Origin of the sequence: Bacillus sp. BD59S (assembly GCF_007363175.1) — a bacterium.
Lineage (GTDB): Bacteria > Bacillota > Bacilli > Bacillales > Bacillaceae_G > Bacillus_A > Bacillus_A pacificus.
In genome coordinates, this window is record NZ_CP034686.1 from 57,672 (window position 1) to 113,984 (window position 56,313).

The window sequence follows — 56,313 nt, forward strand, 5'->3', positions numbered from 1 at the left end:
ATCTATTATGACTTCTCACGGGAAAGAGTTGTTGCAGAATTTCATTCATAAATATAGTCCAAGTGTGACATCATGTTAATTTACGTAAATGGTCAGTATGTAGAATCAAGTGAAGCGAGAATTTCTCCTTATGATCATGGTTATTTATATGGTCTTGGAGTTTTTGAGACTTTTCGTATTTATAATGGTCATCCTTTTTTATTGGATGATCATTATGACCGTTTAATAGATGCGCTGGATACATTGCAAATAAAATGGACAATGACGAAAGATGAAGTAATGCTTATTTTGAAGAATTTACTCGTTAAGAATAAATTAGAGCATGCGTATGTCCGTTTTAATGTATCGGCGGGTATAGATGAAATTGGATTGCAAACAGAAATTTATGAAGAGCCGTCTATTATTGTTTTTATAAAACCTTTAGCGGCCCCGGGAGATGTAGTGGAAAAAGAAGGGGTTGTCTTAAATCAAGTGAGAAATACACCAGAGGGTGCATCTCGCTTGAAGTCTCACCATTATTTAAATAACATTTTGGGGAAACGTGAAATTGGAAATGGTGTGAATAAGGAAGGGATTTTCCTGACTGAAGTAGGTTATGTTGCAGAGGGTATTGTTTCGAATCTCTTTTTTGTGAAAGGTGATATTTTATATACACCTTCGCTTGAAACAGGGATTTTAAATGGTATCACTCGTGCGTTTATTATAAAGGTTGCTGAAGAGATTGGTATAGAAGTAAAAGAAGGTTTCTTTACAAAAGATGAATTACTTTCAGCTGATGAAGTCTTCGTAACAAACTCGATTCAAGAAATTGTTCCGCTTAATCGTATAGAGGGGCGAGATTTCCCGGGTAAAGTAGGTATGGTTACAAAAAGATTTATGGACCTTTATGAAATGCAGAGAGAGAAATTGTGGAGCAGAAATGAATTACGAAGAGGAGATGTGTAGTTTGAAGTGGGATTATGATTTGCGCTGCGGCGAATATACATTGAACTTAAATGAAAAAACGTTAATTATGGGGATTTTAAACGTAACACCAGATTCGTTTTCTGATGGTGGGAGTTACAACGAGGTAGATGCTGCAGTGCGCCATGCGAAAGAAATGCGAGATGAAGGTGCTCATATTATTGATATTGGTGGCGAATCTACTCGTCCGGGCTTTGCTAAAGTATCGGTGGAAGAAGAAATAAAACGAGTTGTTCCAATGATTCAGGCTGTTTCAAAAGAGGTGAAATTGCCTATTTCTATCGACACGTATAAAGCGGAAGTTGCAAAACAGGCAATTGAAGCTGGTGCTCATATTATTAATGATATTTGGGGAGCGAAGGCGGAACCAAAAATCGCTGAAGTTGCAGCTCATTACGATGTACCTATTATCTTAATGCATAATCGCGATAATATGAATTATCGTAATTTAATGGCTGATATGATTGCTGACTTATATGACAGTATTAAAATTGCTAAAGATGCTGGCGTGCGAGATGAGAATATCATTTTAGACCCAGGTATCGGTTTTGCTAAAACGCCTGAACAAAATTTAGAAGCGATGCGTAATTTAGAACAGTTAAACGTACTAGGTTATCCAGTTCTCTTAGGTACTTCAAGAAAGTCCTTTATTGGGCATGTGCTAGATTTACCGGTAGAAGAACGTCTTGAGGGGACGGGAGCTACCGTTTGTCTTGGTATTGAAAAGGGTTGTGAGTTTGTTCGTGTTCATGATGTGAAGGAAATGGCACGTATGGCTAAGATGATGGATGCGATGATTGGTAAGGGGGTAAAGTAATTGGATAAAATTTATATTCATGATATGGAGTTTTATGGTTATCATGGTGTATTCCCAGAGGAAAATAAATTGGGCCAGAGATTTAAAGTGGACTTAACTGTGGAATTGGATTTGAAGCGAGCAGGAGAAAGTGATGACTTAGAGCATTCTGTTAATTATGGAGAACTTTTCGAGTTATGTAGGAAAGTTGTAGAAGATAGAACATATAAGCTTGTAGAGAGTATTGCTGAAAATATTGCTACAGATATATTGAAACAATATGAGAGTATTTCAAGATGTACGATAAAGGTAATTAAACCAGATCCGCCGATACCGGGGCATTATCGTGCTGTAGCGGTAGAAATTACGAGAGAACGTCCATGAATAATATAGCTTACATTGCATTAGGTTCAAATATTGGAGAACGTTATACGTATTTAACTGAAGCGATTCAGTTTCTGAATAAAAATCCTTATATCAAAGTTGAAGATGTTTCGTCTGTATATGAGACGGAACCGGTTGGCTATACTGACCAAAGTTGCTTTTTAAATTTAGTTATAAAAATTTCTACCAATTTATCACCGCAAGAATTATTGAAAGTAACGCAAAAAGTAGAAAATGATCTAGGAAGAAAAAGGGAAATTAGGTGGGGACCTAGGACTATCGACCTTGACATTTTACTATATAATCAAGAAAATATTGAAGCAGAGAATCTTATTGTTCCGCATCCGCGGATGTTCGAAAGAGCTTTTGTTATCGTTCCGTTGTTAGAGATTAATCAAGATATAAAACAAAACATTTCACGTTCACAAGTAGAAGAAATGAAAAGGCGAGAGGGAGTAACGGTATGGAAGCAGAAAAATGGGGAAGACGCATTCGTGCTTTTCGAAAACTAAAAGGTTACACGCAAGAAGGTTTTGCAAAAGAATTAGGGGTATCTGTATCTGTTTTAGGTGAAGTTGAGCGAGGGAATCGATCGCCTTCCCAAGACTTTGTAGTGGAAGTTGCTAAAGCATTAAAGGTCTCGATAGATGAGCTAATGCCAAAGTGACCATGAAGGAAGGAGTAAATCGAGTGTTAAAAATCGCAAATATTGAGATGAAAAATCCGGTTGTATTAGCACCGATGGCGGGAGTGTGTAACTCTGCATTCCGTTTGACAGTAAAAGAATTCGGTGCAGGCCTAGTTTGTGCTGAAATGGTAAGTGATAAGGCGATACTACTGAATAATAAAAGAACATTAGATATGTTATATATTGATGAGAGAGAAAAGCCATTAAGTTTACAAATTTTTGGTGGCGAGAAAGAAACCCTTGTAGATGCTGCGAAATACGTAGATCAATATACGACAGCAGACATCATTGATATTAATATGGGGTGCCCAGTACCAAAAATCGTTAAGTGTGATGCAGGAGCAAAGTGGCTTTTAGACCCAAATAAAATATATGAAATGGTAGCAGCAGTTGTAGATGCTGTAGAAAAACCAGTTACAGTTAAAATGCGTATTGGTTGGGATGAGGATCATATTTTCGCAATCGAGAATGCGAAGGCTGTTGAGCGTGCAGGTGGACAAGCGGTAGCAGTTCATGGGCGCACACGAGTACAAATGTATGAAGGAAAAGCGGATTGGGATATTATTAAACAAGTAAAACAAGCTGTAAATATCCCGGTTATCGGAAATGGTGATGTCGCAACGCCACAAGATGCAAAGCGTATGCTTGATGAAATCGGTGTAGATGGTGTTATGATTGGCCGCGCTGCCCTTGGGGATCCATGGATGATTTATCGTACGGTAAAGTATTTAGAGACGGGTGAATTAATGCCAGAACCGACAGTACGTGAGAAAATTGACGTATGTATGTTGCATCTAGATCGTCTGATCGATTTAAAGAATGAAAATGTCGCTGTAAGAGAGATGAGAAAGCACGCAGCTTGGTATTTAAAGGGTATTCGTGGTAATGCAACTGTACGTAATGGTATCAATGCTTGTAATACCCGTGAAGACCTTGCGAATGTATTAGGTACATTTGTAGAAGAAGTAGAAGCGAAACAACAAACAATTCACGTTGGTTAATAATAGGAAGGGAAGATTGACATTCTTCTATACACTTCCTATAATTACGTGAAAGAAAGAAGAACTGCCAGTTAGTTGCTGGCAGTTTTTCTAGTTGAGTAGAAAATGCTATACTGTATATATTGTAAAAATTAATAGAGCTGGAGTGATATCAATACCATGGATAACATGAACCACGAAGAATTAAACGACCAATTGCTTGTTCGTCGTGAAAAGCTACATAACTTACGTGAGCAAGGGATCGATCCGTTCGGTAAACGTTTTGAACGTACAAATGCAACAAATGAATTATTAAGCCTATATGGAGAGTTCTCTAAAGAAGAATTAGAGGAGAAAGAAATCTCTGTTTCTATCGCTGGTCGTATTATGACAAAACGCGGTAAAGGAAAAGCTGGATTTGCACATATTCAAGATTTACATGGACAAGTTCAAATTTACGTTCGTAAAGATGCTGTTGGAGATGAAGAGTACGAATTATTTAAAACAGCAGATTTAGGTGACTTAGTAGGTATTGAAGGTAAAATTTTCAAAACGAACGTTGGAGAACTTTCGGTGAAAGCAACGGGCTTTACGTTATTAACGAAATCTCTTCGTCCATTACCGGATAAATATCATGGATTAAAAGATGTTGAACAACGTTACCGTCAACGTTACTTAGACTTAATTACAAGTATGGAAAGCCGTGAAACATTTGTTACTCGCAGTAAAATCATTCGTGAAATGAGAAGATACTTAGATGACAATGGTTATCTTGAAGTGGAAACACCTATGATGCACGCAATTGCAGGTGGAGCTTCTGCGCGTCCTTTCATCACGCACCATAATGCGTTAGATATGGAATTATATATGCGTATCGCAATTGAACTTCATTTAAAACGCCTTATTGTGGGTGGATTAGAAAAAGTTTATGAAATCGGCCGTGTATTCCGTAACGAGGGTGTATCAACTCGTCATAATCCCGAGTTTACGATGATTGAATTATATGAAGCGTATGCTGATTATAAAGATATTATGAAACTAACAGAAAATATGGTTGCTCATATCGCGAAGCAAGTACTAGGTACAACAACAATTCAGTATGGTGATTATGAAATTAATCTAGAACCAGAATGGACACGCCTTCATATGGTAGATGCAATTAAAGAACATTCTGGAGCAGATTTCTGGAATCCGATGAGTGTAGAAGAAGCGCGTGAACTTGCAAAAGAACATAATGTAGAAATTAAGGATACAATGGAAGTTGGTCATATTATTAATGAATTCTTCGAGCAAAAAGTAGAAGATAAATTAATCCAGCCAACATTTATTTACGGTCATCCGGTAGAAATTTCGCCACTTGCGAAAAAGAATGACGAAGATCCACGATTCACAGACCGTTTCGAATTATTTATTGTTGCACGTGAACATGCAAATGCATTCACTGAATTAAATGATCCAATCGATCAGAAAGAACGTTTTGAAGCGCAATTAAAAGAACGCGAACAAGGTAATGATGAAGCTCACATGATGGATGATGATTATATCGAAGCTCTTGAGTATGGTATGCCTCCTACAGGTGGACTAGGAATTGGTATTGATCGTCTTGTTATGTTATTAACGAATGCACCATCTATTCGTGACGTACTATTATTCCCTGCTATGCGTCATAAACAAGACTAAGCTTTGGAGATTTCTCCAAAGCTTTTTTTATTTAAGTGTGAGTAGTAGAGTTTGGTGGTGCGAGAAATTATATTTATATAGAAGAAAAGTGCTGTTTTTATACTTTTTTACTAAGTTAAAAATTTTATTAGAAAAACTATTGCATTTTAATAATCAAACTGGTATATTTATATTCGTTGCCACGAAAGGTAACAAGCAAAACAAACGAAAAACAACTTATTAAAAAAAGTTGTTGACGAAAATATAACGAAATGTTATATTGATAAAGTCGCTTACGAGCGACGAAGTAGTTCTTTGAAAACTGAACGAAACAAACAACGTGAAACGTCAATTTTTATTTTATGATGCTAGACAAACTAACTTTATTGGAGAGTTTGATCCTGGCTCAGGATGAACGCTGGCGGCGTGCCTCCTTCATAGTTTGGTGATGATGGCAGAGAGGTCACACCCGTTCCCATACCGAACACGGAAGTTAAGCTCTCTAGCGCCGATGGTAGTTGGGACCTTGTCCCTGTGAGAGTAGGACGTCGCCAAGCAATTAAACACGAGTCAAATGACTCGTGTTTTTTCGTGTTTTCTTTTATAATCCATAGTAATTAAAAATGTATTTAAATAAGTATTATTTTGATTAAATACAGTAGAATGTGGCTAGGATAGTAAATAAGCAAAAGAGTTGCAAATTTTATTAATACGTATATAATTAAAGTCAAAGATAGTCAAAGTCAATAAAGGTGGCGGATAAATGAGAAATATATCTGATATCATTGAGCAATATCTAAAGCAAGTTATTGACTTAAGTAATAATAATGTGATTGAAATCAAAAGAAATGAGATTGCGGATCGATTCGAGTGCGTACCATCTCAAATCAATTATGTAATCAATACCCGTTTTACGTTAGAAAGAGGATTTGTAGTAGAAAGTAAACGTGGTGGAGGAGGTTACATTCGCATTATAAAAGTCAAACTGCATGACGATATAGACATTATTGATCAAATGCTTCATATGATTGATCATAGCGTTGCGCAAGGAAATGCAGAGAGTATGATTATACGTTTAATAGAAGAGGGAATCATAACGAATCGTGAAGCTAAACTTATGTTAAGCGTACTAGATCGTTCTGTATTATCAATGGATGTTCCTTCTCGAGATGAACTTAGGGCTCGAATATTATGCGCAATGTTAAGAACACTGAAATATAAATAAATACAGCTTTTGTAAAAGAATAATAACTAAGAGATAAGGCAGTTAAATATTGTAGAAGTTTTGAAAAAAGAACACGCACTTTTATGTAAACGAATAAAGGAAAGTGAACAGTCTAGTAATGTATGAAAAGTACTATGAGATAGATCGTTCCTGTTGTAAAGGTGGGGATAGTGATGACTTGTCAAAACTGTAATATAAGACCAGCAACTTTACATTATACAAAAGTAATTAACGAAAAGAAGGCGGAAGTTCATCTTTGTGAGCAATGTGCAGAACAAAGTGGCTATACGTCTTTCTTTCAATCATCGCAGTCTAACTTTTCATTCCATGATTTATTTGCTGGGTTATTACACGGTGAATCAACAATGTTTGAAGAAGGAAAAAGCGGATTTTCGAACACAAATATATTAAGATGTCCAGATTGTAAAATGACATATGAGCAACTTACAAAGGTAGGACGCTTTGGATGTGCTTCTTGTTACGATACATTTAAGGAACATGTAAAGCCGTTATTAAAACGTCTTCACGGCGGGCATACAGATCATTGTGGAAAAATTCCGGAGCGTATAGAAGGAAATATTCACTTAAAGAAAGAATTAGATGAACTAAAACTCATTCTGAAACAATACGTACAGAAAGAGGAATTTGAGAAAGCTGCTGAAATAAGGGATAAAATTAGAAACCTTGAAAATCAGCTTAGTGAGCATAGAGAGGGGGAATAGTTCTATGTCACTGGACAAAATTATGAATGAAGCGATTAGTCCGTGGATGAAGGGGGATGGCCCTGATTCTGATATTGTTTTAAGTAGTCGAATTCGTTTGGCTCGTAATTTTAAAAAATATCAATTCTCTACTATGCAAAATGAAGAAGAAGCTAAACTGATTCAAGAATTATTTAAAAAGGAATTTATAAATAAAACGGTAGAACCTTTTGGAGAGTTTGAGCTATTAAAAATGAATGAATTAACGCCTCTTCAAAGGAGAGTATTAGTTGAAAAGCATTTAATTAGTCCCAACCTTGCAGGAACAGAATATGGAGCATGTCTATTGTCAGAAAGCGAACATATTAGTGTTATGCTGAATGAAGAAGACCATATTCGGATTCAGTGCTTATTTTCAGGATTGCAGTTATCAGAGGCTCTTCAAAGTGCCAATCAAATAGATAATTGGATTGAGAAAGAGGTTGAATATGCTTTTGATGAATCACTTGGATATATTACAAGCTGCCCTACTAATGTTGGTACAGGATTGAGGGCTTCTGTAATGATTCATTTACCGGGGCTCGTTTTGACGAAAAGAATTAGCCGTATTATACAAGTAATTCAAAAATTAGGGTTAGTAGTAAGAGGAATATACGGTGAAGGTAGCGAAGCGTTAGGTAATATATTTCAAGTGTCAAACCAAATGACGCTAGGAAAATCTGAAGAAGATATTATTGCAGATTTAAAGAGTGTCATTCAACAAATCATACAGCAAGAAAAGATGGCTAGAGAATTAATTGTACAAAATTCAAGTATTGAGCTTGAAGATAAAGTTTATCGCTCTTATGGCATACTAGCCAACAGTCGTTTAATTCAATCTGCGGAAGCAGCCAATTGCTTATCAGATTTACGACTTGGTATTGATTTAGGATATATAAAAGGTATATCGAGAAATATTTTGACTGAGCTAATGGTTCTTACACAACCAGGCATTTTACAACAATATGCAGGAGGACCTTTAGGACCAGAAGAAAGAGATTATCGAAGAGCAACCTTAATCCGTGAGCGATTACGTATTGAAAAAACTAAGCGCAAGTAGGAGGCGATTTCTATGATGTTTGGAAGATTTACAGAAAGAGCACAGAAAGTATTAGCTTTATCTCAAGAGGAAGCGATTCGTATTGGGCATAACAATATTGGAACAGAACATATTTTACTTGGGCTTGTCCGCGAAGGTGAAGGGATTGCAGCAAAAGCGTTGATTGCTCTTGGATTAAGCCCGGAGAAAGTTCAAAAAGAGGTAGAAGCGTTAATTGGGCGCGGAACAGAAGCTTCTCAAACTGTACATTATACACCGCGTGCTAAAAAGGTTATTGAGTTGTCTATGGATGAAGCTCGCAAATTAGGTCATTCTTATGTTGGAACAGAACATATCTTACTTGGTTTAATCCGCGAAGGTGAAGGGGTAGCAGCACGTGTTTTAAATAACTTAGGTGTTAGCTTAAATAAGGCAAGACAACAAGTATTGCAACTTCTTGGAAGTAATGAAGCAAGTTCAGGTCATCAAGGTGGTTCTTCAACAAATGCAAATACACCAACACTTGATAGCTTAGCACGTGATTTAACAGTTGTTGCACGTGAAAATCGTTTAGATCCTGTTATTGGACGTGGTAAAGAAATTCAACGTGTAATTGAAGTTTTAAGTCGTAGAACAAAAAACAACCCTGTATTAATTGGGGAGCCTGGTGTAGGTAAAACGGCAATTGCAGAAGGATTAGCACAACAAATCGTAAATAATGAAGTTCCTGAAACTTTAAGAGATAAGCGTGTTATGACACTAGATATGGGCACAGTGGTAGCCGGAACGAAATACCGTGGTGAATTTGAAGACCGTTTGAAGAAAGTAATGGATGAAATCCGCCAAGCAGGAAATATCATTCTATTTATTGATGAACTTCATACATTAATTGGTGCAGGCGGCGCAGAAGGTGCTATTGACGCATCTAACATTTTAAAACCATCTTTAGCTCGTGGAGAATTACAATGTATTGGGGCGACAACGTTAGATGAATATCGCAAATATATTGAAAAAGACGCAGCTTTAGAGAGACGTTTCCAACCAATTCATGTTGATGAGCCAAGTTTAGATGAATCAACTCAAATTTTGAAAGGTTTACGCGATCGTTATGAGGCACATCACCGCGTATCTATTACAGATGATGCAATTGATGCAGCTGTAAAGCTTTCAGATCGTTACATTACAGATCGTTTCTTACCAGATAAAGCAATTGATTTAATTGATGAAGCTGCTTCAAAGGTGCGCTTACGCTCTTATACAACACCACCAAATCTAAAAGAGCTTGAAGTGAAGCTTGAGGAAATTAGGAAAGAAAAAGATGCAGCTGTACAAAGTCAAGAATTTGAAAAAGCTGCTTCGTTACGTGATATGGAACAACGCTTACGTGAGAAGTTAGAAGATACGAAGCGTCAATGGAAAGAGCAACAAGGAAAAGAAAACTCAGAAGTGACAGTAGAAGATATTGCAAATGTCGTTTCTACGTGGACTCGTATCCCGGTTTCTAAACTTGCACAAACAGAGACTGATAAATTATTAAACTTAGAATCAATTCTTCACGATCGTGTGATCGGTCAAGATGAAGCGGTAGTAGCTGTAGCGAAAGCTGTTCGTCGTGCTAGAGCAGGCTTGAAAGATCCGAAACGTCCGATTGGTTCATTTATTTTCTTAGGACCAACAGGTGTAGGTAAAACGGAGCTAGCAAGAGCGTTGGCAGAATCTATGTTCGGTGATGAGGATGCAATGATTCGCATCGATATGTCTGAGTACATGGAGAAGCATTCTACTTCTCGTTTAGTTGGATCTCCTCCAGGATATGTTGGATATGAAGAAGGTGGACAATTAACAGAAAAGGTTCGCCGTAAGCCATATTCAGTTGTCTTATTAGATGAAGTAGAGAAAGCTCATCCTGATGTGTTTAACATTTTACTACAAGTATTAGAAGATGGTCGCTTAACAGATTCTAAAGGGCGTACAGTTGATTTCCGTAATACAATTGTTATTATGACATCTAACGTTGGTGCAGAAGCGTTAAAACGTAATAAACATCTTGGATTTAACGTACAAGATGAGAGCCGCGATTATTCAGATATGAAAGGTAAAGTAATGGATGAACTGAAAAAGGCATTCCGTCCAGAATTCTTAAACCGTATTGATGAAATTATCGTGTTCCATATGCTTGAGAAAAAACATATTCAAGAGATTGTAACACTTATGGTAAATCAGTTAGTAAATCGCTTAAAAGAGCAAGAAATTGAATTGCATTTAACAGAAGGAGCGATTTCGGCTATTGCTGATAAAGGGTTTGACCGAGAGTACGGTGCTCGTCCGCTTCGTAGAGCAATTCAGAAACATGTAGAAGATAGACTATCGGAAGAACTTTTAAAAGGTGCTATTGAGAAAGGACAAAAAGTTATCTTTGATGTTGAAGGAGAATCATTTGTCATTCATAGTGCTGAAAAGGTAAAATAAGTATAGACAAACTAAGAGGGCTACGAGATAGCCCTCTTTCTTGTACGACAAGGATAAATTGTTTATAGATGAAAGTGAAGTGAGATATAAAACGATATGGCTAAAAAGAAAACAAAATTTACATGTCAAGAGTGTGGGTATCAGTCACCAAAATATATGGGGAAATGCCCTGGATGTGGTCAATGGAATACGCTTGTTGAAGAGATGGAACCGGTTGTATCATCAAGGCGCCTTAATTATGCCAATGCAATTCAAACAGAAGTAACAAAACCAAGGCGTCTAACAGAAGTGGAAACAAAGTCTGAGGCGCGTATTGAAACAAAATTTCAAGAATTTAACCGTGTACTTGGTGGCGGGATTGTAGATGGATCCTTAGTACTGATTGGTGGAGACCCCGGGATTGGAAAATCAACGTTACTGTTACAAATATCATCGCAATTAGCAGATTCTTCATATGATGTCCTATATATATCAGGTGAAGAATCAGCAAAACAGATTAAACTGCGTGCGGATCGTTTACATGTAAATGGTAGTAATCTATTTGTTGTATCAGAGACGGATTTACAGCGAATTGCAACACATATTGAAGAGGTGAACCCAGCCTTTGTTGTTATTGACTCTATTCAAACAATACATCTACCTGAAGTAACATCAGCGCCGGGAAGTGTGGCACAAGTTCGTGAATGTACAGCGGAATTAATGAAACTTGCAAAAACGAAAGGAATCCCTATTTTTATCGTTGGACATGTGACAAAAGAGGGAGCGATTGCAGGACCTCGTATGTTAGAACATATGGTCGATGCAGTTCTTTACTTTGAAGGAGACCGTCATCATACATACCGTATTTTGCGAGCAGTAAAGAATCGTTTTGGTTCTACGAATGAAATGGGTATTTTTGAAATGAAAGAGCTTGGCCTTGCAGAAGTATTAAACCCTTCTGAAATTTTTCTTGAGGAAAGACCAGTTGGGGTTGCAGGATCAACAGTGGTTGCCTCAATGGAAGGAACAAGACCAGTTTTAGTAGAAATACAAGCATTAATCTCCCCTACTAGTTTTGGAAACCCGCGAAGAATGGCAACGGGAATTGATCATAATCGTGTATCGCTTATTATGGCAGTGCTAGAAAAAAGAACAGGCTTATTATTGCAAAATCAGGATGCATATTTAAAAGTAGCAGGTGGTTTGAAGTTAGATGAACCAGCAATTGATTTAGCTGTCGCTTTAAGTATAGCTTCAAGTTTTAGAGATAAATCAACGGCACCAACCGATGCAGTAATAGGAGAAGTAGGATTAACTGGAGAAATAAGAAGAGTATCAAGAATCGAACAACGTGTACAAGAAGCAGCTAAATTAGGATTTCAACGTGCTATTATTCCTAGAAAAAACTTGGGAGGATGGACAATTCCAGATGGGATTGAGGTAGTTGGTGTATCTAATTTAGGAGAAGCGCTTCGTTTGACATTAGGAGGCTAGGCTATGGAAGAAAACAAGCAACGTGTCAAAAGTATGATTAATATTTTACAACTTGTGGCCCCGGGAACACCACTGCGCGAAGGGATAGATAATGTACTTCGCGCACAAACAGGGGGATTAATTGTTCTTGGATATAATGAGCAGATTAAAAGTATTGTTGATGGAGGTTTTCATATTAATTGTGCATTTTCTCCGGCTAGTTTATACGAATTAGCAAAAATGGATGGGGCACTTATTTTAAATGAAACTGGAAGTAAAATTTTGATTGCGAACGCACAGTTAGTTCCAGAGTCATCTATCGACTCTATTGAGACAGGTATGCGCCACCGAACGGCGGAGCGCGTAGCAAAGCAGACAGGTAGCCTTGTTGTGGCTATTTCACAAAGACGTAACGTAATTACGCTATACCAAGGGAATTTACGTTATACACTAAAAGATATAGGTGTTATTTTAACAAAGGCAAACCAAGCTATTCAAACGTTAGAAAAATATAAGGCTGTATGGAATGATGGGATTACGAATTTGGGCATTCTAGAATTTGAAGAGGTTGTTACAATGTCCGAGGTGGTTCATGTTTTACATAGTGTTGAAATGGTACTACGTATTAAAAATGAAATATTGAGCTATATTCATGAATTGGGAACAGAAGGTAGGTTAATTCGTTTACAACTTACGGAACTACTAGCCGACTTAGAAGCAGAGGCAGCGCTATTAATTAAAGATTACTATCAAGAAAAAACACAAGACCATCATCAAATTTTGAAAAAGTTACAAGAGCTTGCGAATACACAACTTCTAGAGGATAGTGATTTAGTTAAATTGCTCGGATACCCGGGACAAACGAGTTTAGAAGAAAGTGTGACGCCGAGAGGATACCGAATCACAAGCAAAATTTCGCGTGTTCCACCACTTATCATTGAAAATTTAATTAATCGATTTAAAACCTTGCAGGGTGTTTGTCGTGCAACTATTAATGAATTAGATGATGTAGAAGGAATTGGAGAAGTCAGGGCGAAGAAAATACGAGAAGGCCTAAAAAGAATTCAAGAGCATCTCTATATGAGTAGACACAATTAAGAATATTACATTGATTCCATAATATAACGACACTAGAACATTTTTGGTATATGATATGATATATTGGTAAATAAAACTATTTATAAAAAAACACGTCCGCTTTTGCATTGGGCGTTTTGATTAGCGAAACAATGGTTAATAATGAGTAGGAGGTGGTTGGATGTTAAAACGGATTGTACAGCTCTTCTTTTTAGTAATCGGGGGAGCGTTAGGGATTTACTTAATCCCAAAGGTTATTAATGTATTAGACATCGGTGCCGTTCCTTTATTGGAAGGATCGTATGTTCGTGCAATTATTGGTGCAATTATTTTATTTTTAACAACATTTTGGCTTGTAGATTATATTGTTCAACTTATTAAGCATATTGAAGAGGCTCTTGTAAAGGCGCCTGTAGCAGATGTTTTATTTGGTACATTAGGTTTAATCTCTGGGCTTATTGTTGCGTATTTAATTTTAATACCAATTCGTGAATTTACAATTCCAGTTATTAGTACAGTGTTGCAAGTGTTCTTTACTCTTTTACTAGGATATTTAGGATTCCAAGTAGGGTTTAAAAAGAGGAATGAATTGCTAGGATTATTTACATTACCACAACGTGGGAAGAAGAAAAATAATAATAGTGAGAATGAAGAACCAGAAAATGAGGTAGAAGAATCTTTAGCGCATTGGAAAATTCTTGATACAAGTGTAATTATCGATGGACGTATTGCTGATATTTGCCAAACAAAGTTTTTAGAGGGAACAATTGTCATTCCACAATTCGTGTTAGAAGAACTTCAGCACATTGCCGATTCTTCTGATGCTTTAAAACGTAATCGTGGTCGCAGAGGATTAGATATTTTAAATCGTATTCAAAAAGAGATGCCGATTCCGGTAGAAATTTATGAAGGTGATTTCGATGATATTCAGGAAGTGGATAGCAAACTTGTAAAGTTAGCGAAAATCACTGGTGGAACGGTAGTAACGAATGACTTCAACTTAAACAAGGTCTCTGAATTACAAGGGGTAACGGTGTTAAATATTAACGATTTAGCTAATGCAATTAAACCTGTTGTACTCCCAGGTGAAGAACTAAGTGTTTATGTTGTAAAAGATGGAAAAGAACAAAATCAAGGTGTGGCATATTTAGATGATGGCACAATGATTGTAGTAGAAGATGGTAGAGAATATGTAGGCTCACAACTCGATGTACTCGTTACGAGTGTGTTACAAACATCGGCGGGGCGTATGATTTTTGCCAAACGTAAATTATTAGAAAAAGCATTATAAGTAGAGGATTATTAATATGTATACATTAATTATTCCAGCAGCGGGTCAAGGAAAGCGGATGGGTGCTGGCAAAAATAAGTTGTTCTTACTTATTAATGAAGTACCAATTATTGTGCATACGTTACGTGCTTTTGAAAAGGATAAAGCATGTAAAAATATTATTATGGCAATTAACGAAGAAGAGCGTCCGTATTTTGAAGAGTTAATGCAGAAGTATCCGGTTGAAAAGCCAGTACAATTTATTCAAGGTGGAGCTGAAAGACAAGATAGTGTATATAACGCGATTCAGCATACGAGTGATGTTGAGTATGTTCTTGTACATGACGGTGCGCGCCCGTTCGTAACGAATAAAGTGATTCAAGATGTATTAACTGCAGCAGAAAAATATGGAGCTTCCATTTGTACGGTGCCAGTGAAAGATACTGTTAAGAAAGTAGAGCAGGGTGTTGTTGTTGAAACGGTAGAAAGATCTCAGCTTAAAGCTGTACAAACACCACAAGGGTTCTCTGTTTCTCTTTTGTTAGAAGCTCATAGAAGTGCGAAACAGAGTTGTTTTCTTGGTACAGATGATGCAAGTCTCGTAGAACGTATCGGGAAGCAAGTAGGTGTAGTAGGGGGGAGTTACTATAATATTAAAGTGACGACTCCAGAGGATTTACTAATTGCTGAAAGTTTTCTTCACGTTCAAAAGAAATGATAGCAATGATTATAGAGAAGAAAAGCTCGGCAACAGCCGGGCTTTTCTTTATAAGGATAGCGATATAATATAGAATCATAAAGCTCAGTAGTTTAGCTCGAGGAGGATGTAAAAAATGTTTCGAATTGGACAAGGTTTTGATGTACATGAATTTGCGGAAGGTAGACCGTTAATTATTGGCGGGATTACAATTCCTCATGAAAAAGGATTAATCGGTCACTCTGATGCAGACGTATTGTTACATACGATCGCGGACGCGTGTTTAGGTGCAATTGCAGCAGGAGATATCGGAAAACATTTCCCTGATACAGACCCTGCCTTTAAAGATGCTGATTCAGCTGTATTGTTGCAAAAGGTTTGGGAATTTGTGCGTGAACAAGGTTATGAATTAGGAAATTTAGATTGTACAATTATTGCTCAAAAGCCAAAAATGGCACCACATATTGAAAGTATGCGTAAACGCATTAGTGAACTATTAGAAACGTCTATTGATAATATCAATGTAAAGGCAACAACAACAGAAAAATTAGGATTTACAGGTAGAGAAGAAGGAATTGCTTCTCAAGCAGTTGTTTTATTACAGAAAAAATAATGGTTTTTAATTCGTAAGATGGATAATCACATTTTTTTGGTGTACAATTATAGAATGTGTTGACATTAAGAATGGAAGGTGTACCAATTATGGAAAAGCAAGTGAGAGTGCGCTATGCGCCAAGTCCAACAGGACACTTACATATCGGAAATGCGCGTACGGCATTATTTAATTATTTATTTGCTCGTCATCAAGATGGTAAGTTTATTATTCGTATTGAAGATACTGATGTAAAACGTAATGTTGCTGGTGGAGAAGAAAGCCAATTAAAATACTTGAAATGGCTCGGTATGGACTGGGATGAAGGTGTTGATGTTGGTGGTGAATTTGGACCATATCGTCAAACAGAGCGTCTAGATATTTATAAAAAGTTATATGAAGATTTATTAGAGCGTGGTTTAGCTTACAAATGTTACATGACAGAAGAAGAGCTAGAAGCAGAACGCGAAGGGCAAATTGCTCGTGGTGAAACACCTCGTTATGCGGGTAACCACCGTGATTTAACTGAAGCGCAAGTGAAAGAATTTGAAGCTGAGGGACGTATTCCAAGTATTCGTTTCCGTGTACCAGCTGACCGTGATTACACATTTAAAGATATTGTAAAAGATGAAGTTGCATTCCATTCAAATGATTTCGGTGATTTCGTTATCGTGAAAAAAGATGGGATTCCAACTTATAACTTTGCAGTAGCAGTAGATGATCACTTAATGGAAATTACACACGTACTTCGTGGTGATGATCATATTTCAAACACGCCAAAACAAATGATGATTTATGAAGCTTTCGGTTGGGATATTCCACAATTCGGTCATATGACTTTAATTGTAAATGAAAGCCGTAAAAAATTAAGTAAGCGTGATGAATCTATTATTCAATTTATTGAGCAATATAAAGAGCTTGGATATCTTCCAGAAGCAATCTTTAACTTTATTGCACTACTAGGTTGGTCGCCAGTAGGAGAAGAAGAAATCTTCTCTCAAGAAGAGTTTATCAAAATGTTCGATGCAGCTCGTTTATCAAAATCACCTGCATTATTTGATTCTCAAAAACTAAAATGGATGAACAACCAATATATGAAAAAGCAAGATTTAGATACGGTGGTAGAATTAAGCTTACCGCATTTAGTGAAAGCTGGACGTATAGGTGAAACTTTAAGTGAACAAGAACAAGCTTGGATTCGTGATGTAATTGCGTTATATCATGAACAAATGAGCTTTGGAGCTGAAATTGTAGAGCTTTCTGAAATGTTCTTCAAAGATCATGTTGATTATGAAGAAGAAGGACAAGAAGTATTAAAAGGTGAACAAGTACCTGAAGTACTTCGTGCATTTGCTGGTCAAGTAGAAGCACTAGAAGCTATGGAACCGGCAGCAATTAAGGCAGCTATTAAAGCGGTTCAAAAGGAAACAGGTCATAAAGGTAAAAACTTATTTATGCCAATCCGTGTTGCAACTACTGGTCAAACACACGGCCCAGAGCTTCCTAATGCTATTGCACTTCTTGGAAAAGAAAAAGTTTTAAATCGTCTTCAAAAAGTAATTGGTTAACATTTTCTAGGTTTAGAAATATAATAAGTATACTTAAAACCTAATAAGGAAAAGCGACGAGAAGGAGAAGTAGAAAATCAGGCTTTTTACAGAGAGAACCACCTTAGGCTGGAAGTGGTTTATAAGCGGATTTTTGAAATGCCCCTTCGAGTCTTCTGCTGAACAGCAAATGGTTTTGCGAAACGTCTTAGGATAAAGTAAGCAGAAGCGGTGTACACCGTTATCAGAGATGAGTTTGAGGCTTTTTTTAGCCTAAACAGAGTGGAACCGCGCTTATAAGGCGTCTCTGTCAATATGACAGAGGCGTCTTTTTTTATACCGTAAAACTGGGTATGAGTATAAGTTTTATCCGACTTTAATGGGCAGTAAGACCCCCACCTCAAAATTCAGCGAAAGCAAAGAAGTTAGGTGGGGGTCGGGCTGCCCATAAAAGTCCGATTGGTGAGGGCTGATAATCAGTGGGGGGTGAAGAAAACCCCCACTGATTAAAGTTTCACTTTATCCACGTGTATAAAGATTTAGGGGGATAAGTAGGGAGTTAGTTCACTCGAAAAAGCAGCCCATAAAGGGGAGGGAACGTCGATGTTTAAGAGGCTTCGGGAAGATATTGAAGTCGTTTTTGAACAGGATCCAGCGGCAAGAAGTTATTTCGAAGTCATTTTGACTTACTCTGGATTACATGCAGTTTGGGCCCATCGAATTGCACATGCTTTTTATAAAAAGAATTTCTTCTTTATTGCACGTTGGATCTCACAAGTTAGTCGTTTCTTTACTGGCATTGAGATTCATCCAGGAGCAACAATTGGTCGTCGTTTTTTCATTGACCATGGAATGGGGGTTGTAATTGGAGAAACGTGCGAAATTGGTGATAATGTAACAATCTATCAAGGAGTTACATTAGGTGGTACGGGTAAAGAAAAGGGAAAGAGGCACCCTACAATTCAGGATAATGTATTAATTGCAACAGGTGCTAAAGTACTGGGTTCTATTACAGTTGGAGAGAACTCTAAAATTGGAGCAGGTTCTGTCGTATTAAAAGAAGTCCCTGCACATTCTACAGTTGTAGGTATACCTGGCCGAGTCGTTATTCAAAATGGAGTAAAGATCGGTCAAGAATTAAATCATTCCGACCTTCCAGACCCAATTTTTGATAAATTAAAGGTCATGGAAGTAGAACTTGATAAATTGAAAAAACAACTTGAAGTAAAGGTAGAAAGGAAGGATAAAAATGACTATTCACATTTATAATACGTTAACACGTCAAAAGGAAGAGTTTACTCCATTAGAAGAAAATAAGGTAAAGATGTATGTATGCGGACCTACAGTTTATAACTATATTCACATCGGGAATGCAAGACCACCTATGGTATTTGATACAGTGCGCCGTTATTTAGAATATAAAGGGTACGATGTGCAGTATGTATCTAACTTTACTGATGTAGATGATAAATTAATTAAAGCAGCAAATGAGTTAGGTGAAGATGTGCCGACAATTGCGGACCGTTTCGTGGAAGCGTACTTTGAAGATGTAACGGCATTAGGTTGCAAACATGCAACAGTTCATCCGCGTGTAACAGAAAATATGGATATTATTATTGAGTTTATTCAAGAACTTGTGAATAAAGGATATGCATATGAATCAGAAGGGGATGTGTACTTTAGAACGAAGGAATTCGAAGGGTACGGTAAGTTATCACATCAACCGATCGCGGACTTACGTCACGGTGCGCGTATTGAAGTAGGGGAAAAGAAACAAGACCCTCTTGATTTTGCTCTATGGAAAGCTGCGAAAGAAGGAGAAATCTTCTGGGAAAGCCCTTGGGGTCAAGGTCGTCCAGGCTGGCATATCGAATGCTCGGCAATGGCACGTAAATACTTAGGGGACACAATTGATATTCACGCTGGTGGTCAAGACTTGGCATTTCCTCATCATGAGAATGAAATCGCGCAGTCTGAGGCATTAACAGGAAAAACATTTGCACGTTATTGGATGCACAATGGATATATTAATATTAATAATGAGAAAATGTCTAAGTCACTTGGGAACTTCATTTTAGTTCACGATATCATTAAGCAATATGATCCGCAGTTAATTAGATTCTTTATGCTATCAGTACATTATCGTCACCCAATTAATTTCAGTGAAGAGTTATTACAAAGCACAAATAACGGACTGGAAAGAATTAAAACAGCTTACGGTAATTTAAAACATCGTATGGAAAGTAGTACGGATTTAACAGATCATAATGAGAAATGGTTAGCTGATCTGGAAAAATTCCAAACTGCATTTGAAGAAGCGATGAACGATGACTTCAATACTGCTAATGCAATCACTGAATTATATAATGTAGCAAATCATGCAAATCAATATTTACTGGAAGAGCATACGTCTACAGTGGTAATTGAAGCATACGTAAAACAACTTGAAACATTATTTGATATTTTAGGGTTAGAATTAGCGCAAGAAGATTTACTAGATGAAGAAATTGAGGCGCTTATTCAAAAACGTATTGAAGCTCGTAAAAATCGTGATTTTGCATTATCAGATCAAATTCGCGATGATTTAAAAAATCGTAATATTATTTTAGAAGATACCGCTCAAGGTACAAGATGGAAAAGAGGATAAGAATGATTGATGCAAAGCAATTAAACAGCTTAGCGTTAGCATATATGGGTGATGCGGTATATGAACAATATATCCGCTATCACCTACTTCAAAAAGGGAAGGTTCGTCCTAATCAGTTGCATCGATTAGGGACAAGCTTTGTTTCGGCAAAAGCACAGGCGAAAGTTGTTTATCATTTATTAGAGACAGCATTTTTAACTGAGGAAGAAGAAGCAGTACTAAGAAGAGGGCGTAATGCAAATTCAGGTACTGTTCCGAAAAATACAGATGTACAAACATATCGACATAGTACAGCCTTTGAAGCGTTAATTGGCTATCATCACTTATTAAATAATCGTGAAAGATTAGAAGAAATTGTATATAAAGCAATTGCTGTTCTAGAAGAAAAGGAAGGGGGCACATCATCATGAGTAGTGAATATATTATTGGACGTAACCCTGTAATTGAAGCGTTACGATCAGGGAGAGATATTAATAAAATTTGGATCGCAGAAGGTGCTGCCAAAGGACAAGTACAAATTGTACTAGCACTAGCGAAAGAAAATAAGATTATTTTACAACATGCACCAAAAAAGAAGTTAGATCAATTAGTTGAGGGCAACCATCAAGGTGTAATTGCTCAAGTGGCCGCATATCAATATGCTGAGTTAGAAGATTTATTCAAAGTAGCAGAGAAGCGTAATGAAGATCCGTTCTTCTTAATTCTAGATGAAATTGAAGACCCGCATAACCTAGGTTCTATTATGCGTACTGCGGACGCAACAGGAGCTCATGGAATTATAATTCCGAAAAGAAGAGCTGTGGGACTTACTGCATCAGTTGCGAAAGCGTCTACTGGGGCAATTGAATATATTCCTGTTGCACGCGTAACGAATTTATCTCGTACAATCGATGAATTAAAAGAACGTGGACTTTGGATTGCTGGTACAGATGCAAAAGGGAAAACGGATTACCGTAATTTAGATGGTAAAATGCCAATTGGATTAGTAATTGGAAGTGAAGGAAAAGGTATGAGTCGTATTATTGGTGAAAAATGTGATTTCTTAATTACTTTACCGATGGTTGGTAAAGTTACATCCTTAAATGCTTCAGTGGCCGCAAGTTTGTTAATGTATGAGGTATATCGTAAACGTAACGAAATTGGTAAATAAAAAATGAACGATATTTTAATCGTTGACGGTTACAACATTATTGGAGCTTGGGGAGACTTGAAGAAACTACGGGATGTAGATTTGCAATCATCAAGAGATGCACTGATTGATAAGATGGCGGATTACCAAGGTTACACAGGTACAAAGGTAATGATCGTTTTTGATGCTTATACAGTCCACGGTATTGAAAAAAAGATGAAACAATCGCGTGTGGAAGTTATATTCACGAGGAAGAATCAAACGGCAGATGAAAAGATAGAGCAACTTGCGATTGAGCTTAGGAATATAAATACGCAAATATATGTTGCGACTTCTGATTATACGGAACAGTGGGTTATATTTGCTCAAGGTGCGCTTCGGAAATCTGCGCGTGAATTAGAGTTGGAAGTACAAGCGATGGAGCAACAAGTAAGAAGGCGTACACAAGACACAAAAGAAAAACAACCCGCCATGCGAAAGATATTTAGTAAAGATATTACAGAAAAGTTAGAAAAATTAAGAAGAGGAGAGCGTTGAAGCATTGACGCTCTTTGTCTTTTTACTGTATAATATTGCTAAATAAATAGCGGTCGGAGGGATCAAGGTGGAAGCAGGCTTCGTAAGTGTAGGCGACGTTACATTTCGTGATTTAGAAGATGAGGCAATCGTTGAGTTAGTTCGAAAAGGTAATACTGACGCTCTAGAATATTTGATTCACAAATATAAGAACTTTGTTCGCGCGAAATCGAGATCTTATTTCTTAGTGGGTGCCGATCGAGAAGATATTGTTCAAGAAGGTATGATTGGATTGTTTAAAGCGATTCGTGATTATAAGGAGGACAAGCTGTCTTCATTCAAAGCATTTGCTGAACTGTGTATCACTCGACAAATTATTACCGCTATTAAAACAGCAACCAGGCAAAAGCATATTCCGTTAAATTCATATGTGTCTTTAGATAAACCGATTTATGACGAGGAATCTGATCGGACATTATTAGATGTTATTTCGGAAGCGAAGGTAACTGATCCTGAAGAAATGATTATAAGTCAGGAAGAATATACAGACATAGAATCTAAAATATCTGAATTATTAAGCGATTTAGAAAGGAAAGTGCTTTCTTTATATCTAGACGGCCGTTCTTATCAAGAGATTTCGGAACAGTTAAATAGACATGTGAAATCTATTGATAACGCTTTACAGAGAGTAAAGCGGAAATTGGAACGATATATGGAAATGAGAGAGAGTACCACTTTAAATTCATAACAAGTACTACAGGTGTAAAAAATCACCTGTTTTCTTTTTGTAGGGAGTACAAAAGGCATGACATTGACATTGTCTTTTATTGTATGATACATTTTTAGGGACATAATGTTACAAGGTTGGTGTAACTAATGAGGAAAAAAGTTGTACTCTCATGTGAAGAGTGTAAAAATCGAAACTACTCTACGATGAAAGATACGAGCTCAGTAGAGCGACTTGAAATAAAGAAATTTTGTAAAACATGCAATCAGCATACAGTTCACAAGGAAACAAAATAAATAATTGAAATAATACACTGGAGGTCCCGTAGATGCGTTTAACGAACTTTTTCGGCGATGTAGGTCGCGAAATGAAAAAAGTAAGTTGGCCTAAAAAAGATGAATTACTCCGTTCAACAGCGACTGTTATCGCTACAGTTGTCTTCTTTGCGATTTTCTTCGCCGTTGTTGATATGGGCATTTCTTCTTTAATTCGGTTAATTCTTGGTTAATTCTTGAATAAGAAGCACTTATCCATGATATAATGTTATTTATAAGAACTGTGTAAAAGCCCGGTGAACGGGTTTTTTCATTTGTGCAAAAAAATGTACGTCAGGGAGGGAAGGACGCTCGTCCTAAATGAATGGAAAAAAGTTGGTATGTTGTCCATACTTATTCTGGATATGAAAATAAAGTAAAAGCAAACCTAGAGAAACGTGTAGAATCAATGGGTATGCAAGATAAAATTTTCCGTGTTGTTGTCCCGGAAGAAGTAGAAGTAGAAATGAAAAACGGTAAAGAAAAATTAATGAAAAGAAAAGTGTTCCCAGGTTATGTATTAGTAGAATTAATCATGACTGATGACTCTTGGTATGTTGTACGTAACACACCAGGTGTAACTGGGTTCGTTGGTTCTTCTGGTTCTGGATCTAAACCATCACCTCTATTAGAAGAGGAAGTTGTTACCATTATGAAACATATGGGAATGGACAACGAAGTGGTTGATTTCGACTTTGAACTTCATGAGACAGTACGTGTAAATGAGGGACCATTCGCAGATTATACAGGTGCTATCGAAGAAATTGATGTGGAGAAGAAGAAGGTTAGCGTGCTTGTGGACATGTTTGGTCGCGAGACTCCAGTTGAACTTGACTTCCATCAAATTGAAAAATTATAAAATGAAACTTGAAATGAATTGTAAAAAGTGATAATATCTTTTAAGTCAGTACGTCTTCGTTATCGGAGACGTTTTTTGAAAGATTTTATCCTTACAGATAAAATATGACGTGGGAGGGCAAATCACTGTCCAATTGACCACATCACGGACTTAAGGAGGTGTGTCTCGTGGCTAAAAAGGTAATTAAAATGGTAAAGCTTCAAATTCCTGCAGGTAAAGCTAACCCAGCTCCACCAGTTGGTCCAGCATTAGGACAAGCAGGTGTTAACATCATGGGCTTCTGTAAAGAGTTTAACGCTCGTACAGCAGATCAAGCTGGTCTTATCATCCCTGTTGAAATTACGGTATTTGAGGACCGTTCATTCACTTTCATTACTAAAACTCCTCCTGCTGCTGTTCTTCTTAAGAAAGTAGCTGGTATTGAGTCTGGTTCTGGTGAACCAAACCGTAATAAAGTGGCAACTGTTAAGCGTGATAAAGTACGCGAAATCGCTGAAACTAAAATGCCTGACCTAAACGCTGCTAGCGTAGAAGCTGCAATGCGTATGGTTGAAGGTACTGCACGCAGTATGGGCATCGTTATCGAAGACTAATTCGATTTGTTTTTTAAAAAAGGTTGCGGGTCTGGAATTCCAATTCGCAACCTTTATTATCGTAAATGATTATCGTTTTTAAATAAATGGATGGCGCGCATCCTCAGGTTATACCTGAAAATAAGCGTAAACGTGGGAGGTTATTCCGCTAAAACCACATTCGAGGAGGAAATAAAAATGGCTAAAAGAGGTAAAAAGTACGTAGAAGCTGCAAAGCTTGTTGATCGTGCAGCTGCTTACTCTGCAACAGAAGCAGTAGAATTAGTAAAGAAAACAAACACAGCTAAATTTGATGCAACTGTAGAAGCTGCATTCCGTTTAGGTGTTGACCCTAAGAAAGCTGACCAACAAATCCGTGGTGCAGTTGTTCTTCCACACGGTACTGGTAAAGTACAACGTGTATTAGTATTCGCTAAAGGTGAAAAAGCTAAAGAAGCTGAAGCTGCTGGAGCTGACTTCGTAGGCGATGCTGATTACATCGGTAAAATCCAACAAGGTTGGTTCGATTTCGATGTAGTAGTAGCAACTCCTGACATGATGGGTGAAGTTGGTAAACTTGGTCGCGTATTAGGACCTAAAGGTTTAATGCCAAACCCTAAAACTGGAACAGTTACTTTCGATGTAACTAAAGCTGTTAACGAAATCAAAGCTGGTAAAGTTGAATACCGCGTTGATAAAGCTGGTAACATCCACGTTCCAATCGGTAAAGTATCTTTCGAAGATGCTAAATTAGTAGAAAACTTCAGAACAATTGCTGACACTTTACAAAAAGTTAAGCCAGCTGCTGCAAAAGGTACTTACATGAAGAACGTAACAGTTGCTTCTACAATGGGACCTGGCGTACGTGTAGACGTTTCTACATTAGCGTAAATTTTGGAAGTTGACTTCATAAAGAAGTTTTTATATAATCATTTATGTTGTGAATTTAAATAGTGTACCGTAGACAGTAGGTGTCAATAGACTTAATTTCCTACCTAGGTGTTAATATACGAAGCGGAATTTTTTTCTGTGACTATATGCCTCCATGTCTACAAGTTGGGCATGGAGGTTTTTAGTGCACTTTCGGTACATCTTCTATATAATCTACAGGAGGTGTAATAACATGAGCAAAGTAATCGAAACTAAACAACAAGTTGTAACTAAAATCGCGGACAAACTTCGCGCTAGTAAATCTACAATCGTTGTTGACTACCGTGGTTTAACAGTTTCTGAAGCAACAGAATTACGTAAGCAATTACGTGAAGCTGGCGTTGAGTTCAAAGTTTACAAAAACTCTCTAACTCGTCGTGCTGCAGAATCTGCTGAAATGGCTGAGTTAAATGAATTCTTAACAGGACCAAACGCAATCGCGTTCAGTAACGAGGATGTAGTTGCTCCTGCGAAAGTATTAAACGACTTCGCTAAAGATCATGAAGCTTTAGAAATTAAAGCGGGCGTAATCGAAGGTAAACTTGTAACACTTGATGAGGTTAAAGCTATCGCTACTCTTCCATCACGTGAAGGCTTACTTTCTATGCTTCTTAGCGTTCTTCAAGCTCCAATCCGTAACCTTGCACTTGCTACTAAAGCAGTTGCAGACCAAAAGGAAGAGCAAGGCGCTTAATTTTTTAAAAGATAATTACGTATTATCGATAAAACAATACAAACCTATTTAAGGGAGGATATTTACAATGACTAAAGAACAAATCATTGAAGCAGTTAAATCTATGACTGTATTAGAACTTAACGACTTAGTAAAAGCTATCGAGGAAGAATTCGGCGTAACTGCTGCTGCTCCTGTAGCTGTTGCTGGTGGCGCTGGAGAAGCTGCTGCTGAGAAAACTGAATTTGATGTGGAACTAACTAGCGCTGGTGCACAAAAAATCAAAGTTATCAAAGTTGTTCGTGAAATCACTGGTCTTGGCTTAAAAGAAGCTAAAGAATTAGTTGACAACACTCCAAAAGTAATCAAAGAAGCTGCTGCTAAAGAAGAAGCTGAAGAAATCAAAGCTAAACTTGAAGAAGTTGGCGCTGCTGTAGAAGTTAAGTAATTAACTTTTGATGCTTTAAAAAAAGCTCGCTCTCATGCGAGCTTTTTTTTTAACTGTAAAGAAAAGAGGTGGCCATATGGCAGACCATTATTTTTCTAACGACCCTTCTAGTAAAAGTGATCGTAAGCGATGGGAATTTGCGCTTCGTGGATCTCAATTTACTTTCTTATCTGACCGTGGGGTGTTCTCGAAAAACGAAGTGGACTTTGGTTCTCGTCTTTTAATTGAAGCGTTTCAAGTGCCAGATATTAAAGGTGATATATTAGACGTAGGTTGTGGATATGGACCGATTGGTTTATCGTTGGCGAAAGAGTTTCAAGACCGTAAAGTTCACATGGTGGATGTGAATGAAAGGGCGCTTGAGCTTGCGAAAGAAAATGCCGCTAACAATAGAATTGGAAATGTGCACATTTTTCAAAGTAGCGTCTATGAAAACGTAGATGGTATGTATGCTGCTATTCTATCTAATCCTCCAATTCGTGCAGGTAAAGATATCGTGCATGAGATTTTAGAAAAAGCTGTAGAGCATTTAGTTCCAGGTGGAGAGTTGTGGGTTGTTATTCAAAAGAAACAAGGTGCACCATCTGCACTGAAGAAACTAGAAGAAGTGTTTTCTGAAGTCGAAGTTGTAGAAAAGAAAAAAGGATATTATATCATAAAATCAAAAAAACGTTGACGGTTATTTTTGGCTATGTTAACATTATACAATGCCAATATATGATTTTCTGCGTTGAGAAAGATGTATATTTTTGTTTCTCTTGGAAAAGATAGTAAAATCAGCAGATTATGAAACAGAATGATGGTTTTCTTATAGAAGCCATTTTTCTTTTTTGAGCAGGTAGAAAGACTCAACGTATTTATCTTTAAGAGAAAAAAGACTACGCTAAATAGCAGTAGTTGTATTTATTTGTGATTTTGCACAAATTTTTTTGTGCATTTATAATACTCATGATTTGAGGGGTGAAGCAGTTGACAGGTCAACTAGTTCAATACGGACGCCACCGCCAACGAAGAAGTTATGCCCGTATTAGTGAAGTATTAGAGTTACCAAATCTTATCGAAATTCAAACCTCTTCTTATCAGTGGTTTCTTGATGAGGGTTTGCGAGAAATGTTCCAAGACATTTCTCCGATTGAAGACTTTACGGGAAATCTATCGCTTGAATTTATCGACTACAGCTTAGGTGAACCTAAATACTCTGTAGACGAATGCAAAGAGCGTGATGTGACGTATGCAGCACCACTTCGTGTAAAAGTGCGTCTAATCAACAAGGAAACTGGTGAAGTAAAAGAACAAGATGTGTTCATGGGAGATTTCCCACTCATGACAGAGACTGGAACATTCGTAATTAACGGTGCAGAACGTGTTATCGTTTCCCAGTTAGTTCGCTCTCCAAGCGTATACTATAGTGGCAAAGTGGATAAAAACGGAAAACGTGGTTTTACTGCTACTGTAATTCCAAACCGCGGAGCTTGGTTAGAGTATGAGACAGATGCTAAGGATGTTGTATATGTGCGTATTGACCGTACGCGTAAACTTCCTGTAACTGTTTTGTTACGCGCATTAGGGTTTGGCTCTGATCAAGAAATCACCGAGCTTTTAGGTGATAACGAATACTTAAGCAACACATTAGAAAAAGACAACACAGATAGCACAGAAAAAGCATTGCTTGAAATTTATGAGCGTCTACGTCCTGGTGAACCACCAACAGTAGAAAATGCTAAGAGCTTACTTGTGTCTCGTTTCTTTGATCCAAAGCGCTACGATTTAGCAAATGTAGGTCGCTACAAGATCAACAAGAAGTTACACATTAAAAACAGATTGTTTAATCAACGTTTAGCTGAAACATTAGTGGATCCAGAAACTGGTGAAATTTTAGCGGCAGAAGGAACAATCTTAGATCGTCGTACACTTGATCGCATTTTACCTTACTTAGAGAAAAACATTGGATTCAAAACAGCGAAGCCAATGGGTGGAGTGGTAGAAGGCGATGTTGAGCTGCAATCTATTAAGATTTATGCTCCTGAGTCAGAAGGCGAGCGCGTAATTAATGTAATCGGTAATGCAAATATTACTCGTGATGTAAAACACATCACACCAGGTGATATTCTTGCTTCTATCAGTTACTTCTTCAACCTACTATACAAAGTAGGGGATACAGATGATATTGACCACTTAGGGAACCGTCGTCTGCGTTCTGTTGGAGAGTTATTACAAAATCAATTCCGTATCGGTCTTTCTCGTATGGAACGTGTTGTTCGTGAGAGAATGTCGATCCAAGATACAAATGCAATTACACCACAGGCACTAATTAATATTCGTCCTGTTATTGCATCTATTAAAGAGTTCTTCGGAAGTTCTCAGTTATCTCAGTTCATGGACCAAACAAACCCATTAGCAGAGTTAACTCACAAACGAAGACTATCTGCATTAGGACCTGGTGGTTTAACGCGTGAGCGCGCAGGCTTTGAAGTACGTGACGTTCACTACTCTCACTATGGTCGTATGTGTCCGATTGAAACACCAGAGGGACCAAACATCGGTTTAATTAACTCATTATCTTCGTTCGCGAAAGTAAATGAGTTTGGTTTCATTGAAACACCATACCGTCGTGTTGACCCAGAAACTGGTCTTGTAACAGGGCATGTTGATTATTTAACAGCAGATGAAGAAGATAATTATGTTGTAGCCCAAGCGAATATGAAATTATCTGAAGAAGGAGAATTCCTTGATGAAGATATCGTAGCTCGTTTCCGTGGTGAAAACATTGTCACAAATAAAGAACGCATCGACTACATGGATGTATCACCAAAACAAGTAGTGTCGGCAGCGACAGCTTGTATTCCGTTCTTAGAAAACGATGACTCTAACCGCGCACTTATGGGAGCGAACATGCAACGTCAGGCGGTTCCGTTAATGAATCCGGAATCTCCGATTGTAGGTACAGGTATGGAGTACGTATCAGCAAAAGACTCAGGTGCTGCAGTAATCTGTAAACACCCTGGTGTTGTTGAACGCGTAGAAGCACGTGAAGTTTGGGTACGTCGCTATGTAGAAGTTGACGGTCAAACAGTAAAAGGCGACTTAGATCGCTACAAAATGCAAAAATTCATTCGTTCTAACCAAGGAACTTGCTACAACCAACGTCCAATCGTAAGTGTTGGAAATGAAGTTGTAAAAGGTGAAATCCTTGCGGATGGTCCTTCTATGGAATTAGGTGAACTAGCACTTGGACGTAACGTGCTTGTTGGCTTCATGACTTGGGACGGTTATAACTACGAGGATGCGATCATCATGAGTGAGCGCCTTGTAAAAGATGATGTGTACACTTCTATTCATATTGAAGAATATGAGTCAGAAGCTCGTGATACGAAGCTTGGACCAGAAGAAATTACACGTGACATTCCAAACGTTGGGGAAGATGCATTACGCAACCTTGACGAGCGCGGTATCATTCGCGTTGGTGCAGAAGTAAAAGATGGAGATTTACTTGTTGGTAAAGTAACACCTAAAGGTGTAACAGAATTAACAGCTGAAGAACGTCTATTACATGCTATCTTTGGAGAAAAAGCGCGTGAAGTACGTGATACATCACTACGTGTACCACACGGTGGTGGCGGTATTATCTTAGACGTAAAAGTATTCAACCGTGAAGATGGCGATGAATTGCCACCAGGCGTGAATCAACTTGTGCGTGCATATATCGTTCAAAAACGTAAAATTTCTGAAGGTGACAAAATGGCCGGACGTCACGGTAACAAAGGTGTTATCTCTCGTATTTTACCAGAAGAAGATATGCCTTACTTACCAGACGGTACGCCAATCGATATCATGTTAAACCCATTAGGGGTACCATCTCGTATGAATATCGGTCAGGTATTAGAGCTTCATCTTGGTATGGCAGCAAGATACCTTGGCATTCACATTGCAACACCAGTATTCGATGGTGCTCGTGAGGAAGATGTTTGGGGCACAATTGAAGAAGCTGGTATGGCAAATGACGCGAAAACAATCCTGTATGACGGACGTACTGGTGAACCATTCGATAACCGTGTATCTGTTGGTGTCATGTATATGATCAAACTTGCGCACATGGTTGACGATAAACTTCATGCTCGTTCTACTGGACCATACTCACTTGTAACGCAGCAGCCTCTTGGAGGTAAAGCTCAGTTCGGTGGACAGCGTTTCGGTGAGATGGAGGTTTGGGCACTTGAAGCTTATGGTGCTGCTTATACTCTTCAAGAAATCTTAACAGTGAAGTCTGATGATGTTGTTGGACGTGTTAAGACGTATGAAGCAATTGTTAAAGGCGAAAATGTTCCAGAACCAGGCGTTCCTGAATCATTCAAAGTATTGATTAAAGAGCTGCAAAGTTTAGGTATGGACGTTAAAATGATGTCTAGCGACGATACAGAAATTGAAATGCGTGATACGGAAGATGACGATGATCATCAATCAGCAGACAAATTGAATGTCGAAGTTGAGACAACTAAGGAATAATTGGGATAACCTGTAGACTAAAAGGGAGGTAGGCCCCTTGATAGATGTAAATAACTTTGAATATATGAAGATTGGACTTGCTTCACCTGACAAGATTCGTTCTTGGTCATACGGTGAAGTTAAGAAACCAGAAACAATTAACTATCGTACGTTAAAGCCTGAAAAAGATGGCTTGTTCTGTGAGCGTATTTTCGGACCACAAAAGGACTGGGAATGTCATTGCGGAAAATACAAACGTGTACGTTATAAAGGTGTAGTTTGTGATCGATGTGGCGTTGAAGTAACGCGTGCGAAAGTACGTCGTGAACGTATGGGTCATATCGAATTAGCTGCTCCTGTATCTCATATTTGGTATTTCAAAGGTATCCCGAGCCGCATGGGACTTGTCTTAGACATGTCCCCTCGCGCGCTTGAAGAAGTAATTTATTTCGCTTCTTATGTTGTAACAGAAAGTGGAGATACACCACTTGATAAGAAGCAATTACTTTCTGAAAAAGAATACCGTGCATATCGTGATCGATATGGTAGCACATTCCAAGCTGCTATGGGTGCAGAAGCGATTAAAAAGCTATTACAAGACATCGATTTAGATAAAGAAGTAGACTTCTTAAAAGAAGAATTAAAAACAGCACAAGGACAACGCCGTACTCGTGCTATTAAACGTCTAGAAGTATTAGAAGCATTCCGTAACTCTGGAAATGAGCCATCTTGGATGATCTTAGATGTTCTACCAGTAATCCCACCAGAACTACGCCCAATGGTACAGTTAGATGGTGGACGTTTTGCTACTTCTGACTTAAACGACTTATACCGTCGTGTAATTAACCGTAACAACCGTTTAAAACGTCTATTGGACTTAGGTGCACCAAGCATTATCGTTCAAAACGAAAAACGTATGTTACAAGAAGCTGTAGACGCATTAATCGATAATGGTCGTCGTGGCCGTCCAGTTACTGGACCAGGTAACCGTCCATTAAAATCACTATCTCACATGCTTAAAGGTAAACAAGGACGTTTCCGTCAAAACTTATTAGGTAAACGTGTTGACTACTCTGGTCGTTCTGTAATCGTTGTAGGACCGAACTTAAAGATGTATCAATGTGGATTACCGAAAGAGATGGCACTTGAACTGTTCAAACCTTTCGTAATGAAAGAGTTAGTTGAAAAAGGATTAGCACACAACATTAAGAGTGCGAAACGTAAAATCGAGCGTGTACAACCTGAAGTTTGGGACGTTTTAGAATCTGTGATTAAAGAACATCCAGTACTTCTAAACCGCGCACCAACACTTCACCGTCTTGGTATTCAGGCGTTTGAACCTACATTAGTAGAAGGTCGCGCAATCCGTCTTCACCCACTTGTATGTACTGCATACAACGCGGACTTTGACGGTGACCAAATGGCCGTTCACGTACCTTTATCATCAGAAGCACAAGCAGAAGCTCGTCTTCTTATGTTAGCGGCACAAAACATCTTGAACCCGAAAGACGGTAAACCAGTTGTTACTCCATCTCAGGATATGGTATTAGGTAACTACTACTTAACACTTGAGCGTGAAGGCGCAATCGGTGAAGGTATGGTCTTCAAAGATGCAAACGAAGCATTACTTGCATACCAAAATGGATATGTACATCTTCATACACGTGTTGCAGTAGCTGCAAGCGCAGTAAACAACGCAACATTTACTGAAGAGCAAAAGAGTATGCTTCTATTAACAACAGTTGGTAAATTAATATTTAACGAAATCTTACCAGAGTCGTTCCCTTATATTAATGAACCAACAAATTCAAACCTTGAAAAAGAAACACCAGCGAAATATTTCGTTGAAAAAGGTGCGAACATTAAAGAGATTATTGCTAGTCGCGAAGAAGTGGCGCCATTCAGCAAGAAAATCCTTGGTAACATCATTGCGGAAGTGTTTAAACGTTTCAAAATTACAGAAACGTCTCGCATGCTTGACCGTATGAAAAACTTAGGATTCAAGTACTCTACAAAAGCTGGTATTACAGTTGGGGTATCTGACATTCTTGTATTAGGCGAAAAAGATGAAATTCTCCACGAAGCACAAGCAAAAGTAGATAATGTAATTAAACAATTCCGTCGCGGTTTAATCACGGAAGAAGAACGTTACGATCGCGTTATCTCTATTTGGAGTAATGCAAAAGATGTTATCCAAGGAAAACTGATGAAGTCCTTGAATAAACGCAACCCAATCTTCATGATGAGTGATTCCGGTGCCCGTGGTAACGCATCGAACTTTACTCAGCTTGCTGGTATGCGTGGTCTGATGGCCAATCCATCTGGTCGTATCATCGAACTTCCAATCAAATCAAGTTTCCGTGAAGGTTTAACAGTACTTGAGTACTTCATCTCTACGCATGGTGCACGTAAAGGTCTTGCCGATACAGCACTGAAAACTGCCGATTCTGGTTACTTAACACGTCGTCTTGTTGACGTTGCACAAGATGTAATCGTTCGTGAAGATGATTGTGGAACAGATCGCGGTTTATTAATTGGTGCGATTAAAGAGGGTAATGAAGTTATCGAGTCATTATATGATCGTCTTGTTGGACGTTTTGCAAGAAAAACTGTAAAACATCCTGAAACAGGTGAAGTATTAGTTGCTGAAAATCAATTAATTACTGAAGATATCGCTCATATCGTTGAAAATTCGGGTGTTGAAACTGTAAACATTCGTTCAGCGTTCACGTGTAACACTCGCCACGGTGTATGTAAGAAGTGTTACGGTCGTAACTTAGCAACTGGAACAGACGTAGAAGTAGGGGAAGCGGTAGGTATTATCGCAGCTCAATCTATCGGTGAGCCAGGTACACAGTTAACGATGCGTACGTTCCATACAGGTGGGGTTGCCGGAGATGATATCACTCAAGGTTTACCTCGTATCCAAGAGATCTTCGAAGCTCGTAATCCGAAAGGTCAGGCTGTTATCAGTGAAATCGACGGTGTTATCGCAGCGATCAACGATGTTAAAGATCGCCAAGAAGTAGTTGTACAGGGTGAAGTTGAAGCTCGTACGTATGCTATTCCTTACGGTGCTCGTCTGAAAGTAATTCCAGGACAGAAAATTAGCCACGGTAAAGAGTTAACAGAAGGTTCTATTGATCCGAAAGAATTACTAAAAGTAACGGACATTACGGCAGTTCAAGAATACTTATTACGTGAAGTTCAAAAAGTATACCGTATGCAAGGGGTAGAAATTGGTGACAAACACGTAGAAGTAATGGTACGCCAAATGTTACGTAAAGTACGTGTAAGTGATGCAGGTGAAACAGATGTATTACCAGGAACATTACTAGATATCCATCAGTTTACTGATGCGAATGCGAAGGTGTTACTGCAAGGTAAACAACCAGCAACAGCTAGACCTGTTCTACTTGGTATTACAAAAGCTTCACTTGAAACAGATTCATTCTTATCTGCAGCATCGTTCCAAGAAACAACTCGTGTCTTAACTGATGCAGCGATTAAGGGTAAACGCGATGAGCTTCTAGGATTGAAAGAAAATGTTATTATCGGTAAACTTGTTCCTGCTGGAACAGGTATGAATCGTTATCGCAAAGTGGATCTTGTTAAAACAACACAAGATGACATGAATGTAGAAAACGATGAAGTTTATGTGGAACAGTAAAATTTTCCGTCGTAAATTTTGTATAAAAACAGTTAATCCTAGTTGACATTGTATGAGTCAAAATGTTACTATAAGCAAGGTTGCTCCTGAACGATGCTTTGGAGGATATTTATATGTCTTATCAAAAAGTGTCAAATGCTGAAAATGTGGTCGTTGGTCATAAACGCACATTGGAAGCAATCAAAAATGGTATAGTTAAAGAAGTTGTTATTGCAGAAGATGCTGATATGCGGTTAACCCATGTTATCATTCGCACTGCATTGCAACATAACATACCCATAATAAAAGTTGAATCAGTTCGTAAACTTGGAAAAGTTGCGGGGATTCAAGTGGGAGCTTCAGCAATAGGAATAATAAGTTAAAACTGTTTTTGTGAGGAGAGAGCATTTGCTCTCCCTTGCAAAAACTTTGTTTTCAACTAATAATGAACCACCTGGATATGTGGTCATACAAACATGCGAAGGGAGGATAATCAAATGCCTACTATTAACCAATTAGTGAGAAATGGTCGTACTGATAAAGTATGGAAATCTAAATCACCTGCGTTAAACAAAGGTTTTAACTCTTTAAAGAAAAAATCAACTGATATCTCTGCACCTCAAAAACGTGGTGTATGTACTCGTGTTGGTACAATGACTCCAAAGAAACCTAACTCAGCGTTACGTAAATATGCTCGTGTTCGTTTAACAAATGGTATTGAGGTAACAGCATACATCCCAGGTATCGGTCACAACTTACAAGAGCACAGCGTAGTATTAATTCGCGGTGGTCGTGTAAAAGACTTACCAGGGGTACGTTACCACATCGTTCGTGGTGCGCTTGATACAGCTGGTGTTGACAAGCGTATGCAAGGCCGTTCTAAATACGGTACTAAAAAGCCAAAAGCGGCTAAGAAATAATAACTTTTTAATGAAAGGAGGAACTCAATATGCCTCGTAAAGGACCTGTTGCAAAACGTGACGTGTTACCAGATCCAATGTACAATTCGAAGCTAGTAACACGCCTTATCAACAAAATGATGGTTGACGGTAAAAAAGGTAAATCTCAAACAATTCTTTATAATGCGTTCGATATCGTAAGCGAACGTACTGGTAAAGAGCCAATGGAAGTATTCGAGCAAGCTCTTAAGAACATTATGCCTGTTCTTGAAGTACGCGCTCGTCGTGTTGGTGGTGCTAACTACCAAGTTCCAGTTGAGGTTCGTCCAGAACGCCGTACAACTTTAGGTCTTCGTTGGTTAGTAAACTACGCTCGTCTTCGTGGTGAAAAAACTATGGAAGAGCGTCTTGCTAACGAAATCTTAGATGCAGCTAACAACGCTGGTGCATCTGTTAAGAAACGTGAAGATACTCATAAAATGGCAGAAGCTAACAAAGCATTTGCTCATTACCGTTGGTAGGATTCAACGTAAAATAAATGTAAGCATAAACCGCTTTATTTGTCGCTTATGGAAGTGTGGAGAGGGAGAATGCCTCTCCCTTTCGTTGGGCGCTCGTTTTACATAATGAGGGTACTGGACATACTGACATGTGTAACAATATAAAGTGGCTTTTTTGCTACTTAAAATAAAAAAAATCCAATCCATATATGGAAGGAGCAAGACACCAAATGGCAAGAGAGTTCTCTTTAGAAAACACTCGTAATATTGGTATCATGGCTCACATCGATGCTGGTAAAACAACAGCTACTGAGCGTATTCTGTACTACACAGGACGTATTCACAAAATCGGTGAAACTCACGAAGGTGCATCTCAGATGGACTGGATGGAGCAAGAGCAAGAGCGTGGTATCACAATTACTTCTGCTGCAACTACAGCACAATGGAAAGGTCACCGTGTAAACATCATTGACACTCCAGGTCACGTAGACTTCACAGTAGAAGTAGAACGTTCTTTACGCGTACTTGATGGCGCGGTAGCAGTACTTGATGCACAATCTGGTGTAGAACCACAAACAGAAACTGTTTGGCGTCAGGCTACTACTTACGGCGTACCTCGTATCGTATTCGTTAACAAAATGGATAAAATCGGTGCTGACTTCTTATACTCTGTAGGAACAATCCACGATCGTTTACAAGCAAACGCACACCCAATTCAGTTACCAATCGGTGCTGAAGATGAGTTCAATGGTATCATTGACCTTGTTGAAGAATGTGCTTACATGTACGGTAACGATTTAGGAACAGACATTCAACGTGTTGAAATTCCTGAAGAGCATAAAGAACTAGCTGAAGAATACCGTGGAAAACTTATTGAAGCGGTAGCTGAGCTTGATGAAGAAATGATGATGAAGTACCTAGAAGGTGAAGAAATCACTGTAGAAGAGCTTAAAGCTGGTATCCGTAAGGCTACAACTTCTGTAGAATTCTTCCCAGTAATCTGTGGTTCTGCATTCAAAAACAAAGGTGTTCAAATTCTGTTAGACGCAGTTATCGACTACCTACCATCTCCATTAGACGTACCTGCTATTAAAGGTACTCTTCCGGATACAGATGAAGAAGTAGAACGTAAGTCTAGCGATGAAGAACCATTCGCAGCTTTAGCATTCAAAATCATGACTGACCCTTATGTTGGTAAGTTAACGTTCTTCCGTGTGTACTCTGGTGTGTTAAACTCTGGATCATACGTGAAAAACTCAACTAAAGGTAAGCGTGAGCGTGTAGGTCGTATCCTACAAATGCACGCTAACAGCCGTGAAGAGATTTCAACAGTTTACGCTGGTGATATCGCTGCTGCTGTAGGTTTAAAAGATACTACTACTGGTGATACTCTTTGTGACGAGAAGAGCCTTGTTATCCTTGAGTCTATGGAATTCCCAGAGCCAGTTATCTCTGTAGCTATCGAACCAAAATCAAAAGCTGACCAAGATAAAATGGGTACAGCATTATCTAAGCTTTCTGAAGAAGATCCAACATTCCGTGCTCACACTGACCAAGAAACTGGCCAAACAATCATCGCTGGTATGGGTGAACTTCACCTTGATATCATCGTTGACCGTATGCGCCGTGAATTCAAAGTTGAAGCAAACGTTGGTGCTCCTCAGGTAGCATACCGTGAGACTTTCCGCGCTGCTGCGAAAGTTGAAGGTAAGTTCGCTCGTCAATCTGGTGGACGTGGACAATTCGGTCACGTTTGGATTGAGTTTGAACCTAACGAAGAAGGTAAAGGATTCGAATTCGAAAACAAGATCGTCGGTGGTGTTGTTCCACGTGAATACATCCCAGCTGTAGGCGCAGGTCTTGAAGATGCACTTAAAAATGGTGTACTTGCTGGATATCCAGTAGTAGACATTAAAGCTGCATTAGTTGACGGATCTTACCATGATGTCGATTCATCTGAGATGGCGTTCAAAATCGCTGCATCTATGGCACTTAAAGCTGCGGTTTCTAAATGTAACCCAGTAATTCTTGAGCCAATGATGAAAGTTGAAGTTGTAATTCCTGAAGAGTACATGGGTGACATTATGGGTGACGTAACATCTCGTCGTGGACGTGTAGAAGGTATGGAAGCTCGCGGTAACGCTCAAGTTGTTCGCGCTATGGTTCCACTTTCTGAAATGTTCGGTTATGCAACGTCATTACGTTCTAACACTCAAGGACGCGGAACATTCTCTATGGTGTTTGACCACTATGAAGAAGTACCAAAGTCTGTTTCTGAAGAAATTATCAAAAAAAATAAAGGTGAATAATTGATTTTTATCGATTCTTCACGTATAACTACTTATGTAAGCTTAGAAAGTGGGACGCAAGTTTCACTTTCTAGCCTAAATATAAAATAACCTATATAAACTAAGGAGGAATTTAGAATGGCTAAAGCTAAATTCGAACGTTCTAAACCCCATGTTAACATCGGTACAATCGGCCACGTTGACCATGGTAAAACTACATTAACTGCTGCGATCACTACAGTACTTGCAAAAGCTGGTGGTGCTGAAGCACGCGGATACGATCAAATCGATGCTGCTCCAGAAGAAAGAGAGCGCGGTATCACAATCTCAACTGCACACGTTGAGTACGAAACTGAAACTCGTCACTATGCACACGTTGACTGCCCAGGTCACGCTGACTATGTTAAAAACATGATCACTGGTGCTGCTCAAATGGACGGCGGTATCTTAGTAGTATCTGCTGCTGATGGCCCAATGCCTCAAACTCGTGAGCACATCCTTCTTTCTCGTCAAGTAGGTGTACCTTACATCGTTGTATTCTTAAACAAATGCGACATGGTAGACGACGAAGAATTATTAGAATTAGTAGAAATGGAAGTTCGCGACCTATTATCTGAATACGGATTCCCAGGCGACGACATTCCTGTAATCAAAGGTTCTGCTCTTAAAGCTCTTCAAGGAGAAGCTGATTGGGAAGCAAAAATCATTGAATTAATGGCTGAAGTTGATGCTTACATCCCAACTCCAGAACGTGAAACTGACAAACCATTCTTAATGCCTGTAGAGGACGTATTCTCTATCACAGGTCGTGGTACAGTTGCTACTGGTCGTGTTGAGCGCGGTATCGTTAAAGTTGGTGACGTAGTAGAAATCATCGGTCTTGCTGAAGAAAATGCTTCTACAACTGTAACTGGTGTAGAGATGTTCCGTAAACTTCTTGACCAAGCTCAAGCTGGAGACAACATCGGTGCTTTACTTCGTGGGGTTGCTCGTGAAGACATCCAACGTGGACAAGTACTTGCAAAAAGCGGTTCTGTAAAAGCTCACGCTAAATTCAAAGCTGAAGTTTTCGTATTATCTAAAGAAGAAGGTGGACGTCACACTCCATTCTTCGCTAACTACCGTCCTCAGTTCTACTTCCGTACAACTGACGTAACTGGTATCATCCAATTACCAGAAGGTACTGAAATGGTAATGCCTGGTGACAACATCGAAATGACTATCGAACTTATCGCTCCAATCGCTATCGAAGAGGGAACTAAATTCTCTATTCGTGAAGGTGGACGTACAGTAGGTTACGGTGTAGTTGCTACTATCGTTGAGTAATCTTAACTGATATAAAAAACCCCGAGGGATTTTCCCTTGGGGTTTTTGTTTGCGTTTATATAATAAACAAAATGATTATTTAATGTTTTGACGAGTTTCTTCTATAGTAATATAAAATCAACAAAACCAAAATCCAGAAACTGTAAAATGAATTCTGCTAGATGAAAACTTGAAATTCTTTAAAGTGCCATGTATAATAGCAAAAGTAGAGAAAAGCAGATGCAAACAAAAAGATGCTTGCATCTAGACGAATAACATTGTATAATAGACAATGTTGGTCTTTGACTGCGATGAAGTGGAAGGTTGCTGACACACCCGGCCGCTTTGCCATGGCATGGTGTGGGGAAATTTCCATGGAGAAGGTCTATTTTAGAAATAGGCGAACGAAGGAGGGAAAATAATGGCAAAAGAAAAAATTCGTATCCGTTTAAAAGCTTACGATCACCGTATTCTTGATCAGTCAGCTGAGAAAATTGTAGAAACAGCTAAGCGTTCTGGGGCAACAGTTTCTGGTCCGATCCCATTACCAACTGAAAAAACTGTTTACACAATTCTTCGTGCTGTTCATAAGTACAAAGATTCTCGTGAGCAATTCGAAATGCGCACGCACAAACGTCTAATCGACATCGTGAGTCCTACTCCACAAACAGTAGATTCATTAATGCGTTTAGACTTACCATCTGGTGTAGATATCGAAATCAAACTATAATTTATATAACTTAAAAATGTAGGAGGTGTAACTCATGACCAAAGGAATCTTAGGAAGAAAGATCGGTATGACTCAAGTATTTGCTGAGAACGGTGAGTTAATCCCAGTAACAGTTATCGCTGCTAATCCAAACGTTGTTCTTCAAAAGAAAACAACTGAAACTGATGGCTACAACGCAATTCAGTTAGGATTTGAAGATAAGCGTGAAAAGTTAACTAACAAACCTGAACAAGGCCACACTGCTAAAGCATCTACAACTCCTAAGCGCTTCATTCGCGAAATCCGCGATGCAGACGTGGACGGATTAGAGGTTGGTCAAGAGGTAAAAGTTGACGTATTCGCTACAGGTGAAATCGTTGATGTAACAGGAATTTCTAAAGGTAAAGGTTTCCAAGGTGTTATCAAACGCCACGGACAATCTCGCGGACCTATGTCTCATGGTTCTCGCTATCACCGTCGTCCAGGTTCAATGGGCCCAGTTGCTCCGAACCGTGTATTCAAAGGCAAAAAACTTGCTGGACGTATGGGTGGAGACCAAGTTACTATCCAAAACTTAGAAATCGTTCAAGTTGACACTGAGCGCAACTTATTACTAGTAAAAGGTAACGTTCCAGGTGCTAAGAAATCTCTTGTAGTTGTTCAAGGCGCTGTGAAGGTTAGCAAATAATTCACAATAGGAAGGAGGAATTCCAATGCCAAAAGTTACTGTATATAACCAAACTGGTTCACAGGTTGGTGAAATCGAATTAGCTGAAGCTATTTTCGGTATCGAACCAAATGAAGCTGTACTTTTCGAAGCTGTAATGATGCAACGTGCATCTTTACGTCAAGGTACACACAAAGTAAAAACTCGCTCTGAAGTTCGCGGTGGTGGTCGTAAACCATGGCGTCAAAAAGGAACTGGACGTGCTCGTCAAGGGTCTATCCGCTCTCCTCAATGGCGTGGTGGTGGTACGGTATTCGGACCTACACCAAGAAGCTATGCGTACAAACTTCCTAAGAAAGTTCGTCGTTTAGCAATCAAATCTGCATTAGCTACTAAAGTAGTTGAGAACAACATTGTAGTTCTTGAAGACCTAGTGTTAAATGCACCAAAAACAAAAGATATGCTAGCAGTACTTAAAGGATTAACTGTTGAGAAGAAAGCTCTTATCGTAACTGCTGATGCAAACGAATCTGTAGAGTTATCTGCTCGCAATATCCCTGGAGTAACAGTAATCACTGCTGATGGCGTAAACGTTTTAGACGTGCTTCATCATGATAAGCTAATCATGACAAAAGCGGCAGTGGAAAAAGTAGAGGAGGTGCTTGCATAATGAGAGATCCTCGTGATATCATTAAGCGCCCAGTTATCACTGAACGTTCTATGGAAATGATGGCTGAAAAAAAATACACGTTCGATGTGGACGTTAAATCTAATAAAACAGAAGTTAAAGATGCTCTAGAAGCGATCTTTGGTGTTAAAGTAGAAAAAGTGAACATCATGAACTACAAGCCGAAAGCAAAACGCGTTGGTCGTCACGCTGGTTTTACTAGCCGTCGTCGTAAAGCAATCGTTAAGCTAACTGCTGACAGCAAAGAAATCGAAATCTTCCAAGGCGTTTAATTCTTACTAAAGAAGGAGGGAAATTGAGATGGGAATTAAAAAGTATAATCCAACTACTAACGGTCGTCGTAACATGACTACGAATGATTTCGCTGAAATCACGACTGACAGACCCGAAAAGTCTTTACTTGCTCCTTTAAGCAAAAAGGCTGGTCGTAATAACCAAGGTAAAATCACTGTACGTCATCAAGGTGGCGGACACAAGCGTCAATACCGTATCATCGACTTCAAACGTAACAAAGATGGAATTCCAGGACGCGTTGCTACGATCGAATACGATCCAAACCGCTCTGCGAATATCGCATTAATTAACTACGTTGACGGTGAAAAACGTTACATTCTTGCTCCTAAGAACTTAGAAGTAGGTATGGAAATTATGTCTGGCGCTGAAGCTGACATTAAAATCGGTAACGCATTACCATTAATCAACATTCCAGTAGGTACTGTTGTTCATAACATCGAGCTTAAACCAGGTCGTGGTGGACAATTAGTTCGTTCTGCTGGTACATCTGCACAAGTACTTGGTAAAGAAGGTAAATACGTTCTTGTACGTTTAACTTCTGGTGAAGTGCGTCTTGTATTATCTGCTTGCCGTGCAACTGTAGGTCAAGTTGGTAACGAGTCACACGAACTTATCAAGATCGGTAAAGCTGGTCGCTCTCGCTGGTTAGGTAAGCGCCCAACTGTTCGTGGTTCTGTAATGAACCCAGTTGATCACCCACACGGTGGTGGTGAAGGACGTTCACCAATCGGACGTAAGTCTCCAATGTCTCCATGGGGTAAACCAACTCTTGGATTCAAAACTCGTAAGAAAAACAAAGCGTCTGACAAATTCATCGTTCGTCGTCGTAAAAAATAATGGGATTGTAGTACGGTTCACTTTAAGAACCGTACGGCAATCACGAAGGGAGGCACCAAAATGGCTCGTAGCTTGAAAAAAGGACCATTTGTCGATGATCATTTAATGAGTAAAATTGCAAAGCTAAATGAAACTGAGCAAAAGCAAGTTGTTAAAACTTGGTCTCGTCGTTCAACGATCTTCCCTCAGTTCATCGGTCACACAATCGCTGTATATGACGGTCGTAAACATGTACCTGTATATGTTACTGAAGACATGGTAGGCCACAAGTTAGGTGAATTCGCACCAACTCGTACGTATAAAGGTCATGATGCTGACGATAAGAAAACTAGAAGATAATGAGAGGAGGCACTTCAATGCAAGCTAAAGCAGTAGCGAGAACAGTTCGTATTGCTCCTCGTAAAGTTCGTTTAGTTGTAGACTTAATCCGAGGTAAGCAAGTGGGTGAAGCGATTGCTATCCTTAACCACACACCAAAAACTGCTTCTCCAGTTGTAGAAAAAGTTTTAAAATCTGCAATCGCAAATGCAGAGCACAATTATGAAATGGACATTAACAACCTAGTTGTTGAGAAAGTTTTCGTTGACGAAGGTCCAACGTTAAAACGTTTCCGTCCACGTGCAATGGGTCGTGCAAGCCAAATTAACAAACGCACAAGCCACATCACAGTTGTGGTATCAGAAAAGAAGGAGGGATAATCGATGGGTCAAAAGGTTAATCCAATTGGTCTTCGTGTCGGCGTTATCCGTGACTGGGAATCTCGTTGGTTCGCTGAGAAAGATTACGCTACATTATTACATGAAGACATCAAAATCCGTGAGTACATTAATGTACGCTTAAAAGATTCTGCTGTTGCTAAAGTAGAAATCGAACGTGCAGCAAATCGTGTAAATGTTACAATTCACACTGCAAAACCTGGTATGGTAATTGGTAAAGGTGGTACTGAAGTTGAAGCACTTCGTAAAGCTCTTAACCAATTAACAGGCAAGCGTGTACACATCAACATTTTAGAAGTTAAGAGAGCTGATCTTAACGCTAAATTAGTAGGCGAAAACATCGCTCGTCAATTAGAAAACCGTGTATCATTCCGTCGTGCACAAAAGCAAGTTATTCAACGTGCTATGCGTGCAGGTGCTAAAGGTATTAAAACACAGGTTTCTGGTCGTCTTGGCGGAGCTGATATCGCTCGTGCAGAATCTTACAGTGAAGGAACTGTTCCACTTCATACACTTCGCGCTGATATTGACTATGCAGCAGTTGAAGCTGATACAACATACGGTAAATTAGGCGTAAAAGTATGGATCTACCGTGGAGAAGTCCTTCCTACAAAAAAGAAAGCTTCTGAGGAAGGAGGAAAATAATATGTTAATGCCAAAACGCGTAAAATATCGTAGAGAGCATCGTGGTAAAATGCGTGGTCGTGCTAAAGGTGGAACTGAAGTAGCTTTCGGTGAATTCGGTTTACAAGCACAAGCTGCTTCATGGATTACAAACCGTCAAATCGAAGCTGCTCGTCGTGCAATGACTCGTTACATGAAACGTGGCGGTAAAGTATGGATTAAAATTTTCCCTTCTAAACCTTACACTGCAAAACCTCTAGAAGTACGTATGGGTTCCGGTAAAGGGGCACCAGAAGGCTGGGTAGCAGTAGTAAAACCTGGGAAAATTATGTTCGAAATCGCGGGTGTATCTGAAGAGGTAGCACGCGAAGCATTACGTCTTGCAGCTCACAAGTTACCTGTGAAATGTAAATTCGTAAAACGTGAAGAAAATGGTGGTGAATCTAATGAAAACTAATGATATTCGTGAATTAACCACTGCCGAAATCGAAACAAAAGTTAAAGCTTTAAAGGAAGAGTTGTTTAATCTTCGCTTCCAACTTGCTACAGGACAATTAGAGAATCCAACTCGCATTCGTGAAGTGCGTAAGGCAATTGCTCGTATGAAAACTGTAGTTCGTGAAAGAGAGATCGGAATTAATCGATAAATTGAGGGGAGGTTTGCATAGTGAGCGAACGTAACCAACGCAAAGTTTATACTGGTCGTGTAGTGTCTGACAAAATGGACAAAACGATTACAGTTTTAGTTGAAACTTACAAAACTCATTCCTTGTACGGAAAACGTGTTAAGTATTCTAAGAAGTACAAAGCCCATGATGAGCAAAACCAAGCGAAACTTGGCGATATCGTAAAAATCATGGAAACTCGCCCGCTTTCTGCTACTAAGCGTTTCCGTTTAGTTGAAATCGTTGAAGAAGCGGTTATTATCTAAATAGACGAATCGGAATTTTTAGTCCGAAGGGAGGTTTCATAACATGATCCAACAAGAATCTCGTTTGAAAGTTGCTGACAACTCTGGTGCACGTGAACTTTTAACAATTAAAGTATTAGGCGGCTCTGGTCGTAAATATGCTAACATTGGTGACATTATCGTTGCTACGGTAAAACAAGCAACACCAGGTGGCGTTGTTAAAAAAGGTGACGTTGTTAAAGCAGTAGTAGTACGTACGAAGAGCGGTGCTCGTCGTCCGGATGGTTCTTACATCAAATTTGATGAAAACGCAGCGGTTATCATTAAAGACGATAAGAGCCCACGTGGTACTCGTATCTTCGGACCAGTAGCTCGTGAATTACGTGATAGCAACTTCATGAAGATCGTTTCTTTAGCTCCAGAAGTTCTATAATTTAAGGTATTGCCTTGCTAAGGAGGTGCAGAATTAAGATGCATGTAAAAAAAGGTGATAAAGTACAGGTAATCACTGGTAAAGACAAAGGAAAACAAGGCGTTATCCTTGTGGCTTTCCCAAAGCAAAACCGTGTTATCGTTGAGGGTGTCAATATCGTTAAGAAGCACTCTAAGCCATCTCAATTAAATCCACAAGGTGGAATTATTACTAAAGAAGCACCTATTCACGTTTCTAACGTTATGATTTTAGATCCGAAAACAGGTGAACCTACTCGCGTAGGCTTCAAAGTAGAAGATGGTAAAAAAGTTCGTATTGCAAAAAAATCTGGTGAATTATTAGATAAATAATTTTCTTAAGAAAGGAGGTCACTTCATTGAATCGCCTTAAAGAGAAGTTCCAAAAGGAAATTACTCCTGCTCTAGTGAGCAAGTTTAACTATAAATCTGTAATGCAGGTACCAAAAATCGAAAAGATCGTAATCAACACTGGTGTTGGTGACGCGGTATCTAACTCAAAAGCGTTAGACAACGCAGTAGAAGAATTAACACAAATCACAGGTCAAAAACCTGTTGTAACGCGTGCTAAAAAATCAATCGCTGGTTTCCGTCTTCGTGAAGGTATGCCAATCGGTGCGAAAGTAACTTTACGCGGCGAGCAAATGTATGAGTTCTTCGACAAATTAGTATCAGTTTCTTTACCACGTGTACGTGATTTCCGTGGTGTTTCTAAGAAATCATTCGATGGTCGTGGAAACTATACATTAGGTGTTAAAGAGCAACTTATTTTCCCTGAGATTGATTATGATAAAGTAAGCAAAGTCCGCGGTATGGACATCGTAATCGTTACTACAGCGAAAACTGATGAAGAAGCTCGTGAACTGTTAACACAATTCGGTATGCCATTCCAAAAATAATGGAAGCCAACGCTAAGTAGAGGAGGCGAAAACGTGGCTAAAAAATCTATGATAGCGAAACAAAAGCGTACTCCTAAGTTTAAAGTACAAGAGTATACACGTTGCGAACGCTGCGGTCGTCCGCATTCTGTATACCGCAAATTTAAACTTTGCCGTATTTGTTTCCGTGAACTTGCATATAAAGGTCAAATTCCTGGTGTTAAAAAAGCTAGTTGGTAAAACCCACAAATGGGAAGGAGGTAAAACACATGGTGATGACAGATCCAATTGCAGACATGCTTACTCGCATCCGTAATGCGAACATGGTACGTCATGAGAAATTAGAGGTTCCTGCTTCTAAAATCAAAAAAGAGATCGCTGAACTTTTAAAACGTGAAGGTTTCATTCGTGATGTAGAATACATCGAGGATAACAAACAAGGTATCCTTCGTATTTTCCTGAAATATGGTGCAAACAATGAACGTGTAATCACTGGATTAAAACGTATCAGTAAACCTGGCTTACGCGTTTACGCTAAAGCTGACGAAGTACCACGTGTACTTAACGGATTAGGTATCGCTCTTGTTTCTACATCTAAGGGAGTAATGACAGACAAAGACGCTCGTCAATTACAAACTGGTGGAGAAGTAGTAGCATACGTTTGGTAATATATATTTAAAACGAACGGAGGTGTGACCACATGTCTCGTATTGGTAAAAAGATTCTTGAAATCCCTGCAGGTGTTACTATTACAGTTGCAGAAGACAATACTGTAACAGTAAAAGGCCCTAAAGGTGAATTAACTCGTACTTTCAATGCTGATATGCTTATCAAAATTGAAGAGAATACATTAACAGTTGAGCGTCCATCTGAACAGAAGGAACACCGTGCATTACACGGTACAACTCGTGCTTTAATCGGAAACATGGTTGAAGGTGTAACTGAAGGTTTCGCACGCGGACTTGAATTAGTCGGTGTTGGTTACCGTGCTCAAAAACAAGGTGATAAACTTGTATTAAGCGTAGGTTATTCTCATCCAGTAGAAATGACTCCGGAAGCAGGTCTTGAAGTTGAAGTACCTGCACCAACTAAGATCGTAATCAAAGGTATCGACAAGCAACGTGTTGGCGAATTCGCTGCTAACATCCGTGCTGTACGTGCTCCTGAGCCTTACAAAGGTAAAGGTATTCGTTACGAAGGCGAAGTTGTTCGTCGTAAAGAAGGTAAAACTGCTAAGTAAACCCGTTAGGTGAGAGAAAGGAGTGACAAGAATGATCACTAAAGCTGATAAAAATGCGACTCGTAAGAAAAGACATGCACGTGTACGTGCTAAACTTACTGGTACTGCAGAGCGTCCACGTTTAAACGTGTTCCGTTCTAACCAACATATTTACGCTCAAGTTATTGATGATGTGAATGGTGTAACGTTAGTAAGTGCATCTACTCTTGATAAAGACCTTGCTCTTAACGGTACTAGCAATATTGAAGCTGCTACGAAAGTTGGAGAATCAGTTGCTAAGCGTGCTGTAGAGAAAGGCGTTAAAGAAGTAGTATTTGATCGCGGTGGTTACTTATACCATGGCCGTGTTAAAGCTCTAGCTGAAGCTGCTCGTGAGGCTGGATTACAATTTTAATGGTCAAAGGAGGGAAAATTGATGCATCGCATTGACCCAAGTAAATTAGAACTTGAAGAACGTGTAGTTACGATAAATCGTGTCGCGAAAGTTGTTAAGGGTGGTCGTCGTTTCCGCTTTGCTGCACTAGTTGTAGTTGGCGATAAAAACGGTCATGTTGGATTCGGTACTGGTAAAGCACAAGAGGTACCAGACGCAATCCGCAAAGCTATCGAAGACGCTAAGAAAAACTTAATCGCTGTACCATTAGTTGGTACAACAATTCCACACACAATCAACGGTCATTTTGGCGCTGGTGAAGTATTCTTAAAGCCTGCTGCTGAGGGTACTGGTGTTATTGCTGGTGGACCTGTTCGTGCGGTCCTTGAATTAGCAGGTGTACAAGATATTCTTTCGAAATCTCTTGGTTCTAACACACCAATCAACATGATTCGCGCTACTGTGAACGGATTAAGCGAACTTAAGCGCGCTGAAGATGTTGCAAAATTACGCGGTAAATCTGTAGAAGAGCTACTAGGTTAAGGAGGGAAAACAAATGGCGAAAAAGTTAGAAATTACCCTCACTCGTAGTGTAATTGGTCGTCCACAAGATCAACGTGCGACGGTAGAAGCTTTAGGTCTTAAAAAGTTGAATTCAACTGTAGTTAAGGAAGAAACTCCTGCTATTCTTGGTATGATCAACAAAGTTTCTCACCTTGTAACTGTAAAAGAAGCTTAAGGATAACTCATTAATATAAGGAGGTGCCTGGGAATGAAACTTCATGAATTAAAACCTGCAGAAGGTTCTCGTAAAGTACGTAACCGTGTCGGTCGTGGTATCGGTTCTGGTAACGGTAAAACTGCTGGTAAAGGTCATAAAGGACAAAACGCACGTTCTGGCGGCGGTGTTCGTCTTGGCTTCGAAGGTGGTCAAACTCCATTATTCCGTCGTTTACCAAAACGCGGCTTCACAAACATTAACCGTAAAGAGTTTGCTATTGTAAACTTATCAACGTTAAATCGTTTTGAAGATGGTACAGAAGTAACACCTGAATTATTGCTGGAAACTGGCGTTATCAGCAAATTAAACGACGGTGTTAAAATTCTTGCAAGCGGCGCAGTAGAGAAAAAACTAACTGTTAAAGCGCACAAGTTCTCTTCAAGTGCTAAAGAAGCAATTGAAGCAGTTGGCGGATCAGTTGAGGTGATCTAATGTTTCGTACAATCTCCAACTTTATGCGCGTTGCTGAGATAAGACGTAAAATATTATTCACTTTAGCGATGTTAATCGTATTCAGGATTGGCACGTTTATCCCCGTGCCATTTACAAATGGAGACGTACTGAAGGCACAAGATCAATTAAATGCTTTAGGTATTCTAAATACATTTGGCGGTGGAGCCTTGAAAAACTTCTCCATCTTTGCGATGGGAATCATGCCGTATATTACAGCATCCATCATCGTGCAATTATTGCAGATGGATGTTGTTCCTAAATTTTCGGAATGGGCGAAGCAAGGTGAAATGGGCCGTCGTAAATTAACGCAATTCACGCGTTATTTTACAATTGTTCTTGCGTTTATTCAGGGGTTTGGTATGTCAATCGGTTTTAACGGTATGGTAGGTGGACAATTAATTTTGAATCCTGGTTGGAGCACTTATTTATACATTGCTACGGTACTGACTGCTGGTACTGCATTTTTAATGTGGTTAGGTGAACAGATTACAGCTAAAGGTGTAGGTAATGGTATTTCCATCCTAATCTTTGGTGGTATTGCCGCAGCGATCCCAAGTGTTATATCTCAAGTGTATCAGCAACAGTTTCAAAATATCGGAGATCAATTGTTCATGAGTATCGTTAAAGTTGCATTGATCTTACTAGCTGTGCTAGCAGTTATTGTGGGTGTTATTTTCATTCAACAGGCTGTTAGAAAGATCCCAATTCAATATGCGAAGCGTGTAACAGGAGGAAATGGTGGTTATGCTGGAGCACAAAACACACATTTACCGCTTAAGGTAAATAGTGCTGGTGTTATTCCAGTAATTTTTGCTGTTTCATTCTTAATTACGCCTCCGACTATTGCACAGTTCTTCCCGAAACATGATGTATCGCAGTGGATTATTGCAAACTTTAACTATTCTCACCCAGTGGGAATGATCATATATGTTGCGCTCATTGTAGCCTTCACATATTTCTATGCGTTTGTTCAGGTTAATCCAGAGCAAATGTCAGAGAATCTAAACAAACAAGGTGGATATGTTCCAGGTATTCGTCCGGGTAAGAATACGGAACAATATCTAACAAAAATCTTGTATCGTTTGACCTTTGTAGGATCAATTTTCCTAGCAGCGATTGCAATCTTACCAGTTATCTTTACGAAGCTGGGAAATCTTCCTCCATCTGCACAGATCGGTGGAACGAGTATGTTAATCGTTGTCGGCGTTGCTTTAGAAACAATGAAGCAGCTAGAAAGCCAACTGGTAAAACGCCATTACAAAGGGTTTATCAAGCAGTGAGTAAGTGGGAAGTATTGTCTTCCCTACATGCTCATGTACTCTGAGGGGGAACAAGGATGAACTTAATTTTAATGGGGCTTCCTGGTGCTGGTAAAGGTACACAAGCCGAACAGATTGTTGCCAAGTATAACATCCCTCACATCTCAACAGGAGATATGTTCCGTGCAGCTATGAAGGCTGAAACTGAAATGGGTTTACAAGCAAAATCTTTTATTGATAAAGGTGCACTTGTTCCAGATGAAGTTACAATCGGAATCGTTCGTGAACGTTTAAGTCAAGAAGACTGCGTAAGAGGCTTCTTATTAGATGGTTTCCCACGAACTGTTGCACAAGCATCAGCTCTTGAAGAGATTATGAAAGATCTTGGCAAAAAAATCGACTATGTTTTAAACATTAATGTGGATTCAGGGTTGTTATTAAAACGCCTTACAGGCCGTCGCATTTGTAAAGAGTGCGGTGCGACTTACCACTTAGAATTCAATGCGCCAGCAAAAGCTGACGTGTGTGATAAATGTGGTGGCGAATTATATCAACGCTCTGATGACAATGAAGAAACTGTAGCAAATCGCTTAGATGTAAATATTAAGCAAACTAAACCTTTGCTTGATTTCTACGAGGAGCTTGGTTACCTACAAAGCATTAATGGTGAGCAAGATATCAATAAAGTATTTGCTGATATCGATGTTCTCATCGGAGGCTTAGCGTAATGATAATCTGCAAAACTCCTCGCGAGATAGAAATCATGCGAGAAGCTGGCAGGATCGTTGCTTTAACTCATCAAGAGTTAAAACAACACATTACTCCAGGAATTACAACGAAAGAGCTCGATCAAATAGCGGAAAAGACGATTCAAAAATATGGTGCTACGCCATCTTTTAAAGGATACAACGGATTTCCGGGGAGCATATGTGCTTCTGTAAATGAAGAGCTTGTACACGGAATTCCAGGAAAGCGCAAGCTCAAAGAGGGCGATATCATCAGTATCGATATTGGTGCGAAATACAATGGGTACCATGGAGATTCTGCATGGACGTATCCAGTTGGAAACATTTCTGAATCTGTTCAAAAGCTACTTGATGTCACAGAAAAATCGTTGTATCTTGGTCTAGAACAAGTAAAACCAGGCGAGAGATTATCAAATATCTCACATGCGGTTCAAACCCATGCTGAAGAGAATGGATTCTCGATCGTTAGGGAGTATGTTGGTCACGGAATCGGGCAAGACTTACATGAGGACCCTCAAATCCCGCACTATGGTCCACCAAATAGAGGCCCTAGATTAAAGCCGGGAATGGTCATCTGTGTTGAGCCGATGGTGAATCAAGGAAGACGATATGTAAAAACACTATCTGATGACTGGACAGTGGTAACGGTAGATGGTAAATGGTGTGCCCATTTTGAGCACACGATTGCTCTTACAGAAGCAGGATACGAAATCCTTACCACTTTATAAGTAGCTGGCTCTCCGGGATTTCAGAGCAGTGTAAAATGTTACTGATTTGATGAAGGGAGAACTATTGAATGGCTAAAGATGATGTAATTGAAGTCGAAGGTACCGTTCTTGAAACGTTGCCAAATGCTATGTTCAAAGTAGAATTAGAGAATGGGCATGTCGTATTGGCTCACGTTTCTGGTAAAATCCGTATGAACTTCATTCGTATTTTACCAGGAGACAAAGTTACGGTAGAATTATCTCCGTACGATTTAAATCGTGGTCGTATTACGTACCGTTTTAAATAATATAGCACTCCGTAATCTTTAAGGAGGTTCGAGACATGAAAGTAAGACCGTCAGTTAAACCAATCTGCGAAAAATGTAAAGTTATTCGTAGACGTGGAAAAGTAATGGTTATTTGTGAAAACCCTAAACATAAACAAAAACAAGGTTAATCAGAAGGAGGTGCATTCGTAATGGCACGTATCGCAGGTGTAGATATTCCTCGAGACAAACGCGTTGTTATTTCTTTAACTTACGTATTCGGCATTGGTCGCACAACTGCTGAAAAAATTCTTGCAGAAGCAGGTATTTCTGAAGAAACACGAGTTCGTGATTTAACGGAAGACGAATTAGGACGTATCCGTGATATCATCGATCGTATTAAAGTTGAGGGAGACCTTCGTCGTGAAGTATCTCTTAACATCAAACGTCTAATGGAGATCGGTTCTTACCGTGGTCTTCGTCACCGTCGTGGTTTACCAGTTCGTGGTCAAAACTCTAAAAACAATGCTCGTACACGTAAAGGTCCACGTCGTACAGTAGCAAATAAAAAGAAATAATAAGTAAAGGAGGTTGAACTAACAATGGCACGTAAAACAAACACTCGTAAAAAACGTGTGAAAAAGAATATTGAAGCTGGTGTAGCTCATATTCGTTCTACTTTCAACAACACAATCGTAACACTTACAGATACTCACGGTAACGCACTTTCTTGGTCTAGTGCTGGTGCACTTGGTTTCCGTGGATCTCGTAAATCTACTCCATTCGCTGCGCAAATGGCTGCTGAAACTGCTGCTAAAGCTGCAATGGAGCACGGTTTAAAAACTTTAGAGGTTACTGTTAAAGGTCCTGGTGCTGGTCGTGAAGCTGCAATTCGTGCTCTTCAAGCTGCAGGTCTAGAAGTAACAGCAATTAGAGATGTTACTCCAGTTCCTCATAATGGATGTCGTCCACCAAAACGTCGTCGTGTGTAATTTTTCTGTATAGAATTTTCCCTTTTGTCTATAATGGATATGATGCATTATCGAGAAATTTCGTACAGAAACATCGCTTGTTGTGCACAATCGGGAACTGCCTAAGGGGGACTTTCGGTTAGACAGGGGTTATACCTTTGTTTAACCGGGGTTTCGACGTTTTGAAGGAGGGTTTAGTTAATGATTGAAATCGAAAAGCCGAAAATCGAAACGGTTGAACTTAACGAAGATGCTAAATATGGTAAATTCGTAATTGAACCGCTTGAGCGTGGATATGGTACTACGTTGGGTAACTCCTTACGTCGTATTCTTTTATCTTCACTCCCTGGTGCCGCTGTTACTGCTATCCAAATCGATGGCGTATTACATGAATTTTCAACAGTTGAGGGCGTAGTAGAAGACGTTACAACGATCATCTTAAACTTGAAAAAGTTAGCTCTTAAAATCTACTCTGAAGAAGAGAAGACGTTGGAAATTGATGTGCAGGGCGAAGGTATTGTCACAGCTGCTGATATTACTCACGATAGTGATGTAGAAATCTTAAATCCAGATTTACACATTGCAACGTTAGCAAAAGATGCGCATTTCCGCGTGCGTTTAACTGCAAAGCGTGGCCGTGGGTATACGCCAGCTGATGCAAATAAAAGCGAAGATCAACCAATAGGAGTAATTCCTATTGATTCTATTTATACTCCAGTATCACGTGTGACTTACCAAGTGGAAAAGACACGTGTCGGACAAGTGGCTAATTATGATAAGCTTACGCTTGATGTATGGACGGATGGAAGCATCGGGCCAAAAGAAGCTATCTCTTTAGGTGCCAAAATCTTAACTGAGCATTTAAATATCTTTGTTGGTTTAACTGATGAAGCACAAAATGCTGAGATTATGGTCGAGAAGGAAGAAGATCAAAAAGAGAAAGTTCTTGAGATGACTATCGAAGAACTAGACCTTTCTGTTCGTTCTTATAATTGCCTAAAACGTGCAGGAATTAATACTGTACAAGAGCTTGCGAACAAAACAGAAGAAGATATGATGAAAGTTCGTAACTTAGGACGTAAATCCTTAGAAGAAGTTAAACATAAACTTGAGGAATTAGGTTTAGGTTTACGTAAAGACGACTGAGGATTTAAACCCATCAACAAAGGAGGGAACTACGAATGGCATACAGAAAATTAGGCCGTACAAGTGCGCAACGTAAAGCTATGTTACGTGACTTAGCTACTGATTTAATTATCAACGAGCGCATCCAAACGACAGAAACTCGTGCAAAAGAACTTCGTTCTGTAGTGGAAAAAATGATCACTTTAGGTAAACGCGGAGATCTTCATGCTCGTCGTCAAGCAGCAGCTTTCATTCGCAATGAAGTAGCTAACGCTGAGACTGGTCAAGATGCACTTCAAAAACTATTCGCTGATGTAGCTCCACGCTATGCTGAGCGCCAAGGCGGATACACTCGTATTGCAAAAATTGGTCCACGTCGCGGAGACGCAGCACCAATGGTAATTATCGAGTTAGTATAATGATAATTAAAAGGGCAGGACAGTTCTTTTCAAGAAACTGGTCATGGCCCTTTTTTTTAAATATAAAAATAGGCTTACTTGGCGAAGGAAAGGGTGCCTTGTATTGAAAAAAGAGAAACTTCGGACAGAAAATATATCATTTCAATATCCTGGTGCAGCCACTTATGCATTAAAAGATGTTTCATTCTCCTTATATGAAGGAGAATGGGTATCTGTTATTGGACAAAACGGTTCTGGGAAGTCTACACTTGCAAAATTATTGAATGGTTTGTTTTTGCCGGAAGCAGGGACAATTACAGTAAATGATGCAATGGTTTTGTCAGAGGAAACGGTATGGGATGTTCGAAAACAAATTGGGATGGTATTTCAAAATCCAGATAATCAATTTGTTGGAACAACAGTGCAAGATGACGTTGTCTTTGGTTTAGAGAATATCGGAATGCCAAGAGAGCAAATGGTAGAAAGATTAGATCAGGCCTTACGACTAGTCCGTATGGAAGATTTTCTTAATGATGAGCCACATTCGTTATCTGGTGGGCAAAAGCAGCGAGTAGCAATAGCAGGCGTTTTAGCACTTCAGCCATCTATTTTGATATTAGATGAAGCAACGTCAATGCTAGACCCTCAAGGGAGACGTGAAGTGGTAGAAACGGTTAGACAACTTGTTAATGAAAAAGGTATTACCGTGTTATCAATTACTCACGATTTAGAAGAAGCGGCACAGTCAGACCGTGTCATTATTTTAAATAAGGGAGAGATATTAGAGGAAGGGACTCCAGAACAAATTTTCAAGTCCTCTCATATGCTCCAAGAAATTGGATTAGATGTACCATTTTCAGTGAAAATAGCAGAATTATTAAAAAGAAATGAAATTCTCTTGCAAAATACGCATCTTACAATGGAAAGCTTGGTGAACGAACTTTGGAGATTACATTCCAAAAAGTAGAACATCGTTATCAATATAAAACTCCATTTGAAAGACGCGCACTTTATGATGTAGACGTGTCGTTTCCAAGTGGGGGCTATTATGCCATTATCGGTCATACTGGTTCAGGTAAGTCGACGATGATTCAACATTTAAATGGTTTATTGCAGCCGACAAATGGCACAGTTCAAATTGGTGAACATTTCATTTCGGCAGGAAAGAAAGAAAAAAAGCTAAAGCCACTACGTAAAAAGGTAGGGGTTGTCTTTCAATTTCCAGAACATCAGTTGTTTGAAGAGACTGTGGAGAAAGATATTTGCTTCGGACCTACTAATTTTGGTGTATCTGTAGAAGAAGCGCAGCAAAAGGCAAGAGAGGCAATTGAACTTGTAGGGTTAGAACCAGAACTGTTAGTACGTTCACCATTTGAGTTAAGTGGTGGGCAAATGAGGCGTGTTGCGATAGCAGGCGTATTAGCGATGGAACCCGAAGTGCTTGTATTAGATGAACCTACAGCAGGACTAGATCCAAAAGGGCAAAATGAACTTATGGAGATGTTTTATAAGCTACATAAGGAGAAAGGCCTTACAGTTATCCTTGTAACGCATAATATGGAGGATGCTGCTAAATATGCCGAGCAGATTGTAGTCATGCATAAAGGAACGGTCTTTTTGCAAGGAAGTGCAGAGGAAGTATTTTCACATGCTGATGAACTAGAGAAAATTGGCGTGGATCTTCCTATGTCTTTAAAGTATAAAC

At 39.1% G+C, this 56,313-nt stretch carries 71 protein-coding genes, 1 rRNA gene and 2 other annotated features (2 of these 74 running past the window's edge); all 72 genes read left to right on the top strand.

Translation table 11 applies throughout. The features are described from left to right. Positions 1-79, top strand: partial view of an aminodeoxychorismate/anthranilate synthase component II gene (pabA, locus tag EKQ63_RS02170; RefSeq protein ID WP_143880700.1) — the 3' portion only. The gene continues 509 nt to the left of window position 1, outside the view; the window shows 79 of its 588 coding nt (coding positions 510-588); its start codon lies beyond the left edge, outside the window; it ends in the stop codon at positions 77-79. Next, positions 73-945 (top strand): aminodeoxychorismate lyase, encoded by an 873-nt coding sequence (pabC, locus tag EKQ63_RS02175; protein WP_143880701.1) that lies wholly within the window; start codon positions 73-75, stop codon positions 943-945. Before pabA ends, pabC begins: the two co-directional genes overlap by 7 nt. Continuing rightward, entirely contained in the window at positions 920-1,780 is an 861-nt protein-coding gene (gene folP / locus EKQ63_RS02180) for a dihydropteroate synthase (RefSeq protein ID WP_140168775.1), read from the top strand. The genes pabC and folP overlap by 26 nt, the downstream gene beginning before the upstream one ends. Continuing rightward, positions 1,781-2,143 (top strand): dihydroneopterin aldolase, encoded by a 363-nt coding sequence (gene folB / locus EKQ63_RS02185; RefSeq protein WP_000358063.1) that lies wholly within the window; start codon positions 1,781-1,783, stop codon positions 2,141-2,143. Next, on the top strand, positions 2,140-2,655 hold the full coding sequence (folK, locus tag EKQ63_RS02190) for a 2-amino-4-hydroxy-6-hydroxymethyldihydropteridine diphosphokinase (RefSeq protein ID WP_001059445.1): 516 nt from the start codon (positions 2,140-2,142) through the stop codon (positions 2,653-2,655). The genes folB and folK overlap by 4 nt, the downstream gene beginning before the upstream one ends. Continuing rightward, positions 2,607-2,810, top strand: a complete 204-nt coding sequence (locus tag EKQ63_RS02195) for a helix-turn-helix domain-containing protein (protein WP_000387027.1) — start codon at positions 2,607-2,609, stop codon at positions 2,808-2,810. Before folK ends, EKQ63_RS02195 begins: the two co-directional genes overlap by 49 nt. Positions 2,811-2,833: 23 nt before the next feature. Continuing rightward, complete coding sequence (gene dusB / locus EKQ63_RS02200) at positions 2,834-3,832, top strand: tRNA dihydrouridine synthase DusB (protein ID WP_000912258.1); 999 nt, start codon at positions 2,834-2,836, stop codon at positions 3,830-3,832. A 159-nt stretch (positions 3,833-3,991) separates the two neighbouring features. Further along, positions 3,992-5,491 carry a lysine--tRNA ligase gene (gene lysS, locus EKQ63_RS02205; RefSeq protein WP_000369677.1) on the top strand — a complete coding sequence of 500 codons (1,500 nt, stop codon included), beginning with the start codon at positions 3,992-3,994 and terminating at the stop codon, positions 5,489-5,491. Between the two features lie 420 nt (positions 5,492-5,911). Further along, positions 5,912-6,027 (top strand): 5S ribosomal RNA (gene rrf, locus EKQ63_RS02215). A gap of 206 nt (positions 6,028-6,233) precedes the next feature. Then, on the top strand, positions 6,234-6,695 hold the full coding sequence (gene ctsR / locus EKQ63_RS02220; RefSeq protein ID WP_001244563.1) for a transcriptional regulator CtsR: 462 nt from the start codon (positions 6,234-6,236) through the stop codon (positions 6,693-6,695). 173 nt (positions 6,696-6,868) lie between these two features. Then, positions 6,869-7,417: a protein-arginine kinase activator protein McsA gene (locus EKQ63_RS02225; protein ID WP_087951326.1), complete on the top strand. Its 549-nt coding sequence runs from the start codon at positions 6,869-6,871 to the stop codon at positions 7,415-7,417. Positions 7,418-7,421: 4 nt separating this feature from the next. Further along, positions 7,422-8,495: a protein-arginine kinase McsB gene (locus EKQ63_RS02230; RefSeq protein ID WP_087951327.1), complete on the top strand. Its 1,074-nt coding sequence runs from the start codon at positions 7,422-7,424 to the stop codon at positions 8,493-8,495. A 12-nt stretch (positions 8,496-8,507) separates the two neighbouring features. Next, positions 8,508-10,943, top strand: coding sequence for an ATP-dependent protease ATP-binding subunit ClpC (clpC, locus tag EKQ63_RS02235; protein WP_000971179.1), 2,436 nt, complete (start codon positions 8,508-8,510; stop codon positions 10,941-10,943). Between the two features lie 96 nt (positions 10,944-11,039). Next, on the top strand, positions 11,040-12,416 hold the full coding sequence (gene radA, locus EKQ63_RS02240) for a DNA repair protein RadA (protein WP_001085212.1): 1,377 nt from the start codon (positions 11,040-11,042) through the stop codon (positions 12,414-12,416). 3 nt (positions 12,417-12,419) lie between these two features. Further along, a complete protein-coding gene (gene disA, locus EKQ63_RS02245; protein ID WP_000392168.1) occupies positions 12,420-13,493 on the top strand; it encodes a DNA integrity scanning diadenylate cyclase DisA in 1,074 nt (357 codons plus the stop codon). A 160-nt stretch (positions 13,494-13,653) separates the two neighbouring features. Continuing rightward, entirely contained in the window at positions 13,654-14,763 is a 1,110-nt protein-coding gene (locus tag EKQ63_RS02250; RefSeq protein ID WP_000919684.1) for a PIN/TRAM domain-containing protein, read from the top strand. A gap of 16 nt (positions 14,764-14,779) precedes the next feature. After that, positions 14,780-15,460, top strand: coding sequence for a 2-C-methyl-D-erythritol 4-phosphate cytidylyltransferase (gene ispD, locus EKQ63_RS02255; protein ID WP_143880702.1), 681 nt, complete (start codon positions 14,780-14,782; stop codon positions 15,458-15,460). A gap of 115 nt (positions 15,461-15,575) precedes the next feature. After that, positions 15,576-16,052, top strand: coding sequence for a 2-C-methyl-D-erythritol 2,4-cyclodiphosphate synthase (gene ispF, locus EKQ63_RS02260; RefSeq protein ID WP_000488386.1), 477 nt, complete (start codon positions 15,576-15,578; stop codon positions 16,050-16,052). Positions 16,053-16,141: 89 nt separating this feature from the next. Beyond that, a complete protein-coding gene (gltX, locus tag EKQ63_RS02265; RefSeq protein WP_000415154.1) occupies positions 16,142-17,599 on the top strand; it encodes a glutamate--tRNA ligase in 1,458 nt (485 codons plus the stop codon). 47 nt (positions 17,600-17,646) lie between these two features. Then, positions 17,647-17,890, top strand: a binding site (T-box leader). A 291-nt stretch (positions 17,891-18,181) separates the two neighbouring features. Beyond that, positions 18,182-18,847 (top strand): serine O-acetyltransferase, encoded by a 666-nt coding sequence (gene cysE / locus EKQ63_RS02270; RefSeq protein ID WP_000476500.1) that lies wholly within the window; start codon positions 18,182-18,184, stop codon positions 18,845-18,847. Next, positions 18,828-20,225, top strand: a complete 1,398-nt coding sequence (cysS, locus tag EKQ63_RS02275) for a cysteine--tRNA ligase (RefSeq protein WP_001979540.1) — start codon at positions 18,828-18,830, stop codon at positions 20,223-20,225. The genes cysE and cysS overlap by 20 nt, the downstream gene beginning before the upstream one ends. 2 nt (positions 20,226-20,227) lie before the next feature. Further along, positions 20,228-20,635, top strand: a complete 408-nt coding sequence (locus EKQ63_RS02280; protein WP_086384897.1) for a Mini-ribonuclease 3 — start codon at positions 20,228-20,230, stop codon at positions 20,633-20,635. Further along, a complete protein-coding gene (gene rlmB / locus EKQ63_RS02285) occupies positions 20,632-21,375 on the top strand; it encodes a 23S rRNA (guanosine(2251)-2'-O)-methyltransferase RlmB (RefSeq protein WP_000093759.1) in 744 nt (247 codons plus the stop codon). Before EKQ63_RS02280 ends, rlmB begins: the two co-directional genes overlap by 4 nt. A 3-nt stretch (positions 21,376-21,378) precedes the next feature. Further along, positions 21,379-21,891 (top strand): NYN domain-containing protein, encoded by a 513-nt coding sequence (locus EKQ63_RS02290; protein WP_000997883.1) that lies wholly within the window; start codon positions 21,379-21,381, stop codon positions 21,889-21,891. Positions 21,892-21,958: 67 nt separating this feature from the next. Continuing rightward, the gene (locus EKQ63_RS02295) at positions 21,959-22,618 is read left to right on the top strand and encodes an RNA polymerase factor sigma-70 (protein ID WP_000387198.1); all 660 of its coding nucleotides are present in this window, start codon (positions 21,959-21,961) and stop codon (positions 22,616-22,618) included. Between the two features lie 128 nt (positions 22,619-22,746). After that, complete coding sequence (gene rpmG, locus EKQ63_RS02300; protein ID WP_002070160.1) at positions 22,747-22,893, top strand: 50S ribosomal protein L33; 147 nt, start codon at positions 22,747-22,749, stop codon at positions 22,891-22,893. 32 nt (positions 22,894-22,925) lie between these two features. Further along, positions 22,926-23,105, top strand: a complete 180-nt coding sequence (gene secE, locus EKQ63_RS02305) for a preprotein translocase subunit SecE (protein ID WP_001241321.1) — start codon at positions 22,926-22,928, stop codon at positions 23,103-23,105. A gap of 131 nt (positions 23,106-23,236) precedes the next feature. Next, positions 23,237-23,770 (top strand): transcription termination/antitermination protein NusG, encoded by a 534-nt coding sequence (nusG, locus tag EKQ63_RS02310; protein WP_000415794.1) that lies wholly within the window; start codon positions 23,237-23,239, stop codon positions 23,768-23,770. 167 nt (positions 23,771-23,937) lie between these two features. Beyond that, a complete protein-coding gene (gene rplK, locus EKQ63_RS02315) occupies positions 23,938-24,363 on the top strand; it encodes a 50S ribosomal protein L11 (protein WP_001085872.1) in 426 nt (141 codons plus the stop codon). A gap of 177 nt (positions 24,364-24,540) precedes the next feature. Then, positions 24,541-25,233 carry a 50S ribosomal protein L1 gene (gene rplA / locus EKQ63_RS02320; protein WP_002020168.1) on the top strand — a complete coding sequence of 231 codons (693 nt, stop codon included), beginning with the start codon at positions 24,541-24,543 and terminating at the stop codon, positions 25,231-25,233. A 49-nt stretch (positions 25,234-25,282) separates the two neighbouring features. After that, positions 25,283-25,426, top strand: a sequence feature (ribosomal protein L10 leader region). A gap of 39 nt (positions 25,427-25,465) precedes the next feature. Beyond that, positions 25,466-25,966 carry a 50S ribosomal protein L10 gene (gene rplJ / locus EKQ63_RS02325; protein WP_143880703.1) on the top strand — a complete coding sequence of 167 codons (501 nt, stop codon included), beginning with the start codon at positions 25,466-25,468 and terminating at the stop codon, positions 25,964-25,966. Positions 25,967-26,033: 67 nt separating this feature from the next. After that, positions 26,034-26,393, top strand: coding sequence for a 50S ribosomal protein L7/L12 (rplL, locus tag EKQ63_RS02330; protein ID WP_000159736.1), 360 nt, complete (start codon positions 26,034-26,036; stop codon positions 26,391-26,393). A gap of 76 nt (positions 26,394-26,469) precedes the next feature. Then, positions 26,470-27,069, top strand: coding sequence for a class I SAM-dependent methyltransferase (locus tag EKQ63_RS02335; protein ID WP_143880704.1), 600 nt, complete (start codon positions 26,470-26,472; stop codon positions 27,067-27,069). A gap of 293 nt (positions 27,070-27,362) precedes the next feature. Beyond that, positions 27,363-30,896, top strand: a complete 3,534-nt coding sequence (gene rpoB / locus EKQ63_RS02340; protein ID WP_000147555.1) for a DNA-directed RNA polymerase subunit beta — start codon at positions 27,363-27,365, stop codon at positions 30,894-30,896. Positions 30,897-30,933: 37 nt separating this feature from the next. Continuing rightward, entirely contained in the window at positions 30,934-34,545 is a 3,612-nt protein-coding gene (rpoC, locus tag EKQ63_RS02345) for a DNA-directed RNA polymerase subunit beta' (RefSeq protein WP_000567937.1), read from the top strand. Positions 34,546-34,658: 113 nt separating this feature from the next. Further along, complete coding sequence (locus tag EKQ63_RS02350; protein ID WP_087951330.1) at positions 34,659-34,907, top strand: ribosomal L7Ae/L30e/S12e/Gadd45 family protein; 249 nt, start codon at positions 34,659-34,661, stop codon at positions 34,905-34,907. Between the two features lie 114 nt (positions 34,908-35,021). Next, positions 35,022-35,444, top strand: a complete 423-nt coding sequence (gene rpsL, locus EKQ63_RS02355) for a 30S ribosomal protein S12 (RefSeq protein WP_001142340.1) — start codon at positions 35,022-35,024, stop codon at positions 35,442-35,444. 29 nt (positions 35,445-35,473) lie between these two features. Then, positions 35,474-35,944: a 30S ribosomal protein S7 gene (gene rpsG, locus EKQ63_RS02360; RefSeq protein ID WP_001137493.1), complete on the top strand. Its 471-nt coding sequence runs from the start codon at positions 35,474-35,476 to the stop codon at positions 35,942-35,944. A gap of 209 nt (positions 35,945-36,153) precedes the next feature. Next, positions 36,154-38,232: an elongation factor G gene (gene fusA, locus EKQ63_RS02365; protein WP_087951331.1), complete on the top strand. Its 2,079-nt coding sequence runs from the start codon at positions 36,154-36,156 to the stop codon at positions 38,230-38,232. Positions 38,233-38,349: 117 nt separating this feature from the next. Beyond that, positions 38,350-39,537 (top strand): elongation factor Tu, encoded by a 1,188-nt coding sequence (tuf, locus tag EKQ63_RS02370; RefSeq protein ID WP_001029614.1) that lies wholly within the window; start codon positions 38,350-38,352, stop codon positions 39,535-39,537. A gap of 400 nt (positions 39,538-39,937) precedes the next feature. Then, positions 39,938-40,246: a 30S ribosomal protein S10 gene (gene rpsJ / locus EKQ63_RS02380; protein WP_001040596.1), complete on the top strand. Its 309-nt coding sequence runs from the start codon at positions 39,938-39,940 to the stop codon at positions 40,244-40,246. A gap of 34 nt (positions 40,247-40,280) precedes the next feature. Further along, positions 40,281-40,913, top strand: coding sequence for a 50S ribosomal protein L3 (gene rplC, locus EKQ63_RS02385; protein WP_000160207.1), 633 nt, complete (start codon positions 40,281-40,283; stop codon positions 40,911-40,913). 25 nt (positions 40,914-40,938) lie between these two features. Beyond that, the gene (gene rplD, locus EKQ63_RS02390) at positions 40,939-41,562 is read left to right on the top strand and encodes a 50S ribosomal protein L4 (RefSeq protein ID WP_001127258.1); all 624 of its coding nucleotides are present in this window, start codon (positions 40,939-40,941) and stop codon (positions 41,560-41,562) included. Further along, complete coding sequence (gene rplW / locus EKQ63_RS02395) at positions 41,562-41,852, top strand: 50S ribosomal protein L23 (RefSeq protein WP_001205558.1); 291 nt, start codon at positions 41,562-41,564, stop codon at positions 41,850-41,852. Before rplD ends, rplW begins: the two co-directional genes overlap by 1 nt. Before the next feature lie 28 nt (positions 41,853-41,880). Beyond that, complete coding sequence (gene rplB, locus EKQ63_RS02400; RefSeq protein ID WP_000511580.1) at positions 41,881-42,711, top strand: 50S ribosomal protein L2; 831 nt, start codon at positions 41,881-41,883, stop codon at positions 42,709-42,711. Between the two features lie 60 nt (positions 42,712-42,771). Beyond that, positions 42,772-43,050: a 30S ribosomal protein S19 gene (rpsS, locus tag EKQ63_RS02405; protein WP_000124453.1), complete on the top strand. Its 279-nt coding sequence runs from the start codon at positions 42,772-42,774 to the stop codon at positions 43,048-43,050. Positions 43,051-43,067: 17 nt separating this feature from the next. Further along, positions 43,068-43,409 (top strand): 50S ribosomal protein L22, encoded by a 342-nt coding sequence (gene rplV, locus EKQ63_RS02410; RefSeq protein ID WP_001148024.1) that lies wholly within the window; start codon positions 43,068-43,070, stop codon positions 43,407-43,409. 3 nt (positions 43,410-43,412) lie between these two features. Further along, complete coding sequence (gene rpsC, locus EKQ63_RS02415; RefSeq protein WP_000529956.1) at positions 43,413-44,072, top strand: 30S ribosomal protein S3; 660 nt, start codon at positions 43,413-43,415, stop codon at positions 44,070-44,072. Between the two features lies 1 nt (position 44,073). Beyond that, on the top strand, positions 44,074-44,508 hold the full coding sequence (gene rplP / locus EKQ63_RS02420; protein ID WP_000928971.1) for a 50S ribosomal protein L16: 435 nt from the start codon (positions 44,074-44,076) through the stop codon (positions 44,506-44,508). Beyond that, a complete protein-coding gene (rpmC, locus tag EKQ63_RS02425) occupies positions 44,498-44,698 on the top strand; it encodes a 50S ribosomal protein L29 (RefSeq protein WP_000855718.1) in 201 nt (66 codons plus the stop codon). The genes rplP and rpmC overlap by 11 nt, the downstream gene beginning before the upstream one ends. 20 nt (positions 44,699-44,718) lie before the next feature. Further along, on the top strand, positions 44,719-44,982 hold the full coding sequence (gene rpsQ, locus EKQ63_RS02430) for a 30S ribosomal protein S17 (RefSeq protein WP_000004106.1): 264 nt from the start codon (positions 44,719-44,721) through the stop codon (positions 44,980-44,982). 43 nt (positions 44,983-45,025) lie between these two features. Then, positions 45,026-45,394, top strand: coding sequence for a 50S ribosomal protein L14 (gene rplN, locus EKQ63_RS02435; RefSeq protein WP_000615912.1), 369 nt, complete (start codon positions 45,026-45,028; stop codon positions 45,392-45,394). 38 nt (positions 45,395-45,432) lie between these two features. Then, on the top strand, positions 45,433-45,744 hold the full coding sequence (gene rplX / locus EKQ63_RS02440) for a 50S ribosomal protein L24 (protein ID WP_000558200.1): 312 nt from the start codon (positions 45,433-45,435) through the stop codon (positions 45,742-45,744). 26 nt (positions 45,745-45,770) lie between these two features. Next, positions 45,771-46,310 carry a 50S ribosomal protein L5 gene (gene rplE / locus EKQ63_RS02445; RefSeq protein WP_001080831.1) on the top strand — a complete coding sequence of 180 codons (540 nt, stop codon included), beginning with the start codon at positions 45,771-45,773 and terminating at the stop codon, positions 46,308-46,310. 33 nt (positions 46,311-46,343) lie between these two features. Continuing rightward, entirely contained in the window at positions 46,344-46,529 is a 186-nt protein-coding gene (gene rpsN, locus EKQ63_RS02450; RefSeq protein WP_001085700.1) for a 30S ribosomal protein S14, read from the top strand. Positions 46,530-46,558: 29 nt separating this feature from the next. Beyond that, entirely contained in the window at positions 46,559-46,957 is a 399-nt protein-coding gene (gene rpsH / locus EKQ63_RS02455; RefSeq protein WP_000245511.1) for a 30S ribosomal protein S8, read from the top strand. A gap of 32 nt (positions 46,958-46,989) precedes the next feature. Further along, entirely contained in the window at positions 46,990-47,529 is a 540-nt protein-coding gene (gene rplF / locus EKQ63_RS02460; RefSeq protein WP_000086558.1) for a 50S ribosomal protein L6, read from the top strand. A gap of 31 nt (positions 47,530-47,560) precedes the next feature. Next, the gene (gene rplR / locus EKQ63_RS02465; protein WP_000628816.1) at positions 47,561-47,923 is read left to right on the top strand and encodes a 50S ribosomal protein L18; all 363 of its coding nucleotides are present in this window, start codon (positions 47,561-47,563) and stop codon (positions 47,921-47,923) included. 21 nt (positions 47,924-47,944) lie between these two features. After that, positions 47,945-48,445 (top strand): 30S ribosomal protein S5, encoded by a 501-nt coding sequence (rpsE, locus tag EKQ63_RS02470; protein ID WP_000554646.1) that lies wholly within the window; start codon positions 47,945-47,947, stop codon positions 48,443-48,445. 13 nt (positions 48,446-48,458) lie between these two features. Continuing rightward, a complete protein-coding gene (gene rpmD / locus EKQ63_RS02475) occupies positions 48,459-48,641 on the top strand; it encodes a 50S ribosomal protein L30 (RefSeq protein WP_001085234.1) in 183 nt (60 codons plus the stop codon). A 33-nt stretch (positions 48,642-48,674) separates the two neighbouring features. After that, entirely contained in the window at positions 48,675-49,115 is a 441-nt protein-coding gene (gene rplO / locus EKQ63_RS02480; protein WP_143880705.1) for a 50S ribosomal protein L15, read from the top strand. Then, positions 49,115-50,416, top strand: coding sequence for a preprotein translocase subunit SecY (gene secY, locus EKQ63_RS02485; RefSeq protein ID WP_000490114.1), 1,302 nt, complete (start codon positions 49,115-49,117; stop codon positions 50,414-50,416). Before rplO ends, secY begins: the two co-directional genes overlap by 1 nt. Positions 50,417-50,472: 56 nt before the next feature. Beyond that, on the top strand, positions 50,473-51,123 hold the full coding sequence (locus EKQ63_RS02490) for an adenylate kinase (protein ID WP_001048992.1): 651 nt from the start codon (positions 50,473-50,475) through the stop codon (positions 51,121-51,123). After that, entirely contained in the window at positions 51,123-51,869 is a 747-nt protein-coding gene (gene map, locus EKQ63_RS02495) for a type I methionyl aminopeptidase (protein ID WP_000582539.1), read from the top strand. The genes EKQ63_RS02490 and map overlap by 1 nt, the downstream gene beginning before the upstream one ends. A 68-nt stretch (positions 51,870-51,937) precedes the next feature. After that, the gene (gene infA, locus EKQ63_RS02500; protein ID WP_001029884.1) at positions 51,938-52,156 is read left to right on the top strand and encodes a translation initiation factor IF-1; all 219 of its coding nucleotides are present in this window, start codon (positions 51,938-51,940) and stop codon (positions 52,154-52,156) included. A 35-nt stretch (positions 52,157-52,191) separates the two neighbouring features. Next, positions 52,192-52,305, top strand: a complete 114-nt coding sequence (rpmJ, locus tag EKQ63_RS02505) for a 50S ribosomal protein L36 (RefSeq protein ID WP_000868344.1) — start codon at positions 52,192-52,194, stop codon at positions 52,303-52,305. Positions 52,306-52,326: 21 nt separating this feature from the next. Continuing rightward, a complete protein-coding gene (rpsM, locus tag EKQ63_RS02510) occupies positions 52,327-52,692 on the top strand; it encodes a 30S ribosomal protein S13 (RefSeq protein WP_000090788.1) in 366 nt (121 codons plus the stop codon). Between the two features lie 24 nt (positions 52,693-52,716). Then, complete coding sequence (rpsK, locus tag EKQ63_RS02515) at positions 52,717-53,106, top strand: 30S ribosomal protein S11 (protein WP_000101799.1); 390 nt, start codon at positions 52,717-52,719, stop codon at positions 53,104-53,106. A gap of 180 nt (positions 53,107-53,286) precedes the next feature. Continuing rightward, entirely contained in the window at positions 53,287-54,231 is a 945-nt protein-coding gene (locus tag EKQ63_RS02520; RefSeq protein ID WP_000569643.1) for a DNA-directed RNA polymerase subunit alpha, read from the top strand. 35 nt (positions 54,232-54,266) lie between these two features. Continuing rightward, entirely contained in the window at positions 54,267-54,629 is a 363-nt protein-coding gene (rplQ, locus tag EKQ63_RS02525; protein ID WP_000331490.1) for a 50S ribosomal protein L17, read from the top strand. Between the two features lie 103 nt (positions 54,630-54,732). Next, entirely contained in the window at positions 54,733-55,575 is an 843-nt protein-coding gene (locus tag EKQ63_RS02530) for an energy-coupling factor ABC transporter ATP-binding protein (protein WP_139869733.1), read from the top strand. Further along, positions 55,551-56,313, top strand: the 5' portion of a protein-coding gene (locus EKQ63_RS02535; protein WP_087951333.1) for an energy-coupling factor ABC transporter ATP-binding protein. The gene runs 119 nt beyond the window's last position; only the first 763 of its 882 coding nucleotides appear in the window; it begins with the start codon at positions 55,551-55,553; its stop codon lies beyond the right edge, outside the window. Before EKQ63_RS02530 ends, EKQ63_RS02535 begins: the two co-directional genes overlap by 25 nt.

Coding starts and splice junctions, on each gene's coding strand:
- pabC (WP_143880701.1), top strand. CDS start 73: ATGTTAATTTACGTAAATGGTCAGTATGTAGAATCAAGTGAAGCGAGA.
- folP (WP_140168775.1), top strand. CDS start 920: ATGAATTACGAAGAGGAGATGTGTAGTTTGAAGTGGGATTATGATTTG.
- folK (WP_001059445.1), top strand. CDS start 2,140: ATGAATAATATAGCTTACATTGCATTAGGTTCAAATATTGGAGAACGT.
- EKQ63_RS02195 (WP_000387027.1), top strand. CDS start 2,607: ATGGAAGCAGAAAAATGGGGAAGACGCATTCGTGCTTTTCGAAAACTA.
- lysS (WP_000369677.1), top strand. CDS start 3,992: ATGGATAACATGAACCACGAAGAATTAAACGACCAATTGCTTGTTCGT.
- ctsR (WP_001244563.1), top strand. CDS start 6,234: ATGAGAAATATATCTGATATCATTGAGCAATATCTAAAGCAAGTTATT.
- EKQ63_RS02225 (WP_087951326.1), top strand. CDS start 6,869: ATGACTTGTCAAAACTGTAATATAAGACCAGCAACTTTACATTATACA.
- EKQ63_RS02230 (WP_087951327.1), top strand. CDS start 7,422: ATGTCACTGGACAAAATTATGAATGAAGCGATTAGTCCGTGGATGAAG.
- clpC (WP_000971179.1), top strand. CDS start 8,508: ATGATGTTTGGAAGATTTACAGAAAGAGCACAGAAAGTATTAGCTTTA.
- radA (WP_001085212.1), top strand. CDS start 11,040: ATGGCTAAAAAGAAAACAAAATTTACATGTCAAGAGTGTGGGTATCAG.
- disA (WP_000392168.1), top strand. CDS start 12,420: ATGGAAGAAAACAAGCAACGTGTCAAAAGTATGATTAATATTTTACAA.
- EKQ63_RS02250 (WP_000919684.1), top strand. CDS start 13,654: ATGTTAAAACGGATTGTACAGCTCTTCTTTTTAGTAATCGGGGGAGCG.
- ispD (WP_143880702.1), top strand. CDS start 14,780: ATGTATACATTAATTATTCCAGCAGCGGGTCAAGGAAAGCGGATGGGT.
- ispF (WP_000488386.1), top strand. CDS start 15,576: ATGTTTCGAATTGGACAAGGTTTTGATGTACATGAATTTGCGGAAGGT.
- gltX (WP_000415154.1), top strand. CDS start 16,142: ATGGAAAAGCAAGTGAGAGTGCGCTATGCGCCAAGTCCAACAGGACAC.
- cysE (WP_000476500.1), top strand. CDS start 18,182: ATGTTTAAGAGGCTTCGGGAAGATATTGAAGTCGTTTTTGAACAGGAT.
- cysS (WP_001979540.1), top strand. CDS start 18,828: ATGACTATTCACATTTATAATACGTTAACACGTCAAAAGGAAGAGTTT.
- EKQ63_RS02280 (WP_086384897.1), top strand. CDS start 20,228: ATGATTGATGCAAAGCAATTAAACAGCTTAGCGTTAGCATATATGGGT.
- rlmB (WP_000093759.1), top strand. CDS start 20,632: ATGAGTAGTGAATATATTATTGGACGTAACCCTGTAATTGAAGCGTTA.
- EKQ63_RS02290 (WP_000997883.1), top strand. CDS start 21,379: ATGAACGATATTTTAATCGTTGACGGTTACAACATTATTGGAGCTTGG.
- rpmG (WP_002070160.1), top strand. CDS start 22,747: ATGAGGAAAAAAGTTGTACTCTCATGTGAAGAGTGTAAAAATCGAAAC.
- secE (WP_001241321.1), top strand. CDS start 22,926: ATGCGTTTAACGAACTTTTTCGGCGATGTAGGTCGCGAAATGAAAAAA.
- nusG (WP_000415794.1), top strand. CDS start 23,237: ATGGAAAAAAGTTGGTATGTTGTCCATACTTATTCTGGATATGAAAAT.
- rplA (WP_002020168.1), top strand. CDS start 24,541: ATGGCTAAAAGAGGTAAAAAGTACGTAGAAGCTGCAAAGCTTGTTGAT.
- rplJ (WP_143880703.1), top strand. CDS start 25,466: ATGAGCAAAGTAATCGAAACTAAACAACAAGTTGTAACTAAAATCGCG.
- rplL (WP_000159736.1), top strand. CDS start 26,034: ATGACTAAAGAACAAATCATTGAAGCAGTTAAATCTATGACTGTATTA.
- EKQ63_RS02335 (WP_143880704.1), top strand. CDS start 26,470: ATGGCAGACCATTATTTTTCTAACGACCCTTCTAGTAAAAGTGATCGT.
- EKQ63_RS02350 (WP_087951330.1), top strand. CDS start 34,659: ATGTCTTATCAAAAAGTGTCAAATGCTGAAAATGTGGTCGTTGGTCAT.
- rpsL (WP_001142340.1), top strand. CDS start 35,022: ATGCCTACTATTAACCAATTAGTGAGAAATGGTCGTACTGATAAAGTA.
- rpsG (WP_001137493.1), top strand. CDS start 35,474: ATGCCTCGTAAAGGACCTGTTGCAAAACGTGACGTGTTACCAGATCCA.
- fusA (WP_087951331.1), top strand. CDS start 36,154: ATGGCAAGAGAGTTCTCTTTAGAAAACACTCGTAATATTGGTATCATG.
- tuf (WP_001029614.1), top strand. CDS start 38,350: ATGGCTAAAGCTAAATTCGAACGTTCTAAACCCCATGTTAACATCGGT.
- rpsJ (WP_001040596.1), top strand. CDS start 39,938: ATGGCAAAAGAAAAAATTCGTATCCGTTTAAAAGCTTACGATCACCGT.
- rplC (WP_000160207.1), top strand. CDS start 40,281: ATGACCAAAGGAATCTTAGGAAGAAAGATCGGTATGACTCAAGTATTT.
- rplD (WP_001127258.1), top strand. CDS start 40,939: ATGCCAAAAGTTACTGTATATAACCAAACTGGTTCACAGGTTGGTGAA.
- rplW (WP_001205558.1), top strand. CDS start 41,562: ATGAGAGATCCTCGTGATATCATTAAGCGCCCAGTTATCACTGAACGT.
- rplB (WP_000511580.1), top strand. CDS start 41,881: ATGGGAATTAAAAAGTATAATCCAACTACTAACGGTCGTCGTAACATG.
- rpsS (WP_000124453.1), top strand. CDS start 42,772: ATGGCTCGTAGCTTGAAAAAAGGACCATTTGTCGATGATCATTTAATG.
- rplV (WP_001148024.1), top strand. CDS start 43,068: ATGCAAGCTAAAGCAGTAGCGAGAACAGTTCGTATTGCTCCTCGTAAA.
- rpsC (WP_000529956.1), top strand. CDS start 43,413: ATGGGTCAAAAGGTTAATCCAATTGGTCTTCGTGTCGGCGTTATCCGT.
- rplP (WP_000928971.1), top strand. CDS start 44,074: ATGTTAATGCCAAAACGCGTAAAATATCGTAGAGAGCATCGTGGTAAA.
- rpmC (WP_000855718.1), top strand. CDS start 44,498: ATGAAAACTAATGATATTCGTGAATTAACCACTGCCGAAATCGAAACA.
- rplN (WP_000615912.1), top strand. CDS start 45,026: ATGATCCAACAAGAATCTCGTTTGAAAGTTGCTGACAACTCTGGTGCA.
- rplX (WP_000558200.1), top strand. CDS start 45,433: ATGCATGTAAAAAAAGGTGATAAAGTACAGGTAATCACTGGTAAAGAC.
- rpsH (WP_000245511.1), top strand. CDS start 46,559: ATGGTGATGACAGATCCAATTGCAGACATGCTTACTCGCATCCGTAAT.
- rplF (WP_000086558.1), top strand. CDS start 46,990: ATGTCTCGTATTGGTAAAAAGATTCTTGAAATCCCTGCAGGTGTTACT.
- rplR (WP_000628816.1), top strand. CDS start 47,561: ATGATCACTAAAGCTGATAAAAATGCGACTCGTAAGAAAAGACATGCA.
- rpsE (WP_000554646.1), top strand. CDS start 47,945: ATGCATCGCATTGACCCAAGTAAATTAGAACTTGAAGAACGTGTAGTT.
- rpmD (WP_001085234.1), top strand. CDS start 48,459: ATGGCGAAAAAGTTAGAAATTACCCTCACTCGTAGTGTAATTGGTCGT.
- rplO (WP_143880705.1), top strand. CDS start 48,675: ATGAAACTTCATGAATTAAAACCTGCAGAAGGTTCTCGTAAAGTACGT.
- secY (WP_000490114.1), top strand. CDS start 49,115: ATGTTTCGTACAATCTCCAACTTTATGCGCGTTGCTGAGATAAGACGT.
- EKQ63_RS02490 (WP_001048992.1), top strand. CDS start 50,473: ATGAACTTAATTTTAATGGGGCTTCCTGGTGCTGGTAAAGGTACACAA.
- map (WP_000582539.1), top strand. CDS start 51,123: ATGATAATCTGCAAAACTCCTCGCGAGATAGAAATCATGCGAGAAGCT.
- infA (WP_001029884.1), top strand. CDS start 51,938: ATGGCTAAAGATGATGTAATTGAAGTCGAAGGTACCGTTCTTGAAACG.
- rpmJ (WP_000868344.1), top strand. CDS start 52,192: ATGAAAGTAAGACCGTCAGTTAAACCAATCTGCGAAAAATGTAAAGTT.
- rpsM (WP_000090788.1), top strand. CDS start 52,327: ATGGCACGTATCGCAGGTGTAGATATTCCTCGAGACAAACGCGTTGTT.
- rpsK (WP_000101799.1), top strand. CDS start 52,717: ATGGCACGTAAAACAAACACTCGTAAAAAACGTGTGAAAAAGAATATT.
- EKQ63_RS02520 (WP_000569643.1), top strand. CDS start 53,287: ATGATTGAAATCGAAAAGCCGAAAATCGAAACGGTTGAACTTAACGAA.
- rplQ (WP_000331490.1), top strand. CDS start 54,267: ATGGCATACAGAAAATTAGGCCGTACAAGTGCGCAACGTAAAGCTATG.